At 73.3% G+C, this 42,221-nt stretch carries 36 protein-coding genes and 1 tRNA gene; 26 read left to right on the forward strand and 11 right to left on the reverse strand.

The genetic code is table 11. The features are described from left to right. Nucleotides 1-63: 63 nt before the first annotated feature. Nucleotides 64-136 (forward strand) — tRNA-Arg (locus IEY71_RS11280). A gap of 133 nt (nucleotides 137-269) precedes the next feature. Beyond that, entirely contained in the window at nucleotides 270-1,067 is a 798-nt protein-coding gene (locus IEY71_RS11285; protein WP_189085433.1) for a glutamine amidotransferase, read from the forward strand. Here the strand turns inward: IEY71_RS11285 and IEY71_RS11290 are convergent. Further along, the gene (locus IEY71_RS11290; protein ID WP_189085434.1) at nucleotides 1,049-1,804 is read right to left on the reverse strand and encodes a YggS family pyridoxal phosphate-dependent enzyme; all 756 of its coding nucleotides are present in this window, start codon (nucleotides 1,802-1,804) and stop codon (nucleotides 1,049-1,051) included. The two genes, IEY71_RS11285 and IEY71_RS11290, sit on opposite strands and share 19 nt — an antisense overlap. A gap of 50 nt (nucleotides 1,805-1,854) precedes the next feature. On the opposite strand from IEY71_RS11290, the gene IEY71_RS11295 reads away from it, so the two are divergent. The 3 genes from IEY71_RS11295 to IEY71_RS11305 are packed head-to-tail and all read left to right on the forward strand — an operon-like array spanning nucleotide 1,855 to nucleotide 6,037. Beyond that, nucleotides 1,855-3,201: an aminotransferase class I/II-fold pyridoxal phosphate-dependent enzyme gene (locus tag IEY71_RS11295; protein ID WP_189085435.1), complete on the forward strand. Its 1,347-nt coding sequence runs from the start codon at nucleotides 1,855-1,857 to the stop codon at nucleotides 3,199-3,201. Between the two features lie 16 nt (nucleotides 3,202-3,217). Further along, nucleotides 3,218-4,579, forward strand: a complete 1,362-nt coding sequence (gene gabT / locus IEY71_RS11300; RefSeq protein ID WP_189085436.1) for a 4-aminobutyrate--2-oxoglutarate transaminase — start codon at nucleotides 3,218-3,220, stop codon at nucleotides 4,577-4,579. 54 nt (nucleotides 4,580-4,633) lie between these two features. Next, nucleotides 4,634-6,037: an MFS transporter gene (locus tag IEY71_RS11305; protein WP_189085437.1), complete on the forward strand. Its 1,404-nt coding sequence runs from the start codon at nucleotides 4,634-4,636 to the stop codon at nucleotides 6,035-6,037. A 12-nt stretch (nucleotides 6,038-6,049) separates the two neighbouring features. On the opposite strand, the gene IEY71_RS11310 is transcribed toward IEY71_RS11305, so the two are convergent. Continuing rightward, on the reverse strand, nucleotides 6,050-6,493 hold the full coding sequence (locus tag IEY71_RS11310) for a MarR family winged helix-turn-helix transcriptional regulator (RefSeq protein ID WP_189085438.1): 444 nt from the start codon (nucleotides 6,491-6,493) through the stop codon (nucleotides 6,050-6,052). A 119-nt stretch (nucleotides 6,494-6,612) separates the two neighbouring features. Here IEY71_RS11310 and IEY71_RS11315 point away from each other — a divergent pair, with 119 nt between their 5' ends. The 12 genes from IEY71_RS11315 (at nucleotide 6,613) to IEY71_RS11370 (ending at nucleotide 22,245) form a co-directional block, all read left to right on the forward strand. Beyond that, nucleotides 6,613-7,092, forward strand: a complete 480-nt coding sequence (locus IEY71_RS11315; protein WP_189085439.1) for an Lrp/AsnC family transcriptional regulator — start codon at nucleotides 6,613-6,615, stop codon at nucleotides 7,090-7,092. 250 nt (nucleotides 7,093-7,342) lie between these two features. Next, nucleotides 7,343-8,821, forward strand: coding sequence for an amidase (locus IEY71_RS11320; protein WP_189085440.1), 1,479 nt, complete (start codon nucleotides 7,343-7,345; stop codon nucleotides 8,819-8,821). After that, complete coding sequence (locus IEY71_RS11325) at nucleotides 8,818-10,065, forward strand: alpha/beta hydrolase family protein (protein ID WP_229781695.1); 1,248 nt, start codon at nucleotides 8,818-8,820, stop codon at nucleotides 10,063-10,065. The genes IEY71_RS11320 and IEY71_RS11325 overlap by 4 nt, the downstream gene beginning before the upstream one ends. Before the next feature lie 58 nt (nucleotides 10,066-10,123). Continuing rightward, nucleotides 10,124-11,584, forward strand: a complete 1,461-nt coding sequence (locus IEY71_RS11330) for an MFS transporter (RefSeq protein WP_189085441.1) — start codon at nucleotides 10,124-10,126, stop codon at nucleotides 11,582-11,584. After that, the gene (locus IEY71_RS11335) at nucleotides 11,581-12,339 is read left to right on the forward strand and encodes an SDR family NAD(P)-dependent oxidoreductase (protein ID WP_189085442.1); all 759 of its coding nucleotides are present in this window, start codon (nucleotides 11,581-11,583) and stop codon (nucleotides 12,337-12,339) included. Before IEY71_RS11330 ends, IEY71_RS11335 begins: the two co-directional genes overlap by 4 nt. 53 nt (nucleotides 12,340-12,392) lie before the next feature. Further along, nucleotides 12,393-13,640, forward strand: a complete 1,248-nt coding sequence (locus IEY71_RS11340; RefSeq protein WP_189085443.1) for an aminotransferase class V-fold PLP-dependent enzyme — start codon at nucleotides 12,393-12,395, stop codon at nucleotides 13,638-13,640. After that, the gene (locus tag IEY71_RS11345; RefSeq protein WP_229781696.1) at nucleotides 13,630-15,774 is read left to right on the forward strand and encodes a hydantoinase/oxoprolinase family protein; all 2,145 of its coding nucleotides are present in this window, start codon (nucleotides 13,630-13,632) and stop codon (nucleotides 15,772-15,774) included. The genes IEY71_RS11340 and IEY71_RS11345 overlap by 11 nt, the downstream gene beginning before the upstream one ends. Continuing rightward, entirely contained in the window at nucleotides 15,771-17,561 is a 1,791-nt protein-coding gene (locus IEY71_RS11350; RefSeq protein WP_189085444.1) for a hydantoinase B/oxoprolinase family protein, read from the forward strand. The genes IEY71_RS11345 and IEY71_RS11350 overlap by 4 nt, the downstream gene beginning before the upstream one ends. Then, nucleotides 17,558-18,922, forward strand: coding sequence for a transaminase (locus IEY71_RS11355; RefSeq protein WP_229781697.1), 1,365 nt, complete (start codon nucleotides 17,558-17,560; stop codon nucleotides 18,920-18,922). The genes IEY71_RS11350 and IEY71_RS11355 overlap by 4 nt, the downstream gene beginning before the upstream one ends. Before the next feature lie 114 nt (nucleotides 18,923-19,036). Then, entirely contained in the window at nucleotides 19,037-20,080 is a 1,044-nt protein-coding gene (locus IEY71_RS11360) for a permease (protein ID WP_189085445.1), read from the forward strand. A gap of 4 nt (nucleotides 20,081-20,084) precedes the next feature. After that, nucleotides 20,085-20,852, forward strand: coding sequence for a TIGR03943 family putative permease subunit (locus tag IEY71_RS11365; RefSeq protein ID WP_189085446.1), 768 nt, complete (start codon nucleotides 20,085-20,087; stop codon nucleotides 20,850-20,852). Next, nucleotides 20,842-22,245 carry a hypothetical protein gene (locus tag IEY71_RS11370; protein WP_189085447.1) on the forward strand — a complete coding sequence of 468 codons (1,404 nt, stop codon included), beginning with the start codon at nucleotides 20,842-20,844 and terminating at the stop codon, nucleotides 22,243-22,245. The genes IEY71_RS11365 and IEY71_RS11370 overlap by 11 nt, the downstream gene beginning before the upstream one ends. Here the strand turns inward: IEY71_RS11370 and IEY71_RS11375 are convergent. Further along, nucleotides 22,192-23,394: an MFS transporter gene (locus IEY71_RS11375; protein ID WP_189085448.1), complete on the reverse strand. Its 1,203-nt coding sequence runs from the start codon at nucleotides 23,392-23,394 to the stop codon at nucleotides 22,192-22,194. The genes IEY71_RS11370 and IEY71_RS11375 overlap by 54 nt on opposite strands. Before the next feature lie 115 nt (nucleotides 23,395-23,509). On the opposite strand from IEY71_RS11375, the gene IEY71_RS11380 reads away from it, so the two are divergent. Further along, nucleotides 23,510-23,959 (forward strand): MarR family winged helix-turn-helix transcriptional regulator, encoded by a 450-nt coding sequence (locus IEY71_RS11380; protein ID WP_189085449.1) that lies wholly within the window; start codon nucleotides 23,510-23,512, stop codon nucleotides 23,957-23,959. 51 nt (nucleotides 23,960-24,010) lie between these two features. On the opposite strand, the gene IEY71_RS11385 is transcribed toward IEY71_RS11380, so the two are convergent. Together IEY71_RS11385 and IEY71_RS11390 are read right to left on the reverse strand one after the other, a co-directional pair. Continuing rightward, complete coding sequence (locus IEY71_RS11385; protein ID WP_189085450.1) at nucleotides 24,011-27,577, reverse strand: CLIPPER-2 domain-containing protein; 3,567 nt, start codon at nucleotides 27,575-27,577, stop codon at nucleotides 24,011-24,013. Between the two features lie 91 nt (nucleotides 27,578-27,668). After that, nucleotides 27,669-28,676 carry an Lrp/AsnC family transcriptional regulator gene (locus IEY71_RS11390; RefSeq protein ID WP_189085451.1) on the reverse strand — a complete coding sequence of 336 codons (1,008 nt, stop codon included), beginning with the start codon at nucleotides 28,674-28,676 and terminating at the stop codon, nucleotides 27,669-27,671. Between the two features lie 108 nt (nucleotides 28,677-28,784). Between IEY71_RS11390 and IEY71_RS11395 the strand changes: the two genes are divergently transcribed. Continuing rightward, complete coding sequence (locus IEY71_RS11395; RefSeq protein WP_189085452.1) at nucleotides 28,785-30,266, forward strand: MFS transporter; 1,482 nt, start codon at nucleotides 28,785-28,787, stop codon at nucleotides 30,264-30,266. Further along, on the forward strand, nucleotides 30,263-31,492 hold the full coding sequence (locus IEY71_RS11400; protein WP_189085453.1) for a M20 family metallopeptidase: 1,230 nt from the start codon (nucleotides 30,263-30,265) through the stop codon (nucleotides 31,490-31,492). The genes IEY71_RS11395 and IEY71_RS11400 overlap by 4 nt, the downstream gene beginning before the upstream one ends. A 9-nt stretch (nucleotides 31,493-31,501) precedes the next feature. On the opposite strand, the gene IEY71_RS11405 is transcribed toward IEY71_RS11400, so the two are convergent. Then, nucleotides 31,502-32,761 carry a cytochrome P450 gene (locus IEY71_RS11405; RefSeq protein ID WP_189085454.1) on the reverse strand — a complete coding sequence of 420 codons (1,260 nt, stop codon included), beginning with the start codon at nucleotides 32,759-32,761 and terminating at the stop codon, nucleotides 31,502-31,504. A gap of 16 nt (nucleotides 32,762-32,777) precedes the next feature. Next, nucleotides 32,778-33,932, reverse strand: coding sequence for an alcohol dehydrogenase catalytic domain-containing protein (locus IEY71_RS11410; protein ID WP_308426146.1), 1,155 nt, complete (start codon nucleotides 33,930-33,932; stop codon nucleotides 32,778-32,780). Nucleotides 33,933-34,354: 422 nt separating this feature from the next. On the opposite strand from IEY71_RS11410, the gene IEY71_RS11415 reads away from it, so the two are divergent. The 4 genes from IEY71_RS11415 to IEY71_RS11430 all read left to right on the forward strand — a co-directional run bounded on the left by IEY71_RS11415 (nucleotide 34,355) and on the right by IEY71_RS11430 (nucleotide 36,972). Continuing rightward, on the forward strand, nucleotides 34,355-35,755 hold the full coding sequence (locus tag IEY71_RS11415) for a hypothetical protein (protein ID WP_189085455.1): 1,401 nt from the start codon (nucleotides 34,355-34,357) through the stop codon (nucleotides 35,753-35,755). A gap of 98 nt (nucleotides 35,756-35,853) precedes the next feature. After that, nucleotides 35,854-36,156 (forward strand): GNAT family N-acetyltransferase, encoded by a 303-nt coding sequence (locus tag IEY71_RS11420; RefSeq protein WP_189085456.1) that lies wholly within the window; start codon nucleotides 35,854-35,856, stop codon nucleotides 36,154-36,156. Nucleotides 36,157-36,299: 143 nt separating this feature from the next. Beyond that, entirely contained in the window at nucleotides 36,300-36,485 is a 186-nt protein-coding gene (locus IEY71_RS11425; RefSeq protein ID WP_189085457.1) for a DUF8730 family Cys-rich protein, read from the forward strand. 7 nt (nucleotides 36,486-36,492) lie between these two features. Next, nucleotides 36,493-36,972, forward strand: a complete 480-nt coding sequence (locus IEY71_RS11430) for a DUF4395 domain-containing protein (protein WP_189085458.1) — start codon at nucleotides 36,493-36,495, stop codon at nucleotides 36,970-36,972. Between the two features lie 386 nt (nucleotides 36,973-37,358). On the opposite strand, the gene IEY71_RS11435 is transcribed toward IEY71_RS11430, so the two are convergent. The 3 genes from IEY71_RS11435 to upp form a co-directional block, all read right to left on the reverse strand. Next, a complete protein-coding gene (locus tag IEY71_RS11435; RefSeq protein WP_229781698.1) occupies nucleotides 37,359-37,835 on the reverse strand; it encodes a MarR family winged helix-turn-helix transcriptional regulator in 477 nt (158 codons plus the stop codon). 334 nt (nucleotides 37,836-38,169) lie between these two features. Next, nucleotides 38,170-38,934 carry a winged helix-turn-helix domain-containing protein gene (locus IEY71_RS11440; protein ID WP_189085459.1) on the reverse strand — a complete coding sequence of 255 codons (765 nt, stop codon included), beginning with the start codon at nucleotides 38,932-38,934 and terminating at the stop codon, nucleotides 38,170-38,172. A gap of 530 nt (nucleotides 38,935-39,464) precedes the next feature. Next, nucleotides 39,465-40,097, reverse strand: a complete 633-nt coding sequence (gene upp, locus IEY71_RS11445; RefSeq protein WP_189085460.1) for a uracil phosphoribosyltransferase — start codon at nucleotides 40,095-40,097, stop codon at nucleotides 39,465-39,467. A 60-nt stretch (nucleotides 40,098-40,157) separates the two neighbouring features. Here upp and tadA point away from each other — a divergent pair, with 60 nt between their 5' ends. Next, on the forward strand, nucleotides 40,158-40,673 hold the full coding sequence (gene tadA / locus IEY71_RS11450; RefSeq protein WP_229781699.1) for a tRNA adenosine(34) deaminase TadA: 516 nt from the start codon (nucleotides 40,158-40,160) through the stop codon (nucleotides 40,671-40,673). Here the strand turns inward: tadA and IEY71_RS11455 are convergent. Then, a complete protein-coding gene (locus IEY71_RS11455; RefSeq protein ID WP_229781700.1) occupies nucleotides 40,640-41,263 on the reverse strand; it encodes a TetR family transcriptional regulator in 624 nt (207 codons plus the stop codon). The genes tadA and IEY71_RS11455 overlap by 34 nt on opposite strands. 115 nt (nucleotides 41,264-41,378) lie before the next feature. Here IEY71_RS11455 and IEY71_RS11460 point away from each other — a divergent pair, with 115 nt between their 5' ends. Then, the gene (locus IEY71_RS11460) at nucleotides 41,379-42,164 is read left to right on the forward strand and encodes an SDR family NAD(P)-dependent oxidoreductase (RefSeq protein WP_189085462.1); all 786 of its coding nucleotides are present in this window, start codon (nucleotides 41,379-41,381) and stop codon (nucleotides 42,162-42,164) included. Nucleotides 42,165-42,221 lie beyond the last annotated feature (57 nt).

Here is a 42,221-nt window from a genome sequence, read left to right on the forward strand (position 1 = left end):
TCGGCCGTGGGATAGAGTGACGTGGTTGCCTGATCGCAGAGCCTGCGCCAGGCGGCATCTGATGCGCCCGTAGCTCAATGGATAGAGCATCTGACTACGGATCAGAAGGTTGGGGGTTCGAGTCCCTCCGGGCGCACGGAATGAGAACGGCCCCAGCTTCGGCTGGGGCCGTTCTGCGTTTCCGGAGCTGTCCCGCGTTTCCGGAGCTCGCCGTGCGCTCGGAGTAGCGACCTCTTTTGTCCTAGGACGTATTCCCCTAGGCTGGCGCCGTGCGCGCAGCTGACGACCCGGCGACCGGCAACGAGCGACCCCCGACCGCCCTCGCCATCCGGCACGTCCGCTTCGAGGATCTCGGGCTCTTCGAGCCCGTGCTCCGCGAGCGCGGCTACGAGGTGCGCTACGCCGACGTCGGGGCGGGGGAGTTCGACGCGCGCGCCGTCGCCGACGCCGAGCTGGTCGTCGTGCTCGGCGGTCCGATCGGCGTGTACGAGGCCGACGATTACCCGGTGCTGCGCGCGGAGACCGCCGCCCTCGCCGAACGCCTCGGCCGTGGCGCGCCGACGCTCGGCGTCTGCCTCGGTGCGCAGCTGCTCGCCGTGGCGGCGGGCGCCGAGGTGCGGGCGACGGGCGCGCACGAGATCGGCTTCGCTCCGCTCGAGCTGAGCGCCGCGGGGCTCGCCTCGCCGCTCGCGCGACTGGCGGGGGTGCCGGTGCTGCACTGGCACGGCGACGCCTTCGAGATCCCCGCCGGGGCCGCCTCGCTCGCCGCGACGCCGGGATTTCCGAACCAGGCCTTCGCGCTCGGCGACACGGCCCTCGCGCTGCAGTTCCACCTCGAGGCCGATCCCGCGCGCATCGACGAGTGGCTGATCGGCCACACGCACGAGCTCCGCGCGGTCGGCGCGGACGTCCGGGCCATCCGCGCCGACGCCGCGCGCCTCGGCCCCGAGCTCGCCGTCGCGGGCGCGGCGGTGCTGGGCGATTGGCTCGACCGGATGCCTCGACCGGGCGCTGCGGGACGCACCCGCTCGGCCGAGCGCCCGCGCCCTCAGCCCTCCGGCCAGTAGTACGAGTCCGGCAGCGGTCGCTCGCCGAAGATCGCCTGCCCCACCCGCACCGTCGTCGCCCCCTCGGCGATGGCGAGCTCGTAATCGCCCGACATGCCCATCGACAGCTCGTCGAGCGAGACGCCGTCGGGGGCGTCGTCGCGCAGCCGGTCGCGGGTCTCGCGGAGCAGCCGGAAGCAGCGCCGCACCCGCTCGGCGTCGGCGCTGAACACCGCGAGCGTCATCAGCCCGCGGACGCGCAGCGAGGCGAAGGCGGGGAGCTCGGCGAGAAATCCGCCGAGCTCCTCGGGGGCGAGGCCGGACTTCTGCGGCTCGGCCGAGGTGTTCACCTGCACGAAGACGTCGAGCGAGCGGCCGGCCGCCTGCAGCCGGCGGTCGAGCGCCGCCGCGACGCGCACGCTGTCGAGCGCCTGGAACTCGCTCGCGAACTCGGCCACGTACTTCGCCTTGTTCGTCTGGAGGTGCCCGATCACGGCCCACTCGACGGGCAGTTCGGCGAGTTCGGCGGCCTTCTGTCTGGCCTCCTGCACCTTGTTCTCGCCGAGCAGGGTCGCGCCCGCCGCGATCGCGAGCCGCACCCGCTCGGCGGGCACGGTCTTGCTCACGGGCAGGAGCCGCACCGAGCCGGGCGGGCGGCCGGCCTCGCGCTCGGCGGCGCGGATGCGCCGGTGCACCGCCTCGATGCGCTCCGCGAACTCGGCCGCGCTCGTCGGGGTCGGCCAGGATTCCGCAGCCATGTTCCACGCACCTCTCGCAATTGTCCTAGGACAAAAGCTAGTATCGACGCATGAGCATCGCAAACGACCGCCGCATCACCGGGTCGACCGCGGCCGACATCGTCGGCCGGGTGCGCGACCTCGTCGCGGCCGGCGAGCTCGGCCCGGGCGAGACGCTCCCGCCGATCCGCGAGCTCGCCCAGGAGCTCGGCGTGAACCGCAACACCGTCGCCGCGGCGTACCGCCTGCTCGTCTCCTCCGGGGCCGCCGAGGCCCGCGGCCGCGCCGGCACCGCGATCGCCGGGGTCCCCGTGCTCGCCCGGGAGGGTGCCGCCTCGCCCGCCCGGGTCGTGAACCTCGCCTCCGGCAATCCCGATCCGGCGCTGCTCCCCGACGCGCAGGCCGTGCTCTCCCGCCTCGACTACGCGCCAGCCCTCTACGGCACCCCCGGCATCGACGCCGAGCTCGGCGACTGGGCCAGGCGCAGCCTCGGCGCCGAGCTCGAGCGCGAGTTCCGCATCGTGCTCGCGCACGGCGCGGTCGACGCCGTCGAACGGCTGCTCACCGCGCACCTCACCCGCGGCGACGGCGTCGCCGTCGAAGACCCCTGCTTCCTCTCCAGCATCGGCACGCTGCGACTGAACGGCTTCCGCACCCACCCCGTGCCCGTGGACGAGCACGGCATGACCCCCGGCGCCCTCGACGCCGCCATCGAGGACGGGGCGCGCGCCGTCATCCTGACGCCCCGCGCGCACAACCCGACCGGGGCGAGCCTCAGCGCCCGGCGCGCGGCCGAGCTGCGCGGCGTGCTCGAGCGCCACCCGCACGTCCTCGTCATCGAGGACGACCACTTCTCGGCCATCTCCGCCGAGCCCTACCGCCGCTCGACCCCGAGCTCGACGAACCGCTGGGCGCTCGTGCGCTCGGTGTCCAAGTTCCTCGGCCCCGACCTGCGGCTCGCCTTCGTCGCCGCCGATCCCGACACCGCCGCCCGCCTCGAGACCCGGCTGAACTCCGGCACGAACTGGGTGAGCCACCTGCTCCAGCGGCTCGTGCTCGAACTGCTCTCGGGCGAGCGCGCCGAGGCGGACCTCGCGCGGGCCCGCGACGCGTACGCCAGCAGGGCGGCCGCGCTCGTCGCGGCGCTCGCGGAGCGCGGCATCCCCGTCGCCGGCCGCCCCGACGGGCTCAACGTCTGGATCGAGTTCGACCGCCCGAGCGAGCGCCTCGTCGCCGCCATGGGGGAGCGCGGCTGGCAGCTCCGATCCGGCGAGCCGTTCGCGAGCGAGGACCGACGCCACCGCAACGCCGTGCGCGTGACCACCGCGGCGCTCGCCGAGGCATCCGCCCCGGCGTTCGCCGAAGACCTCGCGGATGCCGCGACGAGGCTCGGCCTCGCCGCGCGCCGCCCGAACTGAACCGAGAGGACCGATCATGACGCTCACCGCTCCCGCCGCCGCTCACGAGGCCGCCCACGCCCCCGAGCTCACCCGCGCCGAACTGCTGCGCACCGAGGTGCCCGGCCCTGAGAGCCGCCGGCTGCACGCCGAGCGCCTCGAGCACGTGCCGCAGGGCGTGTCGTGGGCCCTGCCCGTGTACATCGAGTCCGGCTCCGGCGCGATCCTCACCGACGTCGACGGCAACCGCTTCGTCGACCTCGGCTCGGGCATCGGCGTCACGACCGTCGGCCACGCCGACCCGGCCGTCGTCGCCGCCGCGAGCGCCCAGCTCGCGAGGCTCACGCACACGCTCTACACGGTCACCCCGTACCGCGGCTACGCCGAGCTGGCCGCGAAGCTCGCCGAGCGCACCCCCGGCGACCACGCGAAGAAGACCCTGTTCGTGAACTCGGGCGCCGAGGCGGTCGAGAACGCCGTGAAGATCGCCCGCAAGCACACGGGGCGGCGCGCGGTCGCCGTGCTCGACCACGCGTTCCACGGCCGCACCATGCTGACGATGGCGATGAACCACAAGGCCGCCCCCTACGGCACCGGCTTCGGCCCGTTCGCGGGCGACGTGCACCGGGTGCCGAACTCGTACCCGTACCGGGACGGCCTCGACGGCGCCGAGGCGGCGGCCCGCACGATCGCCTACCTGGAGCGGCGCATCGGCGTGGGCGAGCTCGCCGCCGTCATCGCCGAGCCGATCCAGGGCGAGGGCGGCTTCATCGTGCCGGCCGAGGGCTACCTGCCCGCGCTGCAGCGCTGGGCGAGCGCCAACGGCGTCGTGTTCGTGGCCGACGAGATCCAGTCGGGCCTCGCCCGCACCGGCCGCTGGTTCGCGAGCGAGCACTTCGGGCTCGTGCCCGACCTCGTGCTCACGGCCAAGGGCATCGCGGGCGGGCTGCCGCTCGCGGGCGTCACCGGCCGCGCCGAGATCATGGATTCCGCGCTGCCCGGCGGCCTCGGCGGCACCTTCGGCGGCAACCCCGTCGCCGTCGCCGCGGCGCTCGCCGTGTTCGAGCAGATCGAGCGCGACGGGCTGCTCGCCGAGGCCGAGCGCATCGGCGCCACGCTCGGAGGCCTGCTCGCGGAGCTGGCCCGGCGGCACGCGGTCGTCGGCGAGGTGCGCGGGCACGGCGCGATGCTCGCCTTCGAGCTCGTCGAGCCCGGCACGAAGACCCCGCTCGCCGGGGCCGCGCAGCGGGTCGCGGCGCACGCGGCGCAGCAGGGGGTGCTGCTGCTCACGGCGGGCAGCTACGACAACGTCATCCGCTTCCTGCCGACGCTGCGCACCGACGACCGGATGCTCCGCTACGCCGTCGCCGTGATCGACGAGGCGCTCGCCGGCCTCTGAGCCGCGGGCGCCGCCGGGTCGCGCGAGCGGCGCGCCGCGCGCCATACTGGTTAAGTGACTGAACTAGATCCGCTCTCGTCGCGGCGCGCGGCGACCGTGCTCGTCGGCCTCACCGTGGGCCTCTTCGGCTCCGCGTCGAGCGCCATGATCGTGGCGAACACCCTGCCCGCGATCGAGGCGGATCTCGGCGCGGACCCGGCCGGCGGCAGCTGGGTCGTCGTCGGCTCGCTGCTCGCGATGACCGTGTCGATCCCGCTCTGGGGGCGGCTCGCCGACGCCGTCGACGGCAAGCGGGTCGTGCAGGCGGCGTTCGTCCTCTTCGTGATCGGATGCCTCGGCGGGGGCCTCGCCCCGGGCCTCGGCGGTCTCATCGCGAGCCGGGCGGTGCAGGGCGTCGCGATGGGCGGCATCCTCGTGTCGAGCCAGGCGGTCATCGCCCGGGCCGTGCCCGGCCGGCGCCGGGCGGCGTACCTCGGCTACCTCGGCGCGACGATGTCGATCGCGAGCCTCTGCGGCCCGCTCATCGGCGGCTTCCTCGTGGAGCTGCCCGGCGCCGGCTGGCGTTCGGCGTTCTTCGTGCTCATCCCGTTCGCGCTCGTCGGCCTCGTCGTCGTGGAGGCGGCGCTGCCCCGGCGAGCCGGGCCGGGCGGCTTCCGTGTCGACGCGGCCGGACTCGCCCTGCTCGCCCTCGCCGTCACCGCGCTCCTGCTGCTCGTGACCTTCGGCGGCGTCGGCTTCGCCTGGTGGTCGCCGCAGAGCCTCGTCCTCGGCGCGGTCGGCCTGCTCGCCGCGCTCGCCCTCGTGCTCGTCGAACGCCGGGTCGCCGACCCCGTCCTCGACCTCGCCGCGCTCGCCGTGCCCGCCGTGCGCTGGAGCGTCGTCGGCAGCGTCGCGATCGGCGCGGTCATGTTCTCCGCGGTGCTCTACCTGAGCCAGTACTGGCAGCTCGCGCGCGGGGTCTCGGCCGCGGTCACCGGCCTCCTCGTCGCGCCGCTGCTCGTCGCGACGCTCGTCGCCTCGATCGTGACCGGCCACGTGGTGGCGCACGGGCCGCGGGCGCGGGGCCGCGCGCTGCTGCTCGGCTCGATCCTGCTCGCGGCGGGGCTCGCCGGGCTCGCGACCGTCGGGCTCGCGCCGCCGGCGTGGCTCGTCATCGCGGCCGCGGGCCTCGTCGGGCTCGGCATGGGCGCGCTCATGCAGACGTTCCTGCTCGTCGCGCAGCTCGCGGCGGGCGGCGAACGGGTGGGCCGCACGACCTCGCTCGTGAGCATGCTGCGTTCCCTCAGCGGGGCGGCGGGCGTCGCCGTGCTCGGCGCGGTGGTCGCGGCGCTCGCGCCGGGGGAGGGCTACGCGGCCGCCGCGGCCGTCGCCTTCGGGGCGGCCGCCGTGGTCTCGCTCGGGGCGGTCGTGGCCGCGCTCGTGCTCGGCCGGGACCGGGGCGCGGCAGGGCACGAGTAAGGCCCGCGCGCGTCAGACCCGGCTGCCGAAGTCCCGGTCGACCTGCTCGTCGAGGGCGAGCTCCAGCGGGACCGTGTCGAGCGCCGCGAGCGCGCCCGTCGCATCGCCGAGCACCTCGCGGAACCGGGCGAGGAGCAGCCGCTCCGCCTCCTGCAGCCGATCGATGCCGTGCTCGGTGACGACGAAGACGACGCCGCGGCCATCCGTCTTCGAGGACTCGCGGGCGATCAGTCCCGCCTTCACCATCCCGTTCGTGAGCGAGGTGACCGCCGGTCGGGTCACCGCGGTGGCCTGCGCCAGCTCGTAGGCGCGGCGACCGGCGTCGCGCGCGCTGTTCAGCGCGCGGTACTGGGCGAGGTTCAGCCCGGCCTCCTCGCAGGCCTGCTGCGCGATGCGCGCGAGCCGGATCACGGTGCGGACGGAGGCGAGGAGAGCGGCGGGATCGTCGGAGTGCATGGCTGCCTTTCGGGTGCGTGGCCCGCCTCGTACCCTACGGCTCCGCGACGGTATCCTGCAGGAGCGCGATCGGAGCGGCCCGCGGGGCGCGGCCGATCCCGACGGAATCGGAGGCCGGGATGGCGGACGCACTGACGGGTGCCGGAGCGACCCCGGCGCTCGACGACATCGACAAGGCGCTCATCCGGCTGCTGCAGACCGACGGGCGCATGCCGTACTCGAAGCTCGGCCCGGCGGTCGGGCTCTCGAGTGCCGCGGCCCGGCAGCGCGTGCAACGGCTGATGGAGTCGGGCGTCATCGAGATCGTCGCCGTGTCGCAGCCGCTGAAGCTCGGCTTCCACATCCAGGCGATGGTCGGCATCCGGGCGGACGGCGACATCCGCGCGCTGGCGGCTGCGCTCGCCGAGGTCGAGCAGCTCGTCTACGTCGTCGTCTCCTCGGGCCACTACGACCTGATCGTCGAGCTCGTCTGCACCGACGCCCGCGAGCTGCTGGCGATCGTGAACGACCGCATCCGCACCCTGCCAGGGGTGACCTCGACCGAGACCTACAACTACCTCTACATCGAGAAGGTCAAGTACGCCTGGGGGACCGCCTAGGCCTCGCCCCGTCGCGGTCGGCCTCGGGTCGGCCGGTGTTCGGCGACCCCGCGAACCCGGCTCCCGGCGCTCGCGGACGGCATCGGAACGCTCGGTGCGCCGGTCGCCTCGCCGTTGAATCGCTCGCCCTCGCAATCGAATCGATCGTTCCGTTATGGATTCGCAATCGAAACAGTGGCGGAAAAGTAGTTAAGGGGCAATACTTCTTTTAGCGATACCGACCGGGATCGCCGACCACGAAGGAGTGAGCATGATCGGACTACCCGACGACCTCGACGGCCTCGGCCAGGCCGCGCTCGTGCGCGCGGGCGAGGTCACCCCGGCCGAACTGCTCGAGGACGCCATCGAGCGCGTCGAGACCCGCAACCCGGCCGTGAACGCCGTCATCGGCACGATGTACGACGAGGCGCGGCGCGCGGTCGGCGAGCCGATCCCCGACGGGCCGTTCACCGGCGTGCCGTTCCTCCTGAAGGACGGCGGCGGCGTCGGCTACGCCGGCGTGCCGATGACCTCGGCGAGCCGCTTCCTGCAGGACTACGTGCCCGCGCGCGACGGCGAGCTCACCCGCCGCTACAAGGCGGCCGGCCTCATCCCCTTCGGCAAGACCAACCTGCCCGAGTTCGGCCTCCAGCCGACGACGGAGCCCGAGCTCTTCGGCCCGACCCGCAACCCCTGGAACCTCGGTCTCTCCGCGGGCGGCTCCAGCGGCGGCGCGGCCGCGGCCGTCGCGACCCGGATGGTGCCCATGGCCAACGCGAGCGACAGCGGCGGCTCCATCCGCATCCCCGCCTCGAACTGCGGCGTCTTCGGCATGAAGCCGACCCGGCTGCGGATCAGCTCGGCGCGGCGGCACACGGGCCTCAGCAGCCGGATGGCGGTGCTCAGCGAGCACGCCGTCACCCTGAGCGTTCGCGACTGCGCGACGCTGCTCGACGCGACCGCCGGCCCGCTCCCCGGCGACCCCTTCGTCGCCCCGCGCCCCGAGCGCCCGTACGCCGAGGAGGTCGGCCGCGACCCCGGCCGCCTGCGGATCGTCTACAGCACCGCCTCGCCCCTCGGCATCCCGCTGCACCCCGACTGCGTCGCCGCGGTCGAGGACGCCGCGAGGCTGTGCGAGGAGCTCGGCCACCACGTCGAGCTCCGCGAGCCGGACATCGACGGCACGGCGCTCGTCGGACCGTTCTCGACGGTCTCCGCGGGCGGCCTCGCCTGGGACATCGCCCGACTCGAACGCCTCACCGGCCGCACCGCGATCGCCGAGCTCTTCGAGCCGGCGACCTGGGCCATGATCGAGCAGGGCCGCTCGAGCGGGGTCACGATCCTGCAGTACCTCGACGCGCTCGCCGAGCTGCAGACGCTCAGTCAGCGGCTCGCCGACTTCCAGCGGCCCTACGACGTGTGGCTCACCCCGACGGCGGGCAGCGTCGCGCCGCCGCTCGGCTCGTTCGCCTCGGATGCCTCGGACCCGCTCCGCGGCCAGCGCGCCGCCGGCCTCTTCCTCCCCTTCACCACCCTCATCAACGTGACCGGCCAGCCCGCCATGTCCGTCCCGCTGTACTGGACGGCCGACGGCATCCCGGTCGGCACCCACTTCGTCGGCCCGTACGGCGACGAAGGGCTGCTCTACCGCCTCGCGGCCCAGCTCGAGGCGGCCCGCCCCTGGGCGGGACGGCGGCCCGACACCGCACGAACCCCCGACCACCACGCCGCGAAGGAGACGCAGCAGTGACCGACACCGCAGCACGACCGATCACCCCCGTGAACGAGCACGTCCCCGGCCCGCACTGGACCTCGTTCCGATTCTTCGAGAGCGAGGTGATGGACGACCAGTTCAAGCACCAGCTCGGCCAGATGTTCTACGGCGGCTCCGACCTCGGCGAATGCCTCGAGGTCGCCGGGCGCATCGCCTCGGACGACGAGCAGATGTGGCTCGACGAGTGGTCCTCGCTCGCCGGCCGCCTCCAGGAGCGCGCCGAGCAGGCCGAGGGCCGCGGCCACCGGCAGTCCGCCGCTTCGCTCTACAAGCGGGCCGCGACGTACTGGCGCGGCTCGCTCATCCACCACGCCCTGCCCGACGAGCCGCGCACCCGCACGAACGCGCTCGACGCGTACCGCTGCTGGGACCGCTATCTCGAGCTCTCCGGCTTCCCCGGTGAGGCGCTGCAGATCCCGTACGAGTCGAGCTTCCTGCCCGCCTACCTCTACCGCAGCCCGATCGCGGAGGCGAAGGCGCCGCTGCTCATCTTCTTCCAGGGGCGCGACGCCTGGAGCGAGGACACCGGCTGGGTGTACGAGAACGCCATCCGCCGCGGCTACCACGCGCTCTCGGTGCATTGCCCGGGCCAGGGCATGGCGATCCGGGTGAACGGCCTGCCGTTCCGGCCGGACTGGGAGAACGTCGTCACCCCGATCGTCGACGTCGCCGTGCAGCTCGAGGGCGTCGACCCCGAGCGCATCGGTCTCATGGGGCTGAGCTTCGGCGGCCACCTCGCGCCGCGCGCCGCCGCCTTCGAGAAGCGGCTCAAGGTCTGCATCGCGAACCCGGGCGCCATCCACTGGGGCGAGTCGATCCGCATCGGCCTGCCGCCCGCCCTGACCGAGGCGTACGCCGACGGCCCCGACACCTTCAACGCCGTCGCCGGCGCGGTGTCCGACGCCTCGCCGGTCGCCTCCTGGTTCCTCCGCGACTCGATGTGGAAGCACGGCGTCGCCACCCCCTACGAGCTCATGGTCGAGTTCGACAAGTTCGACATCCGCGAGCTCGCCGGGCGGATCGAGGCGGAGACGCTCGTCATGGACGGCACCGAGGAGGTCTTCGAGGCCGGTCAGGCGCACCAGCTCTACGAGGCGCTCACCTGCCGCAAGGAGCTCATGCTCTTCGACGCCTCGACGACCGCGCAGCTGCACTGCCAGACGGGCGCGTTCGGCACCGCAGGCGAGTACCTCTTCGACTGGCTCGACGGCCGCCTCTGATGCAGTCCCGCCGGGCCCGACCGGGCCCGGCGGCCTCCCCCGATCGAAGGACGATGACGTGACCGAGATCCCCAACACCCGAAAGCCCCCCGAGCCCGCGGCCGAGCGCGCCGCCGCGCCCGCCCACCCGCACGCGGACGGCCTCGACGACGTCGTCGACGCCGTCGCCGACGCCATCCTGCCCGGCATGCAGGAGTCCATCTCGCTCCGCGAGACCCTCCGCCGCGGCGGCTGGAGCGTCGTCTCGCTCGCCGTGCCGCTCGTCATGATGGAGCAGCTCGTGCGCGACGCGGGCACGACCCTCGCCCCCGACATCCAGCGCTCCTTCCAGCTCGACGACGCCATGCTCATCGCGGTGCTCGCCTTCTCCGGCGTCGCGCTCACTCTGCTCGGCCCGCCGATGGCGTACCTGGCCGACCGGATGCGTCGCCGCTACCTCGTCGTCGGCTCGGCCGCGCTCGGCACCGGCGCGCTGGTGTGGGCGTTCTTCGCGAGCTCGGTCTGGGAGATCTTCGTCGCGATGACGCTGACGGGCCTCGCGGCCGCCTACTCGCAGCCCGTCTTCGGCGCGATGATCGCCGAGGCGTACCCCGTCGAGGGGCGCGGCCGGGTGTACTCCCTGCACGCGATGGCGACCCCGCTCGGCCAGCTCATCGGGCCGACGCTCGCGGGCACCATCGCGGTGCTCTCGGGCGCGGGGGAGAACGCCTGGCGCTACTCCTTCCTCGGCCTCGCCGTGCCCTACGCGGTCCTCGCGGTCTGCGCGGCGATCTTCCTGAAGGAGCCGCCCCGCGGCGGCCACGTCTACGCGGTCGCGACCGGCAACTCGATGGTCTGGGAGCAGCCGATCGGCGTCTTCGCGGCGTTCCGGCGGCTGGTGAAGATCCGCACCTTCCTCTTCCTGTGCATGGGCATCGGCTCGCTCGGGCTCGCGCTGTACGCGGTGCCGATCCAGGTGTCGCTGCTGTTCGGCGGCACGTACGAGCTCGACGCCCTGCAGCGCGGGCTGATCTTCTCGCTGACGCAGATCCCCGTCATCGCCGCCATGCTCATCGGCGGACGCCAGTTCGACCGGCTCTACCGGACGAACCCGGCGCGCACGATGTACCTCGCGATCATCGGCATCGTCGGCTTCGGCGCGGTCATGGTGCTCGGCATCTGGGCGGAGCCGCTGTGGCTGCTGCTCCTCGTCTACGTCGTCGCCATGATGTTCAACGGCCTCACGCTCGTCTCGGTCGGCGCGATCATCGCCTCCGTCACGCCGCCGCGCTACGTCGCGCAGTCGTTCGCGGTGATGACCCTGTTCACCTTCCTCATGGGCGGCTTCTTCGGGGCCGTCATCTCCGGCCTCATCTCGAGCGCCTTCGGCACCCGGCTCGCCATCGCCCTCGCCGTCGGCCTCTCCGCCGTGGCCGCGGCGCTCTTCTACTGGCTCGGATCCCGCACGATCGGCGCCGACGCCCGTCGCGTCGCCGAGGAGATCTCCGAGGAACTCACCGCGAAGGAGGCCGGTCGATGACCGCACCCCACCCGTTCCGCCTCGACGGCAAGGCCGTCATCGTCACCGGCGCGAGCTCCGGCATCGGGGCGGGCATCGCCCGGCTCGCCGCCCGATCCGGGGCCGACGTGCTGCTCGTCGGGCGCTCCCGCTCGCGGCTCGCCGAGCTCGTGCAGGAACTCCGCGAGACGGGCTCGAGCATCGCCTCGATCGCCGTCGACCTCCGCGACGACGGCGCGCCCGAGGCGGTCGTCGCGGCGGCGCTCGAGGCCTTCGACCGGATCGACGTGCTCGTGAACGCCGCCGGCATCTACCGCATGGCCTCGCTCGACGAGACGAGCGACGAGATCTTCGACGAGCACTGGGAGGTGAACGTGCGGGCCCCGTTCCGGCTCACCCGCGCCGTGCACCCTCACCTCGAGGCGGGCGCCTCGATCGTGTTCGTCTCCTCGATGTCGGGCCGCGTCGGCTCGCCGAACGACTCGGCGTACTGCGCCTCGAAGGGCGCGATCGAGCTCATCGTGAAGGCGCTCGCCACCGAGCTCGCGCCCGCCGGCATCCGCGTCAACGCCGTCGCCCCCGGCAACGTGCGCACCCCGATCAACGCGGAGCTCATCACCCCGGAGCTCGAGGCCGAGATCCTCGCCACCACCCCGGCTGGCCGCATCGGCGAGGTCGACGACATCGCCCCGGCCGTGCTCTACCTCGCCTCCGACGCGTCGCGCTACGTCGTCGGCGCGAGCCTCGCCGTCGACGGGGGCTTCACCGCCCAGTGAGCCCGCCGCCGCACCGACCCCACCCGACCACCGCCGTTTCCGAGAGGCCGATCATGACCACCTATCCCAGCGGGCTGACCCGACGCGAGTTCGAGCAGGAGCTCGACCGACTCGAGGTCGTCTCGCGCTTCCCCGAGATGCCGAGCAACCTCTTCGACGAGGGACCGCACCTCGTCGACACCCCGCTCACCCCCTGGGGCGACGAGGTGCGCGAGCTCGCCGTCGACGCCTACCGCCGCTTCATCCACGGCGAGACCTGGATCACCGGGGGCGGCGCGCGCGAGATGGAGGCCGAGGTCATCTCGTGGATGGGCGGGCTGATGGGCGCGGAGACGCCGACGGGATTCCTCACGGCGGGCGGCTCCGAGTCGAACATGTGCGCCATCCTCACGGCGAAGCAGCTCTCCGGGCGGCGCGGCGGCAGCGTCGTGTTCCCCGACAACGGGCACTACTCGCTGCACAAGCTCTGCCGCATGTTCGACCTCGACGCGATCGTCGTGCCCGCCCCCGAGGGCCGCCTGCACGAGGTCGACCCCGCCGCGATCGAGGCGGCCATCCGTCCCGACACCATCGCCATCATCGCGACCGCCGGCACCTGGGCCTTCGGCAGCGTCGACCCGATCGCCGAGATCGGCGAGATCGCCGAGCGGCACGGACTCTACCTGCACGTGGACGGCGCCTTCGGCGGCTACATCCTGCCCTTCCTCGAGCGCTCCGGCTACGACCCGACGATCCCCGTCTGGGACTTCCGGGTGCCGGGCGTGCACTCGATCAGCGCCGACCTGCACAAGAACGGCATGGCGCCGCCTCCCGCCGGCAGCCTGACCTTCCGCGACGAGGCCCTGCTTGCCGCGGCCAAGGAGATCTGCCCGCCGAACGGCACGATGTCGGGCACCCGCGGCGTCGGCCCGATCGCCGGCGCCTGGGCGATGGTACGCCTGCTCGGCCAGGCCGGCTACGAGGCCGTCTCGCTCGCCTCGATGGCGATGCGCGACGAGCTGAACGCCGGGGTCGAGCGCATCGAGGGCCTCGAGATCCACCCGGGCTCGCGGATCAACATGTCGCTCATCCACTCCACGACGCTCGACCTGCGGCCGACCGCCGAGGAGCTGCGCCGCCGCGGCTGGATGTTCGCCGCCCGCTCGGTGCCCGCCCCCGTCGGCATGGTGCTCGTGCCGATGCCGCACAACGTCGGCCGGATCGCCCCGTTCCTCGCCGACCTCGAGGACGCCGTCGGCCTCGCCCGCCCGCTCGACGCCGAGAGCCTGAGCGCCTCGGGGGTGTCGTCGTATGGCTTCTGACCCGCAGGCGCACTCGCAGGCGCACCCGTTGCGCCTCTCCGTCGACATCGGCGGCACCTTCACCGACCTCGTCGTCGAGGAGGGCGGACTGCTCCGCCTCTTCAAGGCGCCGACCGTGCCGAGCGATCCCGTGCAGGGCATCCTCGACGTCATCGGCGTCGCCGCCGCGGCCGAGGGGGTCGGCGCGGGGGACTTCCTCGCCCGCGTCGCGAGTCTCGCGCACGCCACGACCCGCGGGCTGAATGCGGTGCTCACCGGCACGGCGGCGCGCACCGCGCTCCTCGTGACGAGCGGGCACCCCGACGTGCTGCTGCTGCGTGAAGGCGGGCGTCGCGACCCGTACGACTTCACCGTGCCCTACCCGGAGCCGTACGTGCCGCGCCGGCTCACCCTCGAGCTGCCCGGCCGCATCCTCTCCACGGGGGAGGAGTTGGAGCCGCTCGACCTCGCCGCCGTCGAGGCGGCCTGCGATCGCCTGCTCGAGCTCGACGTCGAAGCGGTCGCCGTGTGCCTGCTCTGGGCGACGGTGAACCCGGCGCACGAGCTCGCCGTCGGCGAGGTGCTCGCCCGCCGGCTGGGCGGCATCCCGTTCAGCCTCTCGCACGCGCTGAACCCCTCGCTCCGCGAGTACCGGCGCGCCTCCTCCACCGCGATCGACGCCTCGCTGAAGCCGCTCATGTCCGACTACGTGGCCGCCCTCACCGGTCGGCTGCGGGAGGCCGGGCTCGCGGGGCGGATCCTCATGGTCACCTCGATGGGCGGGGTGGTCGAGGTCGAGGACGCCGCGGCGGCCCCCATCGTCACCCTGAACTCGGGGCCCTCGATGGCGCCCGTCGCCGGGCGCGCCTACGCGGCCGCCGACACCGGCTCCGACGCGGTGATCATCGCGGATGCCGGTGGCACCACCTTCGACGTCACGCTCGTGCGGCGCGGCGAGATCCCCTCGACCCGCACCGCCTGGGTCGGCGAGGAGGGCACCGGCCACCTCACCGGCCTGCCCTCGATCGACGTGAAGAGCGCCGGCGCCGGCGGCGGCAGCATCGCCTGGGTCGACTCCGGCGGACTGCTGCACGTCGGACCGCAGAGCGCCGGCTCGCAGCCGGGCCCCGCCTGCTACGGTCGGGGCGGCACCGCTGCGACCGTGACGGATGCCGCGCTCGTGCTCGGCTACCTCGACGCGGAGCATTTCTCGAGCGGCCGCATGCGGCTCGATGTCGAGGCGGCCCGCCGGGCGATCGAGCACGACGTCGCCGTCCCGCTCGGCCTCGGCCTCGTCGAGGCGGCCTCCGCCGTGCTCGACCTCACCACCGAGCAGATGGTGCACGCGATCGAGGAGATCACCCTGCAGCAGGGCATCGACCCCTCGGCGGCGGTACTCGTCGGCGGCGGTGGCGCCGCGGGGCTGAACGCCGCGGCGGTCGCCGGTCGGCTGGGCTCGCCCTCGCTCGTGATGCCCGCCGTCGGCGCCGCGCTCGCCGCGGCCGGTGCGCTGATGAGCGACTACACCGCGGTGTACTCGTCCACGATCCCGGCGCTCACCTCGGCCTTCGACGCCGAGCGCGTGAACGCGGGGCTCGCGGAGCTGCTCGCCAGAGGGCGCGCCTTCGCCGAGCGGATGGGCGGCGGCGCCGCGAGCATCGGCCTCTACGCCGAGGCGCGCTACCCGCAGCAGATCTGGGAGCTGGAGATCCCGCTCCGCGGCGAGCGGTTCGCCGGCGCCGACGACGTCGCGGGTTTCGTCGCGGACTTCCACGACGTGCACGAGGAGATCCTCGGCATCCGCGACGACGGCTCGCCCGTCGAGGTGGTCAGCTGGGGGGCGCGCGTGCGCGTGCCGCTCGAGCGCGCCGAGGGCGTGCTCTCCGCGCGGCTCGAGTCGGGCACCGTGGCGACCAGCCGCACCGCGTACGTGCGCGGTGCCGGCATGGTCGAGGTGCCGGTGCGCCCGCTGTCCTCGCTCACTCCGGGGCTCGCCGAGCGCGGCCCGATCCTGATCGAGTCGCCGTTCACGACGATCGTCGTCGCCGACGCCAGCTCGGTCGAGATCGCCCCGAGCGGCTCCCTCGTGATCACCCCCGCTGCCCGAACCGCCGGTGCGACCCCCCTGCCCGACCTCGAGGAGAGCCTCCGATGACCGAGCGATCCACCGCCCCCGCGAACGACGGCGCCCAGCTCGCGGTGCTCAGCCACCGCTTGGAGGCGATCGTGCGCCGGATGGCGAACACGCTCGCCCGCTCCGGGCGCTCCGGGGTGTTGAACACGGCGCGGGACTTCTCCTGCTGCATCCTCACCGCCGACGGCGAGGTGCTGACCACGGGGCAGAGCCTGCCGATCCACGTGATGGGCGGGCCCGACCTGCAGGCCGAGGCGCTGCGCGAGTTCTTCCCGGTGATGCGCCGCGGTGACGCCTTCCTGCACAACTCCCCGTACCACGGCAACACGCACGCCGCGGATCACGCGATCATGGTGCCCGTCGTCGACCGCGACGGCGTGCACCGCTTCACCGTCGTCGCGAAGGCGCACCAGGCCGACTGCGGCAACTCGGTGCCGACGACGTACATGGCGAGCGCCCGCGACGTGTACGAGGAGGGCGCCCTCGTGTTCCCCGTGGTGCGGGTCCAGCAGGACTACGCCGACCTCGACGACATCCTGCGGATGTGCGAGATGCGCATCCGGGTGCCGGAGCAGTGGCGCGGCGACTACCTCGCGATCATGGGCAGCGCCCGGATCGGCGAGCGGGCGCTGCTCGAGCTCGGCGAGGAGGTCGGCTGGGACGTGCTCGACGGCTTCTCCCGCGACTGGCTCGACTACAGCGAGCGGCGCATGGAGGTCACGATCCGCGCGCTGCCCGCCGGATCGACGACGAAGTCCACGGTGCACGACCCGTTCCCGGGGGTGCCCGACGGCGTGCCGATCCAGGCGACCGTCACGGTGCTGCCGGAGGAGGGGATGATCGAGGTCGACCTCCGCGACAACCCGGACTGCGTGCCGTCGGGGCTGAACCTCAGCCAGGCGACGTCCCGGGCGGCCGCGTTCATCGGCCTGTTCAACAGCATCGACCACACCATCCCGCACAACCAGGGCAGCTTCCGCCGCGTGCGGGTGCTGCTGCGGGAGAACTGCGTCGTCGGCATCCCGCGTCATCCGGTGAGCTGCTCGGTGGCGACGACCAACCTGTCGAACCGCGTCGGCAACCTCGTGCAACGGGCGATGGCCGAGCTCGGCGCGGGCCTCGGCATGGCCGAGGTCGGCACCGGGATGTCCCCGGCGGAGGCCGTCGTCTCGGGCATCGACCGGCGGGCCGGTGCGACCGCCTTCGTGAACCAGATCTTCACCGGCACGAACGGCGGCGCCGCCGGCCCGCACACGGACGGCTGGCTCACGATGGACGACCTCGGCTCGGGCGGCACGCTGCTGCTCGACAGCGTCGAGATCGACGAGCTCAAGCAGCCCATCGTCATCCACGAGCGCCGGCTCGCGGTCGACACGGAGGGCGCCGGGCACCGCCGCGGCGCGCCGGGCACGATCGTCGAGTACGGGCCCATCGGCGGGCCGATCGAGGCGATCTACGCCAACGACGGCTCGATCAACCCGATGGCGGGCGCGCGCGGCGGACGCGCCGGCGCGCCCTCCAGGCAGCAGAAGCGGACGCGGGACGGATCGCTCGTCGCGCTCGACATCTGCGGCCCCGAGGTGATCGAGGTCGGCGAGCGGCTCGTCGCCCGCACGAGCGGCGGCGGCGGCTACGGCGACCCCGCGACGCGCGAGCCCGAGCTCGTGCTCGCCGATGTCCGCGAGGGCTGGATCAGCGAACGACGGGCGCGCGAGGTGTACCTCGTGCAGATCCGCGACGGACGGATCGATCAGGACGCGACCGGGCAGTTGCGCTCGGCGAAGGAGATGTGGAGGAACCGCGGATGACCGCGACGACGATGGACCGGACCCGGCTCGGGCAGCTGCTCGCCCGCGAGCGCGGGGAGTTCGTGCGGCGCACCCCGGAGTCCCGTCGGCTGCACGAGGCCGCGGCGCCGCACCTGCTCGGCGGCGTGCCGATGACGTGGATGGCGAAGAGCGCCGGGCCGTACCCGCTGTACCTCGACTCGGCCCGCGGGGCGCGGGTGACCGACGCCGACGGCAACCGATACGTCGACTTCTGCCTGGGCGACACGGGCGCGATGGCGGGCCACTCGCCGGCGGCGACGGTCGAAGCGGTCGAGCGGCGCTACGGCCGGCTGGGCGGGGCGACCGCGATGATGCCGACGGAGGACGCGGGGGCCGTCGCCGGCATCCTCGCCGAGCGCTTCGGCGTCGCGGAGTGGAGCTTCTCGCTCTCGGCGACCGATGCGAACCGCTGGGTGCTGCGACTCGCCCGTGCCGTCACCGGCCGGCCGCGCGTGCTCGTGAACAGCTTCAGCTACCACGGCAGCGTCGACGAGTCGTTCATCGTGACCGGCGCCGACGGGCCGAGGGCGCGCCCCGGCAACGTCGGACCCGCCTACGACGTGACCGAGACGAGCCGAGTGGTCGAGTTCAACGATCTCGCCGGCCTCGAACGCGAGCTCGCCGCGGGCGACGTCGCGGCCGTGCTGATGGAGCCGGCGCTGACGAACATGGGCATCGTGCTGCCGGAGCCCGGGTACCTCGCCGGGGTGCGGGAGCTCACGCGAGCGGCCGGGACGCTGCTCATCAACGACGAGACGCACACCTTCTCGGCCGGGCCGGGCGGCTGCACCGCGGCCTGGGGGCTCGAGCCGGACGTGGTCACCCTCGGCAAGGCGATCGCGGGAGGCATCCCGATCGGCGCCTACGGCCTGAGCGCCGAGCTCGCCGACCGGATCTGGTCCGACCCCGAGGCCGACCTGGTCGACACCGGCGGCGTCGGCGGCACGCTCGCCGGCAACGCGTTGAGCCTCGCGGCCGCGCGCGCGACGCTGGAGCGGGTGCTCACGCCCGAGGCGTTCGCGGGAATGACCGCCCTGTCGGGGGAGTACACGGCCGGGGTGCAGGGGCTCATCGACCGCTTCGCGCTGCCGTGGACGGTCACGCAGCTCGGCGCGCGCTCGGAGTACCGCTTCGCCTCGCCGGCACCGCGGAACGGCACGGAGTCGTACCTCGCGACCGACGCGGAGCTCGAGGACTACCTGCACCTCTTCCTGCTGAACCGGGGAATCTTCCTGACGCCGTTCCACAACATGGCGCTCATGTGCCCGGAGACGAGCAGCGCCGACGTCGAGCTGCACCTCGAGGTGCTCGGCGCCGCGCTGGCGGATCTGGCCGGCTGAGGCAGCGGCGGGTCGCCTCGCGCCTCGGGCGGTGCGGGGCGGTCCGCCGCGTCGGCGTGCGGACGCCGGCCGAGCTATTGAGAACGATTCCGATTCTCGGTTACCCTCGACGGGATGCCCCCGAGTCCCCTCGCCCCGCTGCGCCCGGCGCCCCTCGCGCCCGGGCGACGCACCGGGGGCCGGATCGCCCCGCTGCCGCTCGCCCTCGGCGTCGCCGGCATCCTCGGCCTCCTCGCCGTGCGCTGGCTCGCGCCGCCCGAACTCTCCGCCGGGCTCGACGACGGCGTGCAGGACTTCATCACCCTCTCGGCGAGCGTCGTCATCGAGAGCCTGCCGTTCGTCTTCCTCGGCATCCTGCTCTCGATCGCCGTGCAGCTCTGGCTGCCCGCCGACCTCCTCACCCGGCGGCTGCCCCGCAGCCCCCTGCTGCGCCGCGCCGTCGTCTCGCTCCTCGGCGTGCTGCTGCCCGTCTGCGAGTGCGGCAACGTGCCGCTCGCGCGCGGACTCGTGCTCCGCGGCCTGACCGTCGGGGAGGCGATGACGTTCCTCCTCGCCGCGCCGATCCTGAACCCCGTCACGATCATCACGACGTACCAGGCGTTCGGTTGGGACGACGGCATCCTCGTGTCCCGCATCCTCGGCGGCTTCGTCATCGCGAACCTCGTCGGCTGGGTGTTCAGCCGGCATCCCCGCCCGATGTCGCTGCTGACGCCCGCGTTCCAGGCCGCCTGCGCGCACGACCACGCCGCGGCCGGCTCGAAGCCGCGGCGCGCCGCCCGGATGTTCGCCGACGAGACCTCCGCGATGCTGCCCGCCCTCTTCGTCGGCTCCGCGGTCGCCGGGCTGATCCAGGTCGTGGTCTCCCGCGAGCTGCTCGTCGCGCTCGGCCAGAACCCGGTGCTCAGCGTCTTCGCCCTCATGCTGCTCGCCTTCGTCGTCGCGATCTGCTCGAACGTCGACGCCTTCTTCGTGCTCTCCTTCGGCTCGACGTTCATGCCCGGCGCGATCGTCGCGTTCCTCGTGTTCGGACCGATGATCGACGTGAAGATGCTCGCGCTCATGCGCACCACCTTCACGGCGCGCACGCTCGTGCAACTGACCGCCATCGTCGCGCTCGCCGCGGCCGCGCTCGGCCTGGGGGTGAACCTGCTTGCCTAGGCTCGTGGCCCGGTGGAAGGGCGTCGCCCTCACCCTCGTCGGGGTGGTCGCGACGGTCTGGCTCGCGCTCGGCGGCGGCCTCGGACTCTACATCCACCCGCGCTACTTCGGCTTCACCGCCGTGATGGCGGTGCTCGGCGGTGCGGCCGCGATCGCCGCGCTGGCGCTCGCACCGCGCGCCGGCGGGGCGGATGACGCGGACGAGGTGGATGCCGACCACGAGACCGCGCCGGGGACGCCGCCGCATCGCCGCCGGCTCGCCCAGCTCGCCGCGTGGGGCACGGTGCTCCTCGTCTCCACGGCCGTCGTGACGCTGCTCGTGGTGCCCCCGGCGGCGCTCACCTCGCGCACCGCCGTGCAGCGCGACATCGACCGCACCACGGCGGACCTCGCGGGCGAGGCCCCGAGCCTCCGCGGCGCCGACCCGGCGACGTTCACGCTCAAGGACTGGGCGCTGCTCGTGCGGCAGAACGACGACCCCGCCGCCTTCGCCGGCCAGCGCCCCGAACTCGTCGGCTTCGTCACGCCCGCCCCGGGCGACCCCGACGACGCCTTCTACCTCGCGAGGTTCACGATCACCTGCTGCGCGGTCGACGCGCAGCCGATCGGCGTGCCGGTGCACCTGCCCGACTGGCGCGAGCGCTTCGCGGTCGACGACTGGGTGCGGGTGAGCGGGGCCTTCGGCCCGGACCCCACGAGCGGCAGCGGCCTCGTGCTGCTGCCCGAAGAGCTCGAGCCCGTCGAACAGCCGGAGCAGCCGTATGTCTACTGACGCCGCGACCGACTCCGCGACCGACTCCGGTGCCCGCCGCTTCCGGCGCGGGCTCGCCGCGACCCTCGGCCTGCTCGCGCTCGCCGCGGTCTCGCTCGGCGCCGCCGGGTTCCTGCAGGGCCCGAAGCTCGTCGACGCTGCGGTCGATGTGCAGCGCGTCACCCGCCTGGCCGAGTCCCGCCTGGTGCTGCAGCTGAATCAGCCCGTCGCGCGGGTGGGCGAGCTGCGGATCAGCCCGCACGAGCCCGCCGCGCTCGAGCTCGACGGCGACCGCCTCGTGGTGACCTTCGCCCGTCCGCTGCCGGCCGGGACGGAGTTCCACGTCGCGATCGACGACGTCGTCGGCGGCGCGCAGCCGGCGGCCGCCGACGTCGCGTACCGGTTCACGACCGCCGACGAGCCCGTGTTCACCCTCGTCCGCCGGAGCCAGGAGGGGCGCCCGGACGTCGTGCGCCGGGCGACCGCGTCCGAGCCGGCGCCGAGCGACGTGCTCGAAGCGCCCCGGCTGCAGTCCTTCACCGCGGCCGGGGAGGTCGTCGTCGCCGCGGCGATCGAGGAGGACGGCACGAACACGCTGCGCGTCGCCGGCGTCGGCGAGACGACCCAGCTCGTCGGGCTGCCCGAGCCGGGGGTCGTCCGCCGCATCGCGGCGTCCACGACGCATCCGCTCGTCGCCCTGGGCTTCGACGGGCGGACGAACCTCGGCGGCGGCGAACCCCGCTACCGGCACGCCCTGTTCACCCTCGACGTCTCGGGTGCGCAGGCCGCGCTCGAGCCGGTGCTGCGCCCCGACGGCGAGCCCTTCGCGGTCGCGGACTGGCGCTTCGTGCCCGGCACGACCTCGCTCGTGCTGCAGGACCTCGACGGCGGGCTCTTCGTCGTCGACGCCCTCGGGCTCTCGCCGCCGATGGCGCTCGGGGCGCACGCGGAGCTGCGCGGCATCCTGCCCGGCACCGCCGTGCTCGTCGTCGCCGACCCCGACGGCGGCGCCCTCATCGACCTCACCACCGGCGAGACGACGGCGAACGAGCTGCCGCCGGCCGGACTGCCCGAGCAGGCCTACCCGGGGCGGGTGCAGCAGCTCGACGCCGACGGAGCGTACCTGATGGACGTGCTGCTCGCGGGCGACGGCGGCACCGAGTCGCTGCTCGCCCTCGTCGACGGCGCGGGCACCGAGGTGCGCTGGGCGGGCGGCGGCAGCAGTCGGCTCGTCGGCTCCTGCCTCTCCCCGAACGGCCGGCTCGTCGCGGTCGAGACCGTCGCAGCGGATGCCGCGTACGACGGCTACCCGAACGCTCCCTCGCCCGTCGACCGACTGACGACCGTCGTCGACCTCGCCTCAGGCGACCCGGTGCTCGTGCAGAACGGGGGCTTCTCCGACTGGTGCGGCTGAGCGCGGGCGGGAGCGCGCCGCGAGCGCCGCGCCGACGAGCACGAGGAGGGCGAGCGCGCTGAGCGCCGCGCCGATCCAGATCGGCGAGGTGTAGCCGAGCCCGGCCGCGATGCCGAGACCGCCCGCCCAGGCGCCGAGGGCGTTGCCGGCGTTGAACGCGGCGATGTTCGCGCCGGACGCGAGCGTCGGGGCGCTCGAGGCGTAGCCCATGATGCGCGACTGCAGGCCGGGCACGGTGCCGAAGCCGAGACCGCCCATCAGGAACAGCGCCACGACGGTGGCGGGACCGTTCGCCGCGACGAGGGCGAAGCCGATGAGCACGACGACGAGCGCCGAGACGAACACGAGCAGCGTGCCGTCGATGGAGCGGTCGGCGGCCTTCCCGCCGATCCAGTTGCCGACGAAGAGTCCGGCGCCGAACAGCACCAGGAGCCACGGCACCGCACCGGCCGCGAAGCCGCTCACCTCGGTGAGGGTGTACGCGATGTACGTGAAGGCGCCGAACATGCCGCCGAACGCCAGCATCGTGACGAGCAGCGAGAGCCAGACCTGCCCGGAGCGGAACGCGGCCAGCTCGCGGCGGAGCCTCGGCTGCTCGAGATGCCCGAGCGGCGGCACGAGCAGGGCGAGCCCGACGAGCGCCACCACGCCGATGGCGGCGATCACCCAGAACGTCGCGCGCCAGCCGTACTGCTGGCCGAGGAAGGTGCCGAACGGCACGCCGAGCACGTTCGACGCGGTCAGGCCGGTGAACATGATCGCGATGGCGGCGGCCTTGCGCTCGGGGGCGACGAGGCTCGCGGCGACGACCGAGCCGATGCCGAAGAAGGCGCCGTGGCAGAGCGCGGCGACGATCCGGCCGATCATCGCGACCGAGTAGTCGGGGGCGAGGGCGGTGAGCGCGTTGCCGGCGATGAAGAGCACGACGAGGCCGAGCAGCACCGCCTTGCGCGGGAGCCGCACGGTCGCGGCGGTGAGGGCGAGCGCACCGACGACGACGCCGAGGGCGTAGCCCGAGATGAGCCATCCCGCCGCCGCTTCGGTGACGCCGAAGTCGCCGGCCACCTCGGGCAGCAGGCCCATGATGACGAACTCGGTGAGGCCGATGCCGAAGGCACCGATGGCGAGCGCGAGCAGGCCGAGTGGCATGGGCGATTCTCCTGATACAGTGAGGTAGTTGCAGACGCTGCATATTTCGGCAGCGGGGTTAATAGTTGCACACGCAAATAGATTGCGCAAGCAACGACCGAGGAGGAGGCCGCACATGGGCATCGCCGACGACGCCGTCGAGATCCGGGCCACGGGCTGGCGCACCCTCGTCGCGCTGCACGCGATGATCGAGCTCGAGCTCGAGCGGGCGCTCGGGGAGTCGGCCGGGCTCTCTGTCGTGGAGTACACGGTGCTCGACGCCCTCGACCGCCAGGACGGCTGGCACATGCGCATGCAGCAGCTCGCCCGCGCCGCGGCGCTCAGCCCCAGCGCCACCACGCGGCTCGTCACGCGGCTCGAAGACCGCGGACTCCTGACCCGCGTGCTCTGCGCCGACGACCGCCGCGGCATCTACAGCGAGCTGACCGCGGCCGGTCGCGCGCTCTACGAGACCGCGCGACCCGTCCACGACGCCGCGCTCGAGCGCGTGCTGGCCGAGGCCGGCGAGCGCCCGGAGCTCGCCCCGATGGTCCAGGCGCTGCACGCCGAGCCGGCCACGGTCTGAGGGGGAGTCGGGGCCGGGTGTCCCCACCGCCCGGCCCCATCCCCCGAGTCGTCAGCGGTGCCGGCCGGTGGGCTGGCGCCGAGCGAGGAGCAGCGCCGCGGCGCCCGCCGCCGTCAGCAGCAGCGCGATCAGGATCGCTCCGACGGGCGGCTCCCAGCCGGTGCCCGCGAGCGGCGGTCCCGGCTTCGGCGGCACCGGTGTGGGCGTGGGCGTCGGCGTCACGGTCTCGACGGACGCGGACGAGGGCGGCGACTCGACCGGCGACTCGTCGGGTGCCGTGCCCGTCGCGATGGCCGTGTTCTCGATCGCGGCCCCGGTGAGGTCGGCGGCGACCGTCGTATAGCTCGCCTCGCAGTCGACGAACGCGCCGGGCAGCAGCTCGGCTGCTCCGCTCGGGCAGGTGACGACCGGCGCCGTGCCGGCCCCGGAGAAGTCGGTCTCGACGACCTCGACCGTCCGCAGGGTGACGTTGCCGATGTTGGTCACCCGGAACGTGTACGAGATCACCTGGCCCGCCGCGGTGACGCGCTCGACGTCGGCCGACTTCACGAGGGAGAGGGCCGGGCTCTGCAACGCCGGGATCACCGTCGAGGAGGGGTTCGACTCGACGGGTTCGCCGCCGGCCTCACCGGTCGCATGCGCCGTGTTCGCGAGCTGGCCGGCGTCGACGTCGGCCTGGGTCAGCGTATACGTCGTCGTGCACGTCGCCTGCTGGCCGGGCGGCAGCGGGGCGCTCGGGCAGGTGATCGGGTTCTCCGGGCCGCTGCCCGAGAACGCGTCCTCCGTGATCGCGAGCCCAGTCACGGTCAGGTTGCCGGTGTTGGTCACCACGAAGGAGTAGGTGATGACCTGCCCGACGACGAAGCTCGCCGCATCGCTCGGACTCGCCGACTTCACGAGGGTGATCCGCGCGGCCTCGTCGAGCGGGGTCGTGGTCGTCGCGGGCGGCGACTCGACCTCGGTTTCGTCGGGCCCGGTGCCGCTCGCCGTCGCCTCGTTCGTGACCTCGCCGGCGTCGATGTCGGCCTGCGCGACCGGGTAGCTCGCGCTCGCGACCGCGAACTGCCCGGGCCGGAGCACCCCGTCGACGCCCGGCCAGGTGTAGCGCAGTGCGCTCACCCCGGGCAGCTGCTCGGCGATGCTCACCCCGGTCAGGGTCGTGTTCCCGGTGTTCGTGACCACGAAGTGGTAGACGATCGGATCGCCCGGCGCCGCGGGGGAGCTGAGGCCAGAGGCATCCGCCGTCTTCGTCAGGGCGATCGCGTCGCTGCGATCGATCGGGGTCTCCGTCTCGACCTCGTTGGACGGCGTGTTCGCGCCGCTCGCGGTCGTGCCGTTCGCGACGGCCCGGTTGATCACCCCGCCGGCGTCGATGTCGGCCTGGGTGATCGCGTAGCTCGCGGTGCCCGTCGCGATATCGCCGGGCTCGAGCACGCCGGGGTCGCCGGGCCAGGTGTACGAGATCGCCGTGATCCCGCTCAGCCGGTCGGTGATCGAGACGTTCTCGAGCCGCAGGTTGCCGGTGTTCTCGATCGTGAAGTCGTAGGCGATGAGATCGCCGACGCTCGGCGGTGAGCTGAAGTCGGGCGTCGCCTCCTTGCCGAGCAGGAGGCTCGGCGCCTGGGTGAGCGGGGTCGTCGTGGTCGCGGGTCCGGCGTCGACCGGCGTGCCGGCCTGCGTCTGTGCGGTCGTCGTCGCGGTGTTCGTGACGAGGCCGGCCTCGATATCGGCCTGCGTGACGGCGTGGCTCCCGGTCACGGTCACGAACTGCCCGGGTGCGAGTACGCCGTCGTCGCCGGGCCAGGTGTAGCTCAGCCCGTCGCCGAGGAGCGTGTCGACCACCTCGACGTCGACGAGGGTGACATTCCCGGTGTTCGTGACGGTGACCGTGTACGCGATCGGGTCGCCGACCGCGGTCGGCTGCTGCACGCCCGAGGCGTCCGCGGCCTTCACGATGGCGATCGAGGGCGTCTCGTCACCGGAGACGACGGCGGTCGAGTCGGCGGTCACGGGCGGGCCGCTCGGCGGTGTGCCAGTCGCGCGCGCGGTGTTCGTGACGCTGCCCTGATCGATGTCCTCCTGCGTCAGCACGTAGGTGGCGGTGCAGCTCATCGCGGCGCCGACGGCGAGTGTCGTCTGCGGGCAGGAGATGGCCGATGGCGTGCCGCTGCCGTCGAACGCCGTCTCCGCCACCGAGACGTCGGTCAGCGGGACATTGCCCGAGTTCGTCACCTGGAAGGTGTACGTGACCGTGCGGTCGGCGACGAACTCCGAGGGGTCGGCGAGGTCGGCCGACTTCACGAGCGAGATCGCGGGCGTCTCGGGGACGGTGAACACGACGGTGGAGTCGCCGGGCTCGAGCAGCCCGTCGAGCGGTCCGATGTTGCCGGGGCCGTTCGTGTACGTGCCCGCGACGGCGCTCGTCACGAGCACCGTGAAGGTGCACGAGGCGGTGCCGGCGTCGAGGTTGCCCGAGCCCGTGATGGCGTTGCCGTCGATCGTCGCGACGCCGGCCGGGCAGTCGGTCCCGGGCTCGCCGGCGAAGGCGAGTCCGGCGGGCAGCGTGTCGGTGAACGACCAGCCGTTCTTCGCGGCGAGCTCGTCGGTGTTCGTGATCGTGAAGGTGAGCGTCGTCGTGCTGCCGGCGACGGCGGTCGTGGGCGAGAACACCTTGTCGAGCTGCGGCGTGGCGTCGACGATCTGCGGGTCGTCGAAGCCGGAGTCGTTGCCGCGGAAGCCGCCGGCGGCGTTGTACAGCTGGATGCCGATCGTCGACACCCCGGCGGGAGCGCGGAAGCCCTGCGAGTTCAGCTTCGCGACGTGGTAGTTCTGCCCGGCGGTCGTGATGATGCGCGCGGCGGGGTCGGTGCACGGGTTCAGCCCGCTCGCGAGGGTCGTGATGGTGCCGGTCCCGGTGCCCGGAGCCGGACCGGAGCCGGTCTGGTTCTGGATGAGGTTGAAGGTGAGGCTCGGGTCCTGGCGGCCGAGGCCCGGCCCCTCGGAGACGCAGTTCACCGCGCCGTAGATGGCGCTGATCTGGTAGAAGTGCCCGGCCGTGATGCTCGTGGTGATCGGCTTCGCGGTCTGGAACTGCACGCCCGGCCCGGGGTTCGACCCGCCGTTCGTGTAGGCGGAGAGGATCTGGTTCTGCTGCGCGACCGGCAGCGTCTCGCCCCGGAAGAGCCCGATCGCCGTCGCCATGCCCTGGAGCCTGGCCCAGGCGGTGGCGTCGCAACCGGAGTCGACGCCCGTGACCACGGCGTTGCGCGGCGTCGAGGAGCGCAGGATCCAGCCGTTGCACTGGTCGCCGGCGGGCAGCCAGGCGGGGCTTGCGACGTACGTCGAGGTGTTCGCGGCGGCGCCCCCGGTGTACTGCGGCAGGCGGATGCCGTTCGTGGCGACCTGGTTCTGGAAGTCCTCCGCGAAGACGGGGACGGATGCCGCGCGCGGGATGCCCGGGCTGCCCGGCGCGCCGCTCGCGGAGGTCGCGGCGGTCAGCGCGCCGCCGCCGACGAGGAGCGCCGCGATCGCGACGATCGCGGCGAGCCAGCGTGGGTGTCGCCCGCTTCCGCTTCGGATGCCGAGGCCCTGTGTCTGCCGATGGTGCGCATGCGTCATGATCGATCCCCCCGAGACCGCAGACTAAACCCGAGGAAACCTCCGCGCAATGCTCCGCCGCTGATCCGTCCCGGCAGCGGGGAGAGCGCGATCACGCGAGCGGGACGATCTCCCCGGTGGCGCGTCCCGAGCGGTCGAGGATGCGCCCCAGGTGCTTGTGCACGCGAAGCACCACGGAGCGGTCGGCGATCCGAGCGCCCGGCAGCCGCCGCTCGAGTTCGGCCTCGATCCGCAGGAGCTCGGTCTTCGCCCGGGCACCGGCCGCGACGATCAGGTTGTACGGGCCCGTGGCGAGCGAGGCGTACTGCACCTCCGGCATCCCGGCCACCGCCTCGGCGGCGCGGGCCGCGGTCGCCGCCGGGGCCTCGAGGAAGAACCAGGCCGCGAGCGGCCAGTTCGTGTAGGGCGCCGCGACATCGGTGCGGAGCACGAGGCTGCCGCTCCGTCGCAGCAGGGCGATGGCGTCGGAGACGCGCTGCGCGCTCACGCCCAGGCGTTCGCCGAGTTCGACGTAGGAGGCGCGGCCGTCGGCGGCGAGCAGGTGACGCACTCGGGTCGCGAACGCGGGGTCGAGTCGCTTCGCCGAGCCCGCGCGGGGCGGGCGCGGCGCCGGCACGCGGGCCTGCTCGCCGGGCGTGAGCGCCTGAACCGTCCAATCGGAGCCGAGCCGGAGCACCTCGGTCACGACGTGGGTGCGGACGTCGCGGATACCGGGGATCACGCCGAGCCGCTCGAGCGCGTACTCCGCGAGCGCGGCGTCGTCCGGCGCGGAGAGGGTGGCGATGAGGTCGCGGCGCCCGGCCGTGAGGTCGATCGAGAAGATCGCGGGATCGGCGGCCGCGGCGGCCGCAGTGGTGAGCACGGCGCCGGGCTCGCAGACGAACTCGACGAGCGCGAGACCGCCGGAGCCGTTCGTCGTCTCGCCCGAGACGGCGCTGATCCAGGCGATGCCCTCCCGCTCGATCCGCGCCCAGCGCCTGGCGAGCGTCGCGGGGTCGCTCGGCACAATGCCGGCCAGGGTGTTCCAGGAGACCCGCGGGTCGATCTGCAGCGCGTGAATGAGCTGGAGATCGAGCGTATCGAGTACAGAATTCGGCATCAGTCTTCAATCCAACGCGGGTATCCGGCAATCAGCGCGCGAATCGCGCGAGTGCTGCAGTCTATAGGCCGTCCCCGCACAATGTCGTCGCCGGAGGTAGGAGCCCCCATGTCCACCACATCCCCCGCGCCCGCCCGGGCGCGCACGAGCGCCGCCGTCGCGCTCGTGCCGACCCTCATCGCGCTCGAACTGTTCGGCGGGCTGATCCAAGGGTGGATCACCCCGCTGCTGGGCGAGATCGCGGCCGACTACCAGGTGCCGGGAGGCGGCGTGAGCTGGATCCTCACCGTCGGTCTGCTCTCCTCCGCCGTCTCGGTGCCGCTCATGACGATGCTCGCCGACCGATTCGGCCCGCGTCGGCTGCTCGTCATCGCCACGGCGCTCACCGCAGCCGGCTCGGTGCTCATCGCGGTCGCCCCGAGCTTCAGCGTCATCCTGATCGGCGCCGTCGTGCAGGGGCCGGTCGCCGCGCTGCTGCCGATCGAGATGTCGCTGCTGAAGCACCACCGGCCGGCCAGCGCCACGCGCATCGTCGGCATCCTCGTCGGCACGCTGACGTTCGGGCTCGCGATCGGCAGCCTCCTCGCCGGACTCGTCATGGAAGCCGTCGGCAGCCTCGTCGTCACCCAGCTCATCGGTGCGGCCCCGCTCGTCGTGCTGGCTCTCCTCGTCGGTCTCGCGGTGCCGAGCACGGCGGGCGATCCCGGGCGCACCGTCGACTGGCTCGGCGCCGGCACCTTCGGCATCGCCCTCGTCGGCATCATGTACGGGCTCTCCGAGGGCTCGAACGTCGGCTGGGGCTCGCCGCTCGCGCTCCTCCCGCTGCTCGTCGGCCTCGCTGCGCTCGTCGTGTTCCTCGTGGTCGAGAACCGCGCGGCGACCCCGCTGTTCGACGTGAAGCTGCTGCGCACCGCGAAGCTCGGCGTGCCCCTGCTGCTCGGCGTGCTGGTGGCGATGACGCTCTTCGGCTCGCAGACCCCCACGGTGCTCTACCTGGGCGCGGACCCCGCCGTGGACGGGTACGGCGCCGGCGCCTCGACCGGGCTCGTCGGCATCGTCTTCGCGATCACCGCCCTGTTCGCGACGCTCGGCTCCTTCGTCGCGCCGCTCGTGACCCGTTGGCTCGGCGGATCGCTCGCCGTCGCCGTCGCCTGCGTGCTGATGGCCGCCGGCATGCTCGTGCTCACCAGCGGTCCGAGCGAGCTCCTCGTGGTGGGCGGGCTCTTCTCGCTCACGTCCCTCGGCACGGGCGTCGTGCTCGCCGTGCTGCCCGGCATCGTGATCGACCGCGCGCCCGAGTCGGCCTCGGCATCCGTGTCCGGCCTCTACAACACCGGACGCACCCTCGGCGGCTCGCTCGCCGGAGCCCTCGTCGCCTCCGTGATGGCCGCGTTCGCGCGCTCGGGCGGCGGCGAGGTCGCCGCCGCGACGCCGTTCGGCGCCTTCCAGGTGATCTGGACCGTGTTCGCCGTCATCCTCGTGGTCGCGGCGGTCCTCGCCCTCGCGCTCGGCGCCCGCCGGCGGCAGCGCGGCGCCGAGGATCTCGTCACCCCCGCCGTCGACACCCCGCAGATCGGAGCCGCATCATGACCATCGTCCAGGACCCCGCCACGGCGGCCTCTCCGTCGAACGCACCCACCCGCACCCTCGTGCGCGAGGCCGTGGAGGCCGAGCGCGAGCGACTCGTCGCCCTGAGCCACGCGATCGGCAACGACCCGGAGCTCGCCTTCGAGGAGCGCCGCGCCGCCGAGCGCGTGGCCGGCTTCCTCGAGGCCGAGGGCTTCGCCGTGACCCGCGGGGCGTACGGCCTCGAGACCGCCGTCGAGGCCGTGTACGGCGAGGGCGCGACGACCGTCGCCGTCGTCGGCGAGTACGACGCCCTGCCCGGCGTCGGTCACGCCTGCGGGCACAACCTCATCGCCGCGGCCGGCGTGGGCGCCGCGGTCGGTCTGAAGGCCGTCGCCGAGCGGCTCGGCATCCGGGTGAAGTTCCTCGGCACGCCGGCCGAGGAACTCGGCGGTGGCAAGATCCTGATGCTCGAGCGGGGCGCGTGGGACGACGCGACCTTCTCCCTCATGGTGCACGGCGGACCGTTCGCGCAAGTCGTCTCGCGCGGGTTCCGCAGCCAGGCGTTCGAACGGATCATCGCGACGTTCCGCGGTCGCGCCGCGCACGCGGCCGCCGCGCCGCACGAGGGCGTGAACGCGGGCGACGCGATCACCCTCTCGCAGGTCGGGCTCGGGCTGCTGCGGCAGCAACTGCCGAAGACGGTCGTCGTCGGCTCCTTCGTCGTCGAGGCGGGCGGGGCGACGAACGTCATCCCGGAGACGGGCGTGCTCGAGGTCGAGATCCGCGGGAACACCGAGGAGGAGTGGCACGACGCCCGCGCCCGCGTGCGGCGCGCGCTCGAAGGGGCGGCGCTCGCCTCGGGCTGCACGCTGGAGATCGAGCAGCCCGAGCTGCCGTACGCGCCGCTCGCCCCCGATGACGAGCTCTGCCGCCTCTTCGACGAGGCGATGGAGGAGCTCGGCTACGAGCTGATGCCGGTGCCGGCCGGCACGACCGGCGGGTCGACCGACATGGGCAACGTCTCGCAGTACCTGCCGGCGATCCACCCCATGATCGCGCTCCTCGGCGTCGAGGCGGTGCCGCACCACCACAGCTTCGCGCAGGCGGCGCTCTCGCCGGCCGGCGACACCGCGGCGGTCGACGGGGCGGTCGCGCTCGCGCTGGCGGCGGCGGCCGCCGTCGAGGACGACGGCATCCGCGAGCGGCTCCTGGCGGCGCAACGGGAGCGGGCGCCGTACCGGGCCTGAGCCGCCGACTCAGCCGCGCAGTCGCACCCGAAGTCCGCCGGGCGGGAGCGCGGGAACGCGGCGCAGGCTGATCCGCAGGTCCTGATCCGGCACCGAGTAGGGTGCCGGCTCGGCGGCCGCGAGGGCGAGGAAGCGGGTCATCACGGCCACGGTCGCTCCTTCGCCGGGGCAGCGGTGTCCGCTCGCGACGTCGCCCGCCCCCTGCGGCACGAGCGGGCCGCCCGGTGCGCCGCCGAGGAAACGGCCCGGCTCGAAGTCGTCGGCCTGCGTCCACTCGGCGGGATCGTGATCGGTGGCGTACAGGTCGAGCATCGCGCGGTCGCCGGGCTCGAAGCGGTGGCCGTGCCATTCGAAGGGCGCCGTCGCGGTGCCGAGCACGCCGGGGAAGAACGGGTACCAGCGGCGCACCTCCTGCGCGAAGTCGAGGCGCGCCTCGGCATCCGACCGGAGCGCCTTCCGCCAGCCGGAGTGGCGCTCGAGCGCGTGCGCCGAGAACGCGAGGTACCGGCTGATCGCCACGATCGGTCGGAGGAGGTTCAGCAGCTCGACGGCGGCGGTCCCGGCGTCGAGCAGCGCGCCGTCCGCCCCCGTCTGCCGGGCGACGATCGAGAGCGGCGCGTCGCTCGGCACCGCCAGCCGCCCCGTCCGGCTCGCCGTGACCGCTTCCGCCGCCCAGCGCTCGACGCCGCGACGGCGGGCGCGCGCCAGCCAGTTCCTCGGCCCCACGTGGCCCGCGTGCTCGACCATGGCCCCGAGGCGCTCGGCCAGGCGGTCCACCTCCACGAGGCGCACCGGGATGCCGCACCAGGCCACGGCGGACTTGGTCAGCACCCGACTGCAGAGCTCGGCGAGGGAGACCGTGCGGCCCGCTTCCGCGGACACGGCCTCCGCCCAGTCCGCGGCGAAGCGTTCGGCGAGCCGTTCCGCGTACTCGTCGTCGAGCAGCTCGAGGAACATGCGCTTGCGATGCCGGTGCGCGACGCCGGAGAGGGATTGGACACTGCCCTCGTCCTGCAGCAGGTGCATGGCCGACGCGGGGATGGCGGACCCGCGCGACATGCGGTCGGGCGCAGAGAAGGCCTCGGCCGCCTCGCGCCCGCGCATCACGACGGTGGTGCGGCCGAGCAGGCGGGTGCGGAAGCCGTCCGCGCGCAGCCGCGAGAAGCGCCGCCCGCCGTAGCCGTATCCCTCGCGGAGGAAGGCGAGCGAGTCGTCGAGCGAGCCCGCCGAGGGCAGCGGCTCCTCGTGGGGCGTCTGTTCGCTGCTCACGGCTTCAGCACCACCTTCACGCAGCCCTGCTCCTTCTTCTGGAACAGCTCGTACATCTCCGGGCCCGGTCCAACGGCACGCGATGCGTCGCGAGGTCCTCCGTGCCGAGCGGATCGTCGGGGTCCTCGACGAGCGGCCGCAGCGCGTCCTGCCAGGCGTGCACATTGCACTGCCCCATGCGCAGCTGCACCTGCTTGTCGAAGAGTCGCATCATCGGCATGGGGTCCGCCGTTCCCGCGTACACCCCGACGAGCGACAGGGTGCCGCCGCGGCGCACGGCCTCGATGCCGAGCAGCAGGGCCGCCTGGCGGTCGAGCCCCGCCGAGAGCATGAGCTTGCGCGCGGCGGCGTCCGGCAGCATCCCGATCGCCCGCTGCATCCCCGAGACGACCGGATTCCCTTTCGCCTCCATGCCGACCGCATCGATGACCGAATCGGGGCCGTGCCCCTCGGTCGCGTCGAGCAGCGCGGCCAGGGCGTCGTCGTCGAGGTCGAAGGTCTCGGCGCCGTAGCGCTCCGCGAGGAGCCGGCGCTCGGGCACCGGATCGATCGCGAGCACCCGGAGCCCGCGATGCCGGGCGATCCGCACGCAGAGCTGCCCGACCGGGCCGAGGCCGAGCACCGCGACGGTGCCGCCGGGCGGAACCGCCGCGTACTCGACGCCCTGCCACGCGGTCGGCAGCACATCGCTCAGGAACAGATAGCGGTCGTCCGGCAGCTCGTGACCGACGACCACCGCGTTCGCGTCGGCCCGGCGCACGCGCAGGTACTCGGCCTGGCCGCCGGGCACCGAGCCGTAGAGCTCGGTGTAGCCGTAGAGCTGTGCGCCCGTGCCGTAGTCGCGGTTCTGCGTCGTCTCGCACTGCGTCGTGAGCCCGAGCCGGCACATGGCGCACTCGCCGCAGGCGATGGCGAAGGGCACCACCACGCGGTCGCCGAGTGCGACACGGCGCACGTCCCGGCCGACCTCGACGACGACCCCCATGGCTTCGTGCCCCAGCACGTCGCCGCGGTGCAGGAACGGGCCCAGCACCCCGTACAAGTGCAGATCCGATCCGCAGATCGCGGTCGAGGTGACCCGGATGATGACATCGCCCGGTTCTTCGATCGCGGGATCCGGGATGCTCTCGACGGAGACGTGCTGCGGGGCCTGCCAGGTGAGTGCTCGCATGCTCCGGGTCTACCGGGCGGCAGAAGACTCGGACAGGGCCTTGACAGCCCTGGTGGCCGGTACCGGTGCCGCTCCGCGTCCGCCGCTTCCGCGAGGAATCATCACGATGCGGTAGACTTCGCGGGCAGTTCTTCCGGTGCGCGCGCCGGCCGTCGGGCTCGTCGTTTCGAGTCCCGCCCGCCGCTCCGGTCCCCGTCCGTTCGTCGAGGCGAAGGGGCGGGATTCTCGCCGCTCGGTGGCCGTTCTGCCCCGGAATCTCGGACTTTGCCCCCCGTTTTGGGTGGATTCTCGACGATTCGGGCGTGGGGGCGCCGATAGGCTCGTTTTGTCTGATTCCCGTGAACGAGAGTCCGGATATGAGGGGTGCGTTTGTCGGGGCCACCCCGGCACCAACACTCCGGGTACACTCCCTGCGGCGTCGCATGGCGGCCCCGGATTGCGCCGGTCGTGAAGATCACGTCCGGCTGAACGGCGAGCGTTCGAGCGCCTCGCTCCCCGAGGTGCGCACGGAGACCGTGCGGGTCGCGGAAGCGGCATCCGATCCACTGGCCGCCATCGCCCTGCGTTCGTCCCGCGCCCTCCGACGCATCTTCGTGCTGGGGATCGCCCTCGCCTTCGGCATCGTCTTCGCCCGACTGCTCAGCGTCGAGGGACGCGGGCTCGGCTTCGACGCCCAGTCGCACGCCCTCGGCGGCTGGGGCGCCGCCGACGCCGCGGTCATGCCGCTCGCGGCGCTCGGGGCGGTCGCCGTCGCGATGCTGCTCCTCGTCGTCTCCGCCTCGGAGGAGCGGCTCGCCGCCGTCATGCGCTTCGGGCTCCCGGGCTTCGACGACCGGGCCAGGGCCATCGCGAACGGCATGGTCTGGGCCGGCATCGCCCTGCTCGCGGTGCACTTCGCGGCGCCGGCGTTCGCGTGGATGCCGGGCGGGCACGAGGCCGCCGGCGTGCTCCTCGGCACGGTGCTCGGCGCGGGCACCGCCAGGCTCCACCACCAGGCGATCGGCCACGAGGCCTACCGCACCTTCAATCTCGTCTCCATGCTGCTCGCCGCCGGCAGCCTCGGCGCCATGTCCATCACGCCGACGGGCGAGTGGTGGACCTTGAACTTCAGCACGCTCGGCACGAGCGACGACCTCGCCGCCGCGAGCTTCAACGTGGGGATCGTGATCGCGGGGCTCGGCATGGCCGTGCTCGGCCCGGCGCTCACCCGGGCCCTCGGCGAGGCGCGCTTCGCCGCCCGCCGGGGCGGGCTCGGCGCCGCGCGGGTCCTCATCGCGGTGATCGGCGCGAGCCTCGCGGGCGTCGGCCTCGTGCCGATCGACACCGACACGCTGCTGCACAACGTCTTCGCCTGCGCCGCGGCGGCCGGCTTCGCCGGGCTCGCCGGGTGCGTCCGGGCGTTCGCCCGGCGGATGCCGCGCACCCTCGTCGTGCTGTCCTTCGTCTTCCTCGGCATCGAGGTCGCGGCCATGTTCGCGTACCAGGTGCTCGGTCTGTTCAACCTGACGGTGTTCGAGATCGTCGCGTTCACCCTCGTCTTCGCCTGGCTCATCGCCCTCGTCGCCACGACGCACGCCCACCCCGCGGCGGAGCCCCACGAGCTCGGGCTCGCGACCGCCGCGGTCGCCGCTCACGCGCACGCGGTGCCGCGCCGTCGCCTCGTTCCGGCGGCGTCGGCCGTGCTCGGCCGGCCCGCCGGCCGCGACGACGAAGCCAGGCTGCGCGGCCCGCGCGGGGTCGGCTCGGACCGCCCCCGCCGTCTCGGAGTGCACAGCGCGGATGCCTCGGCCGACGACCCTCCGGACCACGCGGCGCTCGTCTGAGCCGTCCCGTCCGTCGCCGGGAATCCCTGCCGGAGCCCGACGTTGCACCTGGTGACGGCGCCGCGCAGCCCTGCGCGGCCGAGGGAGCGGAGGAGCGCATGAGCGAGGAGATCGAGCTGGCGGAGGTCGCCGAGCGGTCGCGGTACGAGATCCGGTCCGGCGGGGAGGTCGCCGGCTTCGCGATGTACCGGCGCGCTGCAGGCCGGACGACCTTCACGCACACGATCGTGAAGCCCGAGTTCGAGGGGAAGGGCATCGGCAGCCGGCTCGCCCGCTTCGCCCTCGACGACACGGTCGCGCGCGGCGAGCGGATCGTGCCCGAGTGCCCGTTCATCCGGGCCTACCTCGAGCGGCATCCGGAGTACGCCGACGCCGTGGACCCCGTCGAGCCGACCGCGTAGGGCTCGCCAGCTCGGCATTCAGCGTGGCGTTCAGCGAGGATTCAGATACCCCCTGGGTATCCTGGACCCGTCGGAACCCGGCGCTCCCGTCGAACGGGACCGTCCCGGGCCGGCGACCTCGATCCCCTTCGAACGGAGTACCCATGTGCCGAGCTGTGACCTGCCGAACCTGCCAGAAGACGACCTGGGCGGGGTGCGGACAGCACGTCGGCGCGGTCAAGGCGAGCGTCCCCGCGGGGCAGTGGTGCGCCGGCACCCACACGCAGGCCCAGATCGACGCCGCGAAGGCGAGCCGCGGCGGATTCCTGGCCCGGCTCTTCGGCCGCTGACCGCTCCGTGATCAACGAGCGGGCCGCCCGCGCAGGAGCGGGCCTCCTGCTCCTGCCGGGCCTCGTCCTCTACGTCACGGCCGCCCATCAGGGCTCCGCCGACGTCCTGAAGCCGTTCGGCGCGGTCTTCGTCGTCGACATGATGCTCCGCGTGCTGCTCGGCGAGCGGTGGGCGCCCTCGCTCGTGCTCGGCGGGCTCATCGTGCGACGTCAGCGGCCGGAGTGGGTCGGCGCCCGCCAGAAGCGATTCGCCTGGTGGCTCGGCTACGGCCTCGGCCTCACCGCGTGCCTCGCGACCGGGCTCCTGCAGGCCCCGCTGTGGGTGACGCTCGCGCTCTGCGGACTCTGCCTCTCGCTGCTGTTCCTCGAGACCGCGTTCGGCATCTGGGTCGGCTGCGCGCTGCAGTCGCGCCTCAGCAGGCACGCGCCGACGAACTGCCCCGGCGGCGCCTGTCCGAGCCACCGCGGAACGCGGTCCGCGCCCTGAATCGCACCACCGCATGTCACCCGTTCCGGGGGCGGCACACGGCGCGCGGCGGGGATACGATTCACCCAAACCCGAGTCGGGAACCCGAACCCGACATGCCCGCCATCCGTGGTGGCCGCGGTGCGCCCTCGCGCGCCCCGCTCGGGAGGTTGCTCGTCGAGCTCAGTTCGGGTCGCTCGGCGGGGAGGGCCTCCCCGGAGGCCGCGGTGGGGCGGGAGGTAGGGTTCCCGCCCCACCGTCATTCGCGGCAATCGTGGACCGGCGGGTTCCCGTCGCGCCGCGGGTCGGCCGTCATTCGCGGCAATCGTGGACCGGCGGGTTCCCGTCGCGCCGCGGGCCGGCCGTCATTCGCCCGGGTTCCCGTGGTTCGCCCGTCGTGCGCCGCGTCAGTCCTCGTCGTCGGGCTTGATGACCGGCGCGCCCGCTTCGGCGGCGCCCTGGCGCAGGCGCGTGGTGAGCCGGATCAGCGTGCGCAGCTCCTCCTCGTCGAGCGAGGCGCCCATGTGCTCGGTGATCGACTGCATGTGCTCGACCGCGACGCGGCGGAACAGGTCGAAGCCCTCCGCAGTGATGGAGACGATGGTGCCGCGGCCGTCGTCCGGATCCTCGCTCTTCACCAGCAGGCCGCGGGCGGCGAGCCGGTCGACGAGCCGGCTGACGCTCGGCTGCGTGATCAGCACCGAGCGGTTGAGCTCCTTCAGGCGCAGTCGCCGGCCGGGCGCGCGGGAGATGTTGAACAGCACGTCGTACTCGTTCATCGAGATGACCGAGGACGGGAAGTCCCGCTGCAGGGCCCGCATGACGGTCACCTGGGCGCGGAACAGCGATTCCCAGGCCGCGACGGTGAGCTGCCGATCGACCACGTGGTGCTCCCTTCGTCAGCGCGCAAGCGCGCTACCCAGAATAAGGGGCCCGGACACGGTTGAGGGCCGGTCGTAGAGGCTGACGACCGGCCCTCGCCCTTGCACCAAGAGTGTCCTGCAATCACATTCCACACCGCCCGCCACAGCAAACGAGCGGTGCGAGATCGAATATATAACAGAAAGGTAACGGGCGCCAGACCCGCCCGGAAATCTCTGCGGCGGCCCACAGGTGGCGCGGAGGAGATCCGCTCTGCGGGAGGATGCCTCGGCGCGAATCATCCTCCGGGAAGGCGAACATCCTCCCGCCGAGCGGGAGGATGTTCAGTGCCTGATCTCAGAAGACGTCGGGGCTCGGCGTGGAGGCCTGGCGGATCGAGACGTCGGCGTGCCGGTCGAAGCGGTAGCCGAGGCCGCGCACGGTGCGCACGATGTCCTGGTAGTGCGCGAGCTTCGAGCGCAGGCGGCGCACGTGCACGTCGATGGTGCGCTCGCTCGGGGCCTCGTCGTCGGCGTTCCAGAGGCTGTCGATGAGCTCGTGCCGGTCGATCGTGCGGCCCTCGCGGAGCACGAGGTACTGCAGGAGCTCGAACTCCTTGTACGTGAGGCCGGCGGGCTCGCCGTCGAGCAGCACCCGCTTGCGGGAGATGTCGATGATGACGCCGTTCGGGTGGCGGTCGCTGTCGTCGCGCACGTCGCCCTGGGCCTCGCGCTGCTTGGCGAGCGCGGCCGGGTCCTGGAGGGCGAGGCGCACGACGTCGACGTCGCGGCCGCCGGCACCCTCGGGAGCGAGGGCGACGGCCGCGTAGGTCTCGGCGGAGGGGGCGACCTCGGCCGTCAGCCGGCGCAGGGCCTCGACGATGCGGTGCAGCGTCGTGCCGTCCTCGGTGGCCTTGTTCTCGTCGATGCCGACGTAGAGCACGAAGCCGCGGGCCTCGGTGCCCTCGGGCACGGCGCGGACGCGGGGAGCGGGGGAGGCGAGCTCGGCGGCCGGAGCGGCGAGGCGGGCGATGGGGGCGCCGTCGGCGATGGCGCGGACCGGGGCGGCCGAGATGCTGGGGGCGGTGCGAGCGGTGGGAGCGGAAGCGAGTGCGAGCGACATGACGGATTCCTTGCGTTGCGGGTGCAGCGATCGACCCCGTCGTCGGGGTCTGCGAACTGGCCGAAGAGGGCCGGGCGAGCGCCTGGGCGGCGGCTCAGAGGAGTCCGGGCGATCTGGATGCGGATCGGCGGCGGGACTCGGCGAAGAGGTCGCGGGTCAGCGGCACATTCGACAACACGTGCCTGCACGCGCCGACATCATCATGTCGGCAGTCCTGTTCACCTCGCGGGTGGTCAGGGTGCGTGCGGTGTCGGTCATGGGGAGAGTCAATCGGAGCCACGAGCATGTGTCAATTCGTGACCGCGGGATGACGGGGTGTGACGTCGCACGCGGTGCATCGGCATCCGGGCGTCGCGCAACCCTCTCGCCCGCGACCGCTCGAGATCGAAGAATCAACGAGAAAGCGACTTAGGAAAAAATCTTCTGCACCGGGGTCCCGGGCTGGCGCGGCGGCGCTCGAAGATCCTTCGCATATAGCACGACGGGCACCTCGATCGAGGCGCCCGTCGTCGAAACAGGGGAGGGATGACTCAGACGGTGCCGTAGAGCCGGTCGCCGGCGTCGCCGAGGCCCGGAACGATGAAGCCGTGCTCGTTGAGGCGCTCGTCGACGGCGCCGAGCACCACGGTGACCTCGCGTCCGCGCAGCGCCTCCTCGACGGCCTTCAGGCCCTCGGGGGCGGCGAGGATGCAGATCGCCGTCACGTCGGTCGCACCGCGCGCGAGCAGGAAGTCGATCGCCGCGATGAGCGAGCCGCCCGTCGCGAGCATCGGGTCGAGCACGAAGCACTGCCGGTTGCTGAGGTCGTCGGGCAGGCGCTCGGCGTACGTCGTCGGCTGCAGCGTCTCCTCGTCGCGCGCCATGCCGAGGAAGCCCACCTCGGCGCTCGGCAGCAGCTTGACCATGCCCTCGAGCATGCCGAGGCCGGCGCGCAGGATCGGCACGATGAGCGGCTTCGGCTCGGCGATGCGCACACCGGTCGTCACGGCGACGGGCGTCTCGATCTCGACCTCGGTGACGCGGACGCCACGGGTGCCCTCATACGCGAGGAGCGTCATGAGCTCTTCGACGAGGGAGCGGAACACCGGCGAGGGGGTCTCGCGGTCGCGGAGCACCGTCAGCTTGTGGGTGATGAGCGGGTGATCCGCCACGTGGACTCGCATGGCCCCGATTCTACGGCGCGGTAGCGTGGCAGCCGAGAGCCGATCGAGCGGAGGGCGCGGATGGAGCGGGCGGAGCACCGGGAGTGGATGCGTCGCGCACTCGCCGTCGCCGAGGAGGCGCTGAACTCCGGCGATGTGCCGGTGGGGGCCCTCGTGCTCGACCCCGACGGGCGGGTGATCGCCGAGCGGCGCAACGAGCGCGAGCTCAGCGGCGACCCGACGGCGCACGCCGAGGTGCTCGCGCTCCGTGACGCGGCCGCGGCGCGCGGCGAGTGGCGGCTCGAGGGCTGCACGCTCGTCGTCACGCTCGAGCCCTGCGTGATGTGCGCGGGGGCGATCCTCGCGGCGCGGGTGCCGACCGTCGTGTTCGGCGCCTGGGACGAGAAGGCCGGTGCCGCCGGCTCGCTGTACGACGTGCTCCGCGACCGCCGGCTGAACCATCGCGTCGAGGTGTACGGCGGGGTGGAGGCGGAGGCCGCGGCGGCGCAGCTGCTCGGCTTCTTCGGCGGTGCCGAGCACCGTCCGGCCGACGGCCGCCCGGGTCAGGCGCCGAGCGAGATGCCGCTCGACAGCTGAGCGAAGGCCCGCCCGGCGAGCGCGGCGGGCACCCCGGCCGAGCCGTCCGGGTCCTCGTCTCCCGCGGCCCACTGCTCGAGTCCGAGCCGGATCGCGTCGGTCGCGGCGGCGGCGAGCAGCCGCACCTCGAAGGGGTCGGCTCCGTCCCCGGCGAGTTCGGCGATGATCGCGCGCAGGCGCGTCTCGGAGTCGTGGTTCACGCGGTGCCAGACGGTCTGCAGCGCGGGGTCGTCGGCCGCGGTGCGGAGCAGGCCGTGGGTCCAGCGCAGCGCCTCGCGCTCGGCGTCGTCGACCGGGGTCAGCACGCGGGCGATGAGCTCGGGGAAGACCGCGGTCGGGTCGCCGGGCGCGGATGCCGCGAGCGCCGCCTGCCAGGTGACCGCGCCGACCGCGAGGAGCGGGCCGACGGCATCCTCCTTCGTGCGGAAGTAGCGGTAGAAGGTGCGCAGCGACACCCCGGCGGCGGCCGCGATCGATTCGGCCGTGACCTGGTCGGCCCCGTGCTCGGCGAAGCGCACGGCGGCGGCCTTGGCGATCTCGAGCTGGGTCGCCGCCTTCCGGCGCTCGGTCAGGGTCGGCGTGCGTTCCACGTCTGGCAGCGTACGGGAAATACTCCGCGCCGTGGCGACGTTTGACATGATGACACGTTGTGCCAAACAGGCGTAACGTGTAGCAAAACTCCTGGGACTCGAAAGGTCGAACACCATGAACCGCTACGAAGGTCGCCGCGCACTCGTCACCGGCGGCGGATCCGGCATCGGACAAGCCACCGTGCTGCGCATGCTCGCCGAGGGCGGCCGCGTCGTCGCCGCCGACGTCAGCGACGCCGGGCTCGCCGACACCGTCGCCAAGGCGGGCGACGCCGCCGAGCGCCTGCACACCGTCGCCATGAACATCGCCGAGGAGGCATCCGTCCGCGCCGGCGTCGCCGCCGCCGTGGAGTGGCTCGGCGGGCTCGACGCGCTCGTGAACGCCGCCGGCATCCTGCGCTCCTCGCACACGCACGAGACGAGCCTCGACGCGTTCGAGCAGGTCGTCCGGGTGAACCTCGTCGGCACCTTCCTCGTCATCCGCGAGGCGATCCCCGCCTTGCTCCAGGGCGAGGGCGCCGCCGTGGTCAACTTCAGCTCGACCTCCGCGGCGTTCGCGCACCCCTACATGGCGGCCTACGCGGCCAGCAAGGGCGGTGTGCAGTCGATGACGCACGCGCTCGCGGCCGAGTACGCGAAGCAGGGCATCCGCTTCACGGCCGTGCAGCCCGGCTCGATCTCCTCCGGCATGACCGACGGCTCCGGCCAGAGCAAGCAGAGCCAGGGCCCCGGCCTCCCCGAGGACGCCGACATGATGCTGTTCATGAAGCTGCAGCCCGCCCTCGGTCAGGGCTTCGCCGGCCCCGAGACCGTTGCGAGCGTCGTCGCGATGCTCGCGAGCGACGACGGCCGCTTCATCACGGGCACCGAGGTGCGCATCGACGGCGGCACGCACTTCTGAGTCGCGCCCGCCGCACACCCCGACAGTGAGTTGCCCGACTTCCATGGAAGTCGGGCA

It is taken from the genome of Agromyces mediolanus (genome assembly GCF_014648575.1).
In the GTDB taxonomy this organism is placed as follows: domain Bacteria; phylum Actinomycetota; class Actinomycetes; order Actinomycetales; family Microbacteriaceae; genus Agromyces; species Agromyces mediolanus.

Excerpts from the sequence above, each read along its gene's own strand:
- IEY71_RS11290 (WP_189085434.1), bottom strand. The coding sequence starts at position 1,804 with ATGGCTGCGGAATCCTGGCCGACCCCGACGAGCGCGGCCGAGTTCGCG.
- IEY71_RS11295 (WP_189085435.1), top strand. The coding sequence starts at position 1,855 with ATGAGCATCGCAAACGACCGCCGCATCACCGGGTCGACCGCGGCCGAC.
- gabT (WP_189085436.1), top strand. The coding sequence starts at position 3,218 with ATGACGCTCACCGCTCCCGCCGCCGCTCACGAGGCCGCCCACGCCCCC.
- IEY71_RS11310 (WP_189085438.1), bottom strand. The coding sequence starts at position 6,493 with ATGCACTCCGACGATCCCGCCGCTCTCCTCGCCTCCGTCCGCACCGTG.
- IEY71_RS11315 (WP_189085439.1), top strand. The coding sequence starts at position 6,613 with ATGGCGGACGCACTGACGGGTGCCGGAGCGACCCCGGCGCTCGACGAC.
- IEY71_RS11320 (WP_189085440.1), top strand. The coding sequence starts at position 7,343 with ATGATCGGACTACCCGACGACCTCGACGGCCTCGGCCAGGCCGCGCTC.
- IEY71_RS11335 (WP_189085442.1), top strand. The coding sequence starts at position 11,581 with ATGACCGCACCCCACCCGTTCCGCCTCGACGGCAAGGCCGTCATCGTC.
- IEY71_RS11340 (WP_189085443.1), top strand. The coding sequence starts at position 12,393 with ATGACCACCTATCCCAGCGGGCTGACCCGACGCGAGTTCGAGCAGGAG.
- IEY71_RS11345 (WP_229781696.1), top strand. The coding sequence starts at position 13,630 with ATGGCTTCTGACCCGCAGGCGCACTCGCAGGCGCACCCGTTGCGCCTC.
- IEY71_RS11350 (WP_189085444.1), top strand. The coding sequence starts at position 15,771 with ATGACCGAGCGATCCACCGCCCCCGCGAACGACGGCGCCCAGCTCGCG.
- IEY71_RS11355 (WP_229781697.1), top strand. The coding sequence starts at position 17,558 with ATGACCGCGACGACGATGGACCGGACCCGGCTCGGGCAGCTGCTCGCC.
- IEY71_RS11360 (WP_189085445.1), top strand. The coding sequence starts at position 19,037 with ATGCCCCCGAGTCCCCTCGCCCCGCTGCGCCCGGCGCCCCTCGCGCCC.
- IEY71_RS11370 (WP_189085447.1), top strand. The coding sequence starts at position 20,842 with ATGTCTACTGACGCCGCGACCGACTCCGCGACCGACTCCGGTGCCCGC.
- IEY71_RS11375 (WP_189085448.1), bottom strand. The coding sequence starts at position 23,394 with ATGCCACTCGGCCTGCTCGCGCTCGCCATCGGTGCCTTCGGCATCGGC.
- IEY71_RS11380 (WP_189085449.1), top strand. The coding sequence starts at position 23,510 with ATGGGCATCGCCGACGACGCCGTCGAGATCCGGGCCACGGGCTGGCGC.
- IEY71_RS11385 (WP_189085450.1), bottom strand. The coding sequence starts at position 27,577 with ATGACGCATGCGCACCATCGGCAGACACAGGGCCTCGGCATCCGAAGC.
- IEY71_RS11390 (WP_189085451.1), bottom strand. The coding sequence starts at position 28,676 with ATGCCGAATTCTGTACTCGATACGCTCGATCTCCAGCTCATTCACGCG.
- IEY71_RS11395 (WP_189085452.1), top strand. The coding sequence starts at position 28,785 with ATGTCCACCACATCCCCCGCGCCCGCCCGGGCGCGCACGAGCGCCGCC.
- IEY71_RS11400 (WP_189085453.1), top strand. The coding sequence starts at position 30,263 with ATGACCATCGTCCAGGACCCCGCCACGGCGGCCTCTCCGTCGAACGCA.
- IEY71_RS11410 (WP_308426146.1), bottom strand. The coding sequence starts at position 33,932 with ATGCGAGCACTCACCTGGCAGGCCCCGCAGCACGTCTCCGTCGAGAGC.
- IEY71_RS11415 (WP_189085455.1), top strand. The coding sequence starts at position 34,355 with ATGGCGGCCCCGGATTGCGCCGGTCGTGAAGATCACGTCCGGCTGAAC.
- IEY71_RS11420 (WP_189085456.1), top strand. The coding sequence starts at position 35,854 with ATGAGCGAGGAGATCGAGCTGGCGGAGGTCGCCGAGCGGTCGCGGTAC.
- IEY71_RS11425 (WP_189085457.1), top strand. The coding sequence starts at position 36,300 with ATGTGCCGAGCTGTGACCTGCCGAACCTGCCAGAAGACGACCTGGGCG.
- IEY71_RS11440 (WP_189085459.1), bottom strand. The coding sequence starts at position 38,934 with ATGTCGCTCGCACTCGCTTCCGCTCCCACCGCTCGCACCGCCCCCAGC.
- upp (WP_189085460.1), bottom strand. The coding sequence starts at position 40,097 with ATGCGAGTCCACGTGGCGGATCACCCGCTCATCACCCACAAGCTGACG.
- tadA (WP_229781699.1), top strand. The coding sequence starts at position 40,158 with ATGGAGCGGGCGGAGCACCGGGAGTGGATGCGTCGCGCACTCGCCGTC.
- IEY71_RS11460 (WP_189085462.1), top strand. The coding sequence starts at position 41,379 with ATGAACCGCTACGAAGGTCGCCGCGCACTCGTCACCGGCGGCGGATCC.